Consider the following 54517-nt stretch of genomic DNA (forward strand, 5'->3'; position numbering starts at 1 on the left):
TGGTGACGCCGGGCGAGGGCTTTCTGGACGTGTACTCCTACACCGGCGGCTTCAGCCTGCACGCGGCCCGCGCGGGCGCCAAACCCGTCGCCCTCGACAAGGATCAGGTCGCGCTGGGCGTGCTGGAACGCGAGGCGCGCGAGAACGGCGTGAGTGTCGGCGTGCGCTGGGGCGACGCGCTGGAGACGCTGACGGCGCTGGAACGTGAAAAGCGGGTGTTCGGCGCGGCGGTGCTGGACCCGCCCACCCTCGCCAAGCGCAAGGACGACGTGCCGCGCGCCAAGCGCATCTTCACCGATGGGGCCGAACGCGCCCTGCGGATGCTGAAGGACGGCGGGCACCTGCTGATCAGCACCTGCGCGCATTACATCCGGGTGGACGACCTGCTCGACGCCGCGCGGGTGGCGGCGGGCGAGGCGAAGTGCGGCGCGGAGGTGGTGGCCGTCACCTACCAGCCCGCCGACCATCCGCACCTGCTGAGCGTGCCGGAAAGCCTCTACCTCAAGAGCATCCTGCTGCGGAAGGAAGGGTGAGGAAGCAAGGGTGATAGGCGCGTCTGATCAAGGGCTTGGAGAGCTTCTCCGTTCCCTGCCGGTCCCAGGTCACCTATGAGCGGAATTCGGGTCCTCGAATCCTTCCTATGCTCCAAGTCGGGTGCACCGGATGGTGGAGATGATGCCATCATCGTGACGCCCCACTTTGCCGCTGTCCTCGACGGCGCCACGGATAGCTCGGGGGTGACTTACGGCGGTATAGGCCCGGCCAGATTTGTTGTAGAGGCGGGTCTTAACGCTATTCGGCAACTGGCACCTGATGTTACGGCCTGCGAAGCTGTCAAGACCCTGTCCCTTGCCGTACAGCAGGCTCTCCGCACTCCCCCTGACCAAGCTCTATGGCGACCTCCATGTTTCGTGTTTGCAATGTATTCAGCAGCTCGGCGGGAAATCTGGCGCGTCGGAGATACACAGTATCTGATCGACGGCATCGGCCAGAATCCAGATCTAGTGGTTGATCAGGTCACAACTGCTGTCAGACGTATGGTCCTTCACGCCCAATTGGCTCAAGGGGCCACCATTGAGGACTTGCGACGTGAAGACCCTGGACATGAGGCCGCAACTCCGCTTTTTGTCCTTCAAACCCAGTTCATGAACAGAGCCGGGAGTCCGTTCAGCTACGGGGCCGTCAACGGCACTGCTGTGCCTGTGGAGTTAATCGAGGTGTTGCCTGTACCTTCCGGAGCAAAGGAAATCGTCCTGGCCACCGATGGTTACCCGCAGGTCTATGCAAGCTTGCAGGAAAGTGAGGCGGGGTTGCAGGCCGTGCTGGAGCAAGACCCCCTGCTGATCAATATTCACATTGCTTCGAAGGGCTGGTGCCCTGGGGCAGCGTCCTTTGATGATCGGGCCTATCTCCGTCTGGACGTGTCTGTAGCAAGATAGGCGAGTACGCCAACCCGCAGGCAGCCCTCCCCTCTCCGCCCGCCTCAGTCCGCCTCGTTCCCCTCCACCAAGACGGCCTCCAGGGCCGCCAGGTCGAGGAGCGTGACGGTCTGGGGGCTGACCTTCAGGATGTCCTGCGCCTCCAGCTTCTTCAGGACGCGCGAGACGGTTTCGCGGCTGCTGCTGGTGCGCGCCATGATGTCATGGGTGCCGAGCGGCAGCACCTCCGGCTGGGGCGCGTCCGCCGCGACGCGCTGACGGTACAGGTTGGAAAAGACGTGCGCGAGGGCCGCTTCCGTGTTCTGCCCGAAGGCGATCAGCTCGTCGTTCAGGAAGGTCACGCGCCGGGCCAGCATCTCCGCGAGATTCCACAGGACGCGCGGGTGCCGCCGCAGGATCAGCTCGAAGTGGTCCCGGTGCAGCATCAGCGTCCGCACGGCAGTCAGGGCGCGGACGGACGCGCTGCGTTCCTGACGGGCCAGCACCGCCGTTTCCCCCACCACGCCGGGCGCGTAGATGTCGCCCAGCACGCGCTCACGGCTGCCCAGACTGACGCGGCTGACCCGCACGACGCCCGCCGTGATCAGGTGCAGGGCTTCACCCTGGGCATCCTGCTCGACCACCAGTTCACCGGGCTGGAAGGTCCGTTCGGTCACGACCCTCAGCGCCTCGCGCATGGCGTCCTCGGGGACGTTCTGGAAAAGGGGGGAGCGGTTCAGATCGTCCAGACAGGCCATCGGGCGCATCCTAGCGTCAGGCGGCGCGGCTGCACAGGCCGCAGGACACGTTGGGCCGCCCCCCGCCCGGCCCACTGCGCTACAGTGCCCCGCGTGACGACCCCGGCTCCCGCCCTCGCGGCCCACGACCTCCGGCACGCTTTCGGCACCACCCCCGTGCTGCACGGCGTGAGTCTGGCGGTGCGCCCGGGCGAGGTGGTCGCCGTGACCGGCCCCAGCGGCAGCGGCAAAAGCACCCTGCTGCACCTGCTGGGCGGACTCGACACCCCACAGGCGGGCGAGGTGTGGTGGGCGGGCGAGCGGGTAGACACGCTGGGAACGCAGGCGCGGGCGGTGCGGCGGGCGGGCCGGATCGGGCTGGTGTTCCAGCACCATTACCTGCTCGAAGACCTGAGCGTGCTGCAAAACGTGCTGGTGCCCGCGCTCCTCACCGGGCAGGACGGCGCGGACCGGGCGCGCGAGTTGCTGGCCCGCGTGGGCCTGGCCGGGCGCGAGGGTGATCTGCCGGGCGTGCTGAGCGGCGGCGAACGCCAGCGCGTCGCCGTCGCCCGCGCCCTGGCCGTCCGGCCCGCCGCTGTCCTGGCCGACGAACCCACCGGCAGCCTCGACCGCGCGAACGCGGAGGTGGTCGCCGGGCTGCTCCTCGACCTCGCACGCGAGGAGGACGCGGGCGTGCTGCTCGTCACCCACGACGAACGCCTCGCGGCCCGCGCCGACCGGGCGCTGCACCTGCTCGACGGGCGGATTCTGGAGGCGGAGGCGGTCCGTTAGCCTATCCCATCCTCAAGTGCGCCCTCTTTGGTAAGAGGTGGGCCGCCTCATACACTGTGTTCCAGCATGTCAAGGGATGAAGTGTTCAGGTTGATGCCGCACGAAGTATTGCTGTTGCCGACGTAGAGGCGAATTCCGAGGCAGGGCCAGAAGCTCAGCAATCCAGGCTATGAGTTCCGGCAGCACCGAATGCTCAACGTATCGTCGTGCGGCAGCAGCAACATTATTGGACACAGCTCCCACACGCACATAAAGCCGCTCATACCCCACGTTCTCGTTTGGCGCCCAGAAATGTGCATCAAAGAAGATTCCTCCTGCCCCGTAGATCATCTGTGTATCTATTTCAATACCAGCCTCAGACAGCGCATCAGCAAAGGCAGAGGACTTGAGGATGAAACTCATGCCCTTTGGCAGTGGTCCTTTTTCAATCCTCATCGTCATACCGCATGGACTGTCTCTTACCGGGGAACGTCTTGCCTGTACGCCCCTCACCACCCCGCCCGCGCGTACACGTCCGGCAGGGTGGGCTTCACTCCGAACTCGGCGGCGGCGCGCTGCGGCCAGTGCGGGTCGCGCAGGAAGGCGCGGGCGAGGGCGATCAGGTCAGCAGCGCCTTCCTCCAGCACCTGCTCGGCCTGGGCGGGCGCGTCGATCATGCCGACCGCCATCACGCGCAGGTCGGGCACCTCCTGCTTGACGCGGGCGGCGAAGGGCACCTGATAGAGCGGCCCGGGGGTGATCTGCTGGAGGGGCGTCAGGCCACCGCTGCTCACGTCCAGCACGTCCACGCCCTCAAAACGCAGCAGGCCCGCGAGCTGGACGGTCTGGTCGGCGTCCCAGCCCCCTTCGGCCCAGTCGGTCGCGCTGACCCGCACGAACAGCGGCAGGTGCGTGGGCCAGGTGGTCCGGACGGCCCGTACCACTTCCAGCAGGAAGCGCACCCGGTTCTCGAAGCTGCCGCCGTACTCGTCGGTGCGGGTGTTGGCGAGCGGCGAGAGGAACTGGTGCAGCAGGTAGCCGTGAGCGGCGTGAATCTCCACCACGTCGAAGCCCGCGACCAGCGCCCGCCGCGCCGCCGCCGCAAAGTCGGAGGTGACGCGCCTGATGTCGTCCACGGTCATGGCGACCGGCTGCGGGTAGTAGACGTTGTAGGCGGTGTCGGACGGCCCGATGACCTGCCACCCGCCCGCCTCGGCGGGAACGGCGCCCCGCCCACGCCAGGGCGCATAGGTGCTGGCCTTGCGCCCCGCGTGTGCGAGCTGCACGCCGATCAGGCCGCCGTAGCGGTGAACGAAGTCGGTGACGTGCCCCAGCGGCACGATCTGCTCGTCCGTCCACAGGCCCAGGTCCTCGGGGCTGATGCGGCCTTCCGGGGAAACGGCGGCCGCCTCGGTGAAGATCAGGCCCGCGCCCCCCAGCGCGAACTGCCCCAGGTGGGCGAGGTGAAAGTCGTTCGCCAGGCCGTTTTGCGCGCTGTACATACACATGGGTGACACGACGACGCGGTTGGGCAGGGTGAGGTTCCGCAGTTTCAGCGGCGTGAAGAGGAGGGGTTGGGATGCGCCCTCGGCGGGCGGTGTGGCGGCGGGCTGCGTCATGCCTCCGAATGTAGCCGCGCGCCGCGCCGCTGCGCCAGATGGCGGACGCTTCATGAGGGGCGGAGGTTCCTCCTGTCCCCATGCACTTCACCGCATCTTCCAGGTCTGAAGCCCGAGAAGTTATCCCCGGCTTCTCGTTATCTTCTCTGTAGCCCCCGGCCTTATCTGGAGGGCCACAGCATTGAAAGGTGCTGAGGATTGAAACGAGGACTGGCCCAACCCCCCCACCCACGAAACCCTGCACCGCCTGCTGAGCCGGTCCTACCGCATCGCCCTCGCCACCGAGGAGGATGGCCGGGTGATCGGCTTCGCGCAGGCGATCAGCGACGGCGTGCTGACAGCCTTCATTCCACTGCTGGAAGTGCAGGCCACATACCGGGGGCAGGGCGTCGGCTCGGCGCTGATGCGGCGCCTCCTCGCGCAGCTTGATCATCTGTACGCCGTGGACCTGAGCTGCGACGACGAACTGGTGCCGTTCTACGGGCGGCTGGGCTTCGGGCAGGCGAACCTGATGTTCCGGCGCAGCTACGCGCGGCAGAACGGCGCCCCGCTCCTGACCGTGTGATCCGCCGCGTATCCCTTTGCCCCTCGACAACGCGCGTAAGGTGAGGCATGAGCGATCCCAACTTCGAGAAGGGGCTGGAAAAACGCCGTCAGGTGATGGGCGCCGAGTTCGTGGAGCGGGCCTTCGCGGGCGGCCCGGACGCCTTCGGGGCCGACTTCCAGCACTTCATGACCAGCTACGCCTGGGGCGCGGTGTGGGGCCGGGAGGGGCTGCCCGACCGTGAGCGCCACATGCTGACCCTCGCCATTCTCGCCGCCCTGGGCCGCGAGCGGGAACTGGAGGGGCACCTGCGCGCCACGGCGAACACGGGCGTGACGCCCCAGGACCTCAGCGACGTGTTTCATCAGGTGGCGATCTACGCGGGCGTACCCGCCGCCATCAGTGCCGTGGGTATCGCGAAGCGGGTGCTGGCGGAACGGGAAGGGCAGCAGGGTTAACTGCTCGCGCTCGTGTAACTCGCCACGGCCTTCAGCCAGAACAGCCGCGTGAGGACGAAGAGCGCCCCCGCCACCAGCGGCGAGGCGAACGCCAGCGCGGGCGTGAGGGTGCCCGTCATCGCCTGGGCGGGCACCGTCGTGATGAAGGCGACCGGCAACACGAACGTCAGCAGGGCGCGCACGGGCACCGGGAAGGCCGTGACCGGAAAGCGGGCCGCGCCGAACACGCCGTTGAAAAGTTCCGTGATGTTCTGCGTCTTCACCCACCAGAAGGCGGTGGTGGAGAGGCCCAGCCAGATGCAGTACACGATCACCACGGCGCTGAGGTACAGCACGGCGGCACTCAGCACGCCGGGCAGCGTGACGGTCAGGTGCGCCGCCGCGTAGGCGATCAGCCCCGCGCCGATCAGCAGGTCCGTCACGCGCAGCACGTTGAGGTTGCGGGCCGAGACGTTGAACTGCGCGTCCACCGGCTTGAGCAGCGTGAAGTCCATGCTGCCCGTGCGGATCGCCTCCGCGATCTTGCTCATGTTCGGCTGGATGAACACGCTGATCACGCCCTCGGTCAGCATGAAAAACCCCGTCACGAGCAGCGCCGCCTGAAAAGACCACCCGCCCACGCTGGTCGTCCCCGGCTGCCCGAACAGCACCGCGATGCCCAGCAGCGCCACGCCCGCCTCTCCCAGGCTCGCCAGCACCGCCCCCAGGAAATTCGCCCGGTACTCCAACTGCGCGGAGAGCGTCGCGCCGGTGAAGATGCGGATGAGGCGGAGGTAACGGGTCACGCCCCCACCGCCCCGTACTTCCGCAGCCCCACCCGCCACACGAGCAGCCGCGCGGTCCAGAAGACGAGCAGCCAGGCGGCGAGGACCAGCGCGCCGCGCCCGGCGTCGGCCAGGGTGGCCTTTCCGGAAAGGAGTTGCGCGGGGAGGCCCAGCATGTACGGGAAGGGCGTCCACAGGGCGATCTGCTGCACCCAGGCGGGATAGAAGGCGAGGGGGGCGAACATGCCGCCCAGCGCGGCGTACACCAGCCACACCACCTCCTGAAAGCTGGTGCTGGATTCCGTCCAGAAGGCCAGCAGGCCAAGCGTGTACTCCCACAGGAAGCGGGCGCTGAAGCCCAGGAACGCCAGGCCCAGCGCCGCCAGGTACGCGGCGGGGTCGGTGGTGAAGCGCGCCCCCGTCCACCACGCGAACAGCGCGACGAGGGCGAGCAGCGCGGGAAACCGCACGAGGCGGCCTGCGACGTGATCCATATACCTCTGCCAGATCGGATCAAGGGGCCGCAGCAGCTTGGGCGAGAGGGTGCCCTGCCGGATGTCGAAATCCAGGTCCCAGGCCACCCACACCACCAGGAGTTGCGACACCACCCAGGTCGCCAGGAAGTACGTGGCGAACTCGCCCGGCGAGTACCCGCGAATCTCCCCGCCCGGCGCCGCCGCCGCCTGCGCCATCCACACCAGCATCATCACCAGGCTGAGGGTGCTGGACAGCATCCAGATGATGATCTCCGCGCGGTATTCCGTCATCTCCGCGAATTGCACGGCGAACAGCACGCGGAGTTTGCGCCAGAAGGGGGTCATGGGCGCCTCCAATGCACGGCTCTGCGAGTCCGGCGCGGGAAGTGGTAAGTGGGAAGTGGAAAGTGGAAAAAGACAGGCGACCGACCCACTGACCACTCACCACTAACCACTGACGATCTCCTTCCGCCCGAACAGCTCCGCCATGACCGCCTCGATGGGCGGGTCCTCCACCGTCAGGTCGGCCACGTCCAGGTCCGCGAGGAGGCGGGCGGCGCGAGCGCTCACCTCGGCGCGGGGGACGGTGAGTTCGGCGCTGAGGCCGTCCACGCGAATGGCCGAGCCGTAATGGGCGAGCTGCGCGGCGGTCACGGGCTGGCGGAGTTGCAGCCGGATGGTCTTGCCGCCCCGGCTCTGCCCCGCGAGCCGGGCGAGGTCCCCGTCGAAGACGAGCTGGCCCTGATCGATCACCAGGATGCGGCGGGCGAGGGCAGTCACGTCCGCCATGTAGTGGCTGGTCAGGATGACGGTCGCGCCGTACCGCTCGTTGTAGTCGCGGATAAAGGCGCGCACCGATTCCTGCATGTTCACGTCCAGACCGATGGTCGGCTCGTCGAGAAACAGCACGCGGGGCCGGTGCAGCAGCGCGGCGGCCAGTTCACACTTCATACGTTCCCCGAGGGAGAGCTTGCGGACCTGTTTCTTCAGGATGCCGCCCAGGTCCAGCACGTCGGTGAACTCGCGCATCGTCTCGCGGTACTGGGCGTCACTGATCTCGTAGATCGCCTGGTTCACCAGGAAGGAGTCCAGGGCGGGGAGGTCCCAGAGGAGCTGCTGCTTCTGGCCCATCACCAGCGTGATGCTTTTCAGGAACGCGGCCTCGCGGCGGCGCGGCTCGAACCCGGCCACGCGCACCTCCCCGCCGGAGGGGTGCAGCAGGCCCGAGAGCATCTTGAGCGTGGTGGTCTTCCCCGCCCCGTTCGGCCCCAGGAAGCCCACCACCTCCCCCGGCGCGAGGTCGAAGGACACGCCCCGGACCGCCTCCACCGCGCGGGTCTTGCGGTTCACGAAACCCTTCAGGCTACCCAGGAACCCCGGCTCCTTCTCGTGGACGACGTACTGCTTGCGGAGATCACGGACGCGCACGCTGGCATCCGGGGTGAGAGTGGTCATAGGTGGCCTCAGAGTACGCGGCGGGCGGGGGACGGGAATGCGCGAAATGGCGTGCTTCAGAGCGGCTGCGCGAGAAAGACCGCGTGCCCGTCCGGGTCCAGCACCTCGGCCTCCCGCACGCCGTATTCCATGTCGCGCGGTGGGGTGAGGATCGTCAGTCCGGCCTGCGCGATGCGGCGGGTCAGGTCGTCCACATCGGGCACGGTGAATTGCAGGTTGACGCTGCCCCGGCTGGCCTGCGGGGTTTCGGCAGGGTGCAGCAGGAGAGGCACGCCCGCGTCCAGCGTGACCATGCCGAACTCGTCAGACAGGACGGGTAAGCCCAGCAGGTCCGCGTAGAAGGCGCGGGAGGCCTTCACGTCGCGGGTGAGGACGATGACGGTCCCGATACGGGCAGCGTCAGACATACAGCTCCGGGTCGTGTTCCACGATGTCGAGTTCGTACCCGTCCGGGTCGCGCAGCTTCAGCACGCGCCCGAAGCCCTCGTCGAGAATGACGGGGTCGGGGAGGACACCCGCAGCGGAAAGGCGCGCGGCGAGGCTTTCCAGCCCTTCCTGCGCCTCGAAGCCGGGGAGGGCGAAACCGGCGGGACGGGGCGCGGCGGTGCCGTGCAGGTACAGCAGGAACTCCCCCCGTTCCAGTTCCGCCCACCCGCCGTGGCGGTGGAGGCGGCGCAGGCGGAAGCCCAGCCGTTCATACCAGGCGCGGCTGCGGTCCACGTCGGTCGCATAGATCAGCACGTAGGGCCTCACGCGCGGTCCTCCTGGCGGTACTGCGCGGCGGCCTCTTCCCCAGCCCGTCTGGCCTCGGCCTCGATCTGGAGGTGCTGGCGCAGGGCACGTTCCACATAGGCGCTGAGGCTGAGGCGGGCGTCCACGCTGGCGATCTTCACCGCGCGGATCAGGGGCCCAGGGAGATAGATGTTGAACTGCCGTTTGTCGTCGTCGCCCATATCTCCATCGTACTAGGTTGCTAGTAAGCTAGCAATCAAACCTTCTGTGCGTTGCGTGCAGGGCTGTTCCCCGGACAGTCACGGTGCGGCGCTGGGCGCGGGTTTACCCTCCAGGCATGTCCTCCCCCGCCGTTCACCCCGAGGATGATCCGCTCGCCACGCGCCCCACGCCGCCCGCCCTCGCCCGGATGTTCGTGGGCGTGGCCCTGGCCGGGATCGGCGGGGGGCTGCCCGCGCACACGCGACGTGCCCTGACCACCCGGGGCTGGATGACGGAGGAACTGTTCGCGGAAACCTTTACCCTGGCGCAGCTCACGCCGGGGCCGAACGCGGTAAACCTGGCGGCGATGGTGGGCGCGCGGCTGGCGGGACGGCTGGGGGCGGTGGCCTCGGTGCTGGGGGTGCTGACGCCCGGCCTGCTGGCGATGCTGGCGGTCAGCGTGGTGACGCTGGGGCAACCCGGCGGCCTGCCCCCCAGCTTGCAGAGTGCGCTGCGGGGCGCGGCCTGCGCCGCTCTGGCCGTGCTGCTCACCGCCGCGCTGCCGGTCGTGCGGGTGGGCTGGGGCGTGCGGGGCGGGGCGGTGATCACGATGCTGGCCTTTCTGGCGCTGGGCGTGCTGCGCCTGGACCTGCTGCCCGTGCTGCTGGTGCTGCTGGGGGCGGGCCTACTGATCCACCGCCCCAGGAGGAGCGATGCCTGACCTCTGGGAGATGTTCCTGGCCTTCGCACGGCTGGGCCTGATCAGTTTCGGCGGCACGAACGTCGCGGAGATCGAGCGTTCCCTGGTGTTGCAGCACGGCTGGATCGACGCGCGGACGCTGGCGAACGGGTTCGCGCTGGGGCAACTGATGCCGGGGCCGAACATGCTGGCCGTCACGCATTACGGGTACGCCGCCGCAGGGCTGGGCGGGGCCTTGGCCGCCACCCTGGGCTTCTACGGCCCGACGGCGCTGCTGAGTGCGGCCGCCGCCCTCGCCTGGCAGCGGCACAGCGCGCACCCCTGGGTGATCGCCTTCCGCAACGCCCTGCTGCCCTTCGGCGGCGGCGTGATGCTGGCCGGGGCGCTGGTCCTCGCCCGCACCAGCGTGACCTCGCTGCCCGCCGGGCTGCTGGCGGCGGCGGCCTTCCTGCTGCTGTGGCGCACGCGGGTGAACAGCGCCGCAGTGGTGCTGGGGGCGGCGGCGGTGGGGGCGCTGCTGGGGCTGTAGAGGATGCTCTAGCATGGGGGGCGTGACCACGGACTGGCGTGAACACGCGCCCACCCGGCGCGCGCGGCCCCCGCAGGTGCGCGGCGCGGTGGCACGGCCCCGGCTGCTGGCGCTGCTGGCGGGGGCGCGGGTGGTGACGGTGGTGGCGCCCGCCGGATACGGCAAGACGACCACGCTGGCCGCGCACCTCCCGGACCTGGGCCGCGCGGCCTGGCTCACGCTGGATGTGGACGACGCGGACCCGCAGGTGCTCGCCGCGGGCCTCGCGGTGGCGGTGGCGGGCCTGCCGGGCGGGGAAGGGCCCGGCACGCTGCTCGACGCGGGCGCCACGCCCCGGCGCGTGGCGGCGCGGGTCGCGGACGTGCTGGAGGGGGCGGGCGCCCTGCTGGTGCTGGACGAGGCGCAGCACCTCGCCGGGCCGCTGACGGAGGGTGTCCTGCGGGAACTGCTGGGCGGGCGGGTGGCGCTGCTCTCGCGCACGCCGCTCGCCACCCCGGACCTGACGCGGCTGGAGGCGGGCGGGGACCTGACGCGCCTCTCCGCGCCGGACCTGGCCTTTACCCCCGCCGAACTCGCGGAACTGCTCGCCGCGCAGGGCGTGACGGCGGACGGGGCGGAGGTCCGGCTGGCCCACGCGGTCACGGAAGGCTGGCCCATCGCGGCGCGCTTCCTGGCGCAGGCGGCGGCGCAGGGCCGGGTGCGGCTGGCGAGCCTCGCGGATCTGGACGGCGGGGAGGCGCAACTGGGGACCCTCTTCGCGTACCTCGCGCAGGAGGTGCTGGGACCGCTGGACCCCTCGTTGCGGGCGCTGCTGACGCGCGGCAGCGTCTTCGAGGAACTCACGCCCGACCTGCTGGCGGACGTGCTGGCCGCGGACCACGTGGACGGGCGGGAGGCAGGCGCGTTGCTGGACGCGCTGGCCCGCGGCGGCACCTTCCTGACGCGCACCGGGGACACGTACCGGGCGCATCCGCTGCTGCGGGCGCACCTGCGCGGCCTGCTCACGCCCCGCGAGGCGCGCGAGGTGGCCGCACGCGGCGCGGCGTACTTCGAGCGGACCGGGCGGCCCCGCCGGGCGCTGGCCGCGCACCTCCAGGCGGGGAACGCGGCGCGGGCCGCGGAACTGCTCGCGCAAAACGGCGGGCGCTGGCTCGCGCAGGGCCGCGTGACGCTGGTGGACCGCAGCCTGGCCCGCCTGCCCGCCGGGGCCTGGACGCCCGCCCTGCACGCCCTCGCCGGGGACGCGCTGCGCCTCGCGTCCCGCTACGGGGAGGCGCTCGCCGCCTACGCGCAGGCGGACCCGCTGGCCCGCGCGCTGGGGGAAGCGCAGGTGGCGCTGGACACCGTGCAGCCGGACCACGCCTGGGCGGCGCTGGACCGGGCGGAGGCCCTGACCGCGGACGGGGCCACCCGGGCACAGGTGGGGCGGATGCGCGCCGAGAACCACCTGAACGCGGGGGAGCTGGGCCGGGCGCTGGCGCTCGCGCCGGACCTCGCCCTCGGGGCACGGTACGCGCTGCGCTCGGGGCAGCTCGCGCAGGCGCTCACGCTGGCCCTGCACGCCGCGCGGGGCGAGGCGGGGGGCGCGCGGGCCGCGCAGAACCACCGCGAGGGCCTGCTGCTCGCCGCCTTCCTGCATACCGTGCTGGGTGAGCCGCAGGACGCCGCCCGCCGCGCCCGCGAGGGTCTGGCGGAGGGCGAGCGGCTGGAAAGCCGTTTCGTGCGTTCGCTGGCGCTGGCCCGCCTGGGGCACGCCGAGGCCACCGCCGAACGCCTGGACGCGGCGCGGGCCGCCTACACCGACGCCCTCGCCCTCGCGCTGGACGTGGTGCCGCGCCTGCAAGTGGAGCCGCGCATGGGCCTCGCCTACCTGGAGGCCCGCACGGGCAACGCGGCGCTGGCGGGCGCGCACGAGGCGCAGGCCCTCGCCCACACCGGCGGGGACCATTACGTGACCGGCCTGACCCGCCTCACCGCCGCGCTGGGCCGCCTGCACGGGGGAGACGCGGCGGGCGCGGTGCCGGGTCTGCGGGCCGCGCAGGCGATCTTCCGAACCTGCGGGGACACCTTCGGGACGGGTGCGGCGGCCCTCGCGCTGTACGCGGCGGGCGGGGAGCATACGGAGGCGGCGGCGGAGGCCGTCACCCGCTTCCCTTTCCTGCTCACCCGGCGCTCGCTGCTCTCCCCTGCGCCGACACGTGCGGCGCGGGCGGCACTGCTCGCGCGGCTGGGCGCGGCGCTGCCGGAAGCACAGGCCGCCTTGCTCCCGGTGGCCCGCGCCCTGGGCTACCCGCACCTCCCCCGCCCCGAGGAAGTGCCGGGCGTGGACGTGCGCGTAACGGTCCTGGGCCGGGTGGCTGTCACCCGTGGGGGCCAGGGCGCGCGCGAGTGGGGCCGCGCCCGCGCCCGTGACCTGCTGGCCCTCCTCGCCGTCCACGAGGGCGGTCTGCCGCGCGAGGCCGCGCAGGAAGCCCTCTTCCCCGACACGGACCCCCAGGTGGGCGAACGCAATTTCCGCGTGACGCTGCACGCGCTGGGCCAGGTGCTCGAAGAGGGCGTGGTGAGCGGCACCTTCCTGGAACGCGGCGACTGGCTGCGCCTGCGGCCCGGCCCGGACCTCACCGTGGACCTGCAAGAAGCCCGCGCCTGGCTGCAAGCCGCCCCCGGCACCCCCGGCCGCGCGGACGCCCTGCTGACCCTCCCGGACCGCGTGGCGGACAGTGACCTGGAAGCCGTGCAGGCCGAGGCGGAACGCTACGCCCTCCACCTCCCCGAGGCCCTCACCGCCGAGGCCGACCACGCCCGGCGGGCAGGCCAGCCGGACCTCGCCGCGCGGCTGGCCGAACGCGCCCTGGCCCTCGACCCCGCCTTCGAGGCCGCCGCCCGCACCCTGATGCGCGTCCATCACGCCCGCGCCAACCCCGCCGCCGCTGCCCGCACCTACGCGGCCCTGCGCGCCGCCCTCGCGGACCTGGGCCTCACGCCCCTCCCCGAGACGGACGCCCTGCACCGGGCGCTGACGGGGCAGTGAGCGTGGACCGGGGGTGCCCAGGAACAACCCGCGACCCGCGCCCTGAAACGGCTCCGTGACGCGCCCGCCCTACACTCCCCCCATGACTTCCAATGAATCCCGCACGGCCCTGGTGACGGGCGGCACGAGTGGTATCGGCCTCGCCATCGCGCAGCGGCTTCAGGCGGACGGGTTAAAGGTGGCGGTGCTGGACCTGGACCGCCCGCAGGCGCGTGAGGTGGCGCAGGAACAGGGATTCACCTTCATCGCCGCTGACCTGTCCCGCCGGGAGGACTGCCGCCGCGCCGTGGACGAGACGGTGGCGGCGCTGGGCGGGCTGGACGTGCTGGTGAACAACGCGGGCTTCCAGCACATCGACCCCATCGCGGACTTCCCCGAGGACACCTGGGACACCATGCTGCACGTGATGCTGACCGCCCCCTTCCTGCTCCTCAAGTACGCCTGGCCGCACCTCACGCGCTCCGGGCAGGGCCGCGTGGTGAACATCGCCAGCATTCACGGGCAGGTCGCCAGTCCCTTCAAGAGTGCCTACATCAGCGCCAAGCACGGCCTGATCGGCCTGACGCGCACGGCGGCGCTGGAAGCGGGCGAGCAGGGCTTCACCGTGAACGCGATCTGCCCCGGCTACGTCCGCACGCCCCTGGTGGAAGGCCAGATCGCGGACCAGGCCCGCACACGCGGCCTCAGCGAGCAGGAAGTCGAGCAGAAAGTGATGCTGGAACCTGCCGCCATCAAGAAACTCCTCGATCCGCAGGACATCGCCGCCCTCGCCAGCTACGTGATCAGCCCCGCCGCCTGGGGCATGACCGGCGCCGTGCTCGACATCGACCTGGGGTGGACGGCGAGGTAAACCAGCCCACAAAAGCCTTTGAGGAAAGGAGCCCGACCACTTGGCCGAAGCCACTTCCCCTCCCCCCTCCGGCCAAAGCTTCCCCGTCTTTTCAAACTCTGGAGCGGACGGCCTCTCCCCGCCTTCCCACTCCACTTTCCAGGCAGCCGAGCCGTTCGGGCCGCAGGCCCGAGGCCTTCCAAGTCAGCGGGCAGAGCGTCGAGGCCGGACACGTCAACGGCCAACCCAGACCCGCCACTCCAGGGAACCTCTCTTGCCCAGCGCAGCGCCGCTCCCCCCTGCCCTCCGGGTAGGGGGGCTGGGGGGGGGTGGGAACAAACCGGCCAATCCGTACCTGCCACCCTGAACAGCGTCCCAACACCCTCCCCAACTACTTCGGCAGTCCCCCCACCGTCGTCAGCGTCACGTCCTCCTGACGGGCCAGCCTCAGAAAGGGCCGCAACACGTCCAGCATCTCCGAGGCATTGTCATGCAGCAGCACGATGCCGCCCGGACGCAGGCGACGGTCCAGCCGCGCTTCCAGCGTTGTCATGCCCGGATTCTGGAAGTCCCCCGGATCGTCCGTCCAGAAGACGGTGGTGAGCCCCAGGCTCTCGGCGGCCCTCAGGGTGGCGGGAGTGTACTCGCCACCGGGCGGACGGAAATACCTCGCGGGCTTGCCGGTCAGTTCACGGATGACGGCGTTCGCCAGCTCCATTTCCTGCGTGGCGTCGGGCAGGGCCAGGGGCGGCAGGCGCACGTGATGGTAGGTGTGGTTCCCCACCTCGTGCCCCTGGGCCACCATGTCGCGGATGAAGTAGGGATAGGCGCGGGCATTGCGGCCGATCACGAAGAAGGTGGCCTTCGCCCCGCTGCGGCGCAGCAGGTCCAGCAGCAGCGGCTCGAACAGCGGGTGCGGCGCGTCGTCGAAGGTGAGGGCCGCGACGCGCTCTGCGCCGGGCTTCCCCCGGAACAGCAGCCCGCCGTGCAGGCCCCCCGCGACGCGGGCCGTGGTCAGACCGAGGGTGGCCCGGTTCAGCGCCGCCTGACTGCCCCCCGGCGTGGACACGCTGGGGGTCCGCTCGCGCACCCGGTCGGCGGGACGAAAGGCCGGGAGGTTGCCGGGGTTCTGCCAGGCCCGCTCGTAGTAGTCCTGGCCCTGCGCCCAGGCGGCAAAGTCGTTCAGCCGGACGCGCGGCACGCTGGCGGTCAGCAGCGGGAGGGGCCCTCCGAAGCCCGCGTAGCTGCCCCGGTCATACACGCTCACGTCCACCTCGTCCAGACTGGGCCGGGCGGCCAGCACCCGGCGGACGACCTGTTCCATCAGCGCCCGCGCGCCCGGACGTTCCTCCGGCGTGACGGTCACGACGGCGTGGGCCACCTCGATAAAGCCGTTGCTGAGATACTCGACCTGCCGGACCTGCGGCATAGCGGGCGTCAGGGTGAGGGTGGGCAGGGCCGGGGCGCGGCGCGTGCCGGGCGCGAGCGGCTGCACCTGGCCCGGCAGCGGCAGGGCGGGGACGGCAGGCGGCACCCGCGCTCCCGCGAAGGCGGCGAGCAGCAGGGCGGGCAGCAACAGGGACCTGAACCTCATCGGTTCCAGGGTAACGTGGCGAGGCCGAAGACGCGGCCCAGGACGCCGTGCGCCCCCCCGGCCTGCCCGCGCGCCCACTTCAGGTTGGCCTCGGCCCCGGCCGGGGTATGCCCCTGCGCCGCGTAGAGCCGCCCCGCCGCCAGGTACTGCGAGCGGGCCTCGGCGTCCCGGCCCTCCTTCCGCAGCACGTTGCCCAGCACGTTGGCCGCCAGGGCATTGTGCGGGTTGTCTTGCAGCGCGGCCCGCAGGTACTTCTCGCTGACCTTCAGGCCCTCGGGGGTGGACCGGCCGGTGCCGGTGCCCAGCCAGCCGCCAGTGGCCCGCTCGCCCCGGTAATAGTTGAACTGCGACCGCACGTAGGGCAGATCCAGAAAGGTCAGCTTCCCGGCAGGCACCCGGCCCCCACCGTCCACCCGGCTGTAGGCGGTGATGCGCCCGTCACTCTCAAAGACGGGCGTGAGGAAGCGGTAGTCCCCGTCCGCCCAGGCCAGCACCCCCACGTGCCGAGCGAAGGGTTCGGGCTCGCTGGCGTCCACCTGCACGTCCCCCGCCCCCGACGGGAGGCGCAGCACACTGGTGACGTGGCCCAGATTGCTCTCCTGGCCGCTCTGGCTTTTCCAGACCATCTCCAGGCCCGCGTCCAGGCCCGCGCGCTGCAAGAGCCCCGCGATCACCACGCTTTGCAGCAGGCATTGCCGCTCGCCGGTTTTCGCCATGCTGGCGAACTCGAAGCCGCGCTCCAGACTGAACTTCGGCACGGCCTTCTTGATGAAGCGGTGCGCCCAGGCCGCCGTGTCGCGGGCCAACTGGTCCCGCTGGGCCCCCTGCGCCGCCGCCAGTTCCGCCTTGCGGGCGTCGAGCGCCGCCGTCAGCGAGGTGCCCCCCTTCCCCAGCGGCACGCCCGAGCGGGCATAGGCCTGCGCGAGCCAGGTGCCGAAGTCGCCGGGCATTCCCGCCAGCCGGTAGGACTCCGCGGCCAGCGCCCGGAAGTTCTCGCCGCCGTAGGTCAGGGTGGCGGGGGCCGGATTCGCGGAAGCAGGGGCGGCGAGTGCGGGGGTCGCCAGGGCCAGGGTGAGCAGCAGGGATATCGGACGCATGAAGACCTCGGGAGGAGAGAAGGGCGGAGATTCAGGGCTGCCCGCTCAAGCGCGGCGGCGCCCGCCCCGGAATCTAGTGGAAGCTCACGAGAACCGGCTGAGAGCTTAGGCCTGACGCGAAACTCTGGTTTGGAATATCGGGGAGTTGAGAGAAAGTGGCGCTGGGACGCGCTGCCCGTTCACCCCCTCTGCAAGCAGCTCTACGAGTCAAGGGGGAGGAAAAAAAACAGCGTCCTACACGCTTTCTTCTTCCCAACCGCGTCAGTCCCAAGCTTCAGAGTTTCCAGATCAGGCCCCGGCGGGCCATCCAGGCGAGGCCCAGCCAGGCGGCCAGAATGTAGCCCAGCGTGTAGGCCCAGCCGCCCCACCACAGGCCCAGGTGCGTGCGGGCCAGGGTCAGCAGCGCGTCCCGCATCGGCTGGAGCTTGCCCGCCCAATCCACCTGCCAGTCCAGCAGCACCCAGACCTTGAACAGGATGGGCAGGGCGTAGGCCGCCAGCGCGTTGCGCCCCGGGATGGTGAGCGGCGCGAGCAGCCGCCTCCCGGACGCCAGCCGCCCGGTATCCGCGATCAACCACATCGCCAGGATGCCCAGCGTCCCCAGGCCCGCGCTGTACATCACGTAGGGCGGCGTCCAGAGGGCCTTGGAGAACGGCAGGTGCCCGGACGCCGCCCAGCCGTAGCCCACCGCCGTCAGGACCGCGCCCAGCCCCAGCAGCAGCCAGGGGGCGCGGGGCGACCGCTGTTGCAGGGGCCGCGCCGCCAGGCTGCCCAGCAGCACCAGCGCGGTGGTCGGCACCACCGACACCAGCCCGCGCAGACCCCAGGGGGACAGCAGGGCTTCATTCACCGCCTGCACCGGGTTGGCCGTCTCGCTCACCACGCCGACGCCTGCCGAATGCGGGGTATAGGCCAGAAAAACACCGTACCCGGCCAGCAGCCCCAGCGCCACCAGCGCCTGCCAGCGTCCGCGCACTCCGCTCAGCAGCGCCGCGCACAGCGTCGCCAGCGCGATCAGTTGCAGCACCCCCAGCCCCAGCGTGAAGCGGTGTTCGGTCGCGCTGGTCAGGAAGGCGCCCACCAGATACAGCAGGGCGGCGCGGGTGAGGAGCCGCCGCACCCGCGCCCACCCCGTCACCCCCGCCTTCCGCATCGCCGCCTGCGAGAAGGGCAGGGCCGCCCCCGCGCAGAAGAGAAACCAGGGAAACACCAGGTCGGTCAGGGTCACCCCGCCGAAAGGCGCGTGCTGGAGCTGCGCCGGGGTCATCCCTCCCAGCGCCACATTGTTGACCAGCAGCATCAGCAGCACCGTCAGGCCCCGCCAGGCGTCCAGCGCCGTCAGCCGCGCCTGTCTCTGGGCAGGCACCGCACTCTCGGCGGGCGCTGCGGGCGTCGGGGTGGACAGGATCGTCATTCCTGATGGTCCGTCCGCCAGATGACACCCTTATGAAAAGGCGAAACGGCCCGCTGGCCCTCGTCTCACGCGGCTGGACGGTCCCTCAGCGCGGCTGGCTGCTCAGCACCACCACGTAGGCCGTGCCGCGCGATCCCTGCACCACGCTGGCCCCGGCGTGCGTATACCGCCGGTCCGTCAGGACGGCGCAGTGAACCGGCGAGTTCAGCCACCAGCGCACCGCCCCCTCCGGATTCACGCCCGCCCCCAGATAGACGATCTCGGTGACGCTCACCGCCCGGACCCCCGTGCTGGCGGCACGGACACGCGGCGTGCTGCCCCCCGCGCCCGTATGCGTGATGCGCCCACTGCTGCTCATGTACCCCGCCTGGAGGCGCGCGGCGAGGGCGTGGGCGCCACTGGCTGCCAGCGGCGCGGCGGCGGGACGGCGCCCGGTGCCGGGGCAGGTCACCCCCTGTCCTCTCGCCCGGTTCAGCCCGGCCAGCAGCCCCGCCTCGGCGGGCGCCCACGCCTGGGCACTCAGGGACGACAGCGCCACCAGGGCACCGACCAGCAACGTCAGCTTTGCACGGAGCATGTGAAGGCAGCATAAAGGGAGCCTCCCCATGAGGAAGTGAAGCGGCGGGTAGACAAGGCAGGTGCGGGTCTGGTAAGGCTGGCAACGGATAGAAGGGCTTTACAAGCGGAAACGCCGTGTGAGCGAGCAAAAAAAGCTCCTCCCCCTCAAGGGTCTGAGTGATGCATGTCAGTCTCACAAAGAAGAAACGACGTGTTGAGCGATAAAAAAACTCCTCCCCCTTGAGGGGGGAGGCCGGGACTTGCAAAGCTGCGAAGCAGAGGGGTAAACAGGCCGGGCATAGAGAGGCCACTGGATGACCGAATGACTGGCCTGTTTGTGGCCGCCACCCTAATCGGGGAGGGAGAAAAAGGCGTCCCTGTCAGGCGCGACTGGCGTTACGCTTCCACAAGTCCGCTACGCCGCAGCAGCGCCTCCGCGTCGGGGTCACGGCCCATGAAGTCGCGGTAGAGCTGGGCGGCCTCCTTGCTGTTGCCCTGGCTCAGGATGGTGTCCACGTACGCGCGGCCCGTCTCGCGGTTGAAGATGCCCTCAGCGGCAAACCGGCTGAAGGCGTCGGCATCCAGCACCTCGGCCCACTTGTAGGAGTAGTACCCGGCCCCGTAGCCGACCGGGCTGCTGAACAGGTGGCCGAACTGCGCGATGCGGGCGAAGTCTTCGGGGAGGGGATAGGGGTAGAAGCGGGCCATGATCTCGCGCGCCTCCCTGACGGGGTCCGCACCGGGCGCGTCCGGGTCGAATTCGACGTGCAGTTCCAGGTCCACCGTCCCGAAGGAGAGCTGGCGCATGGCGGCGTTCGCGGCGCGGTAGTTGCGGGCGGCGACCAGGCGGTCAAACAGTTCGTCCGGCAGCCGCTCGCCCGTCTGGTAGTGCCGCGCGAAGAGGTCCAGCGCCTCCCGTTCCAGCACCCAGTTCTCCATGATCTGCGAGGGCAGCTCCACGAAGTCCCAGGCCACGCGGGTGCCGCTGAGGTTCCGCACCGGCACCTTTGACAGCGCGTGGTGCAGCAGGTGCCCGAACTCGTGGAAGACCGTCTCGACCTCGCGGATGGAGAGCAGGGCGGGGCGGTCCCCGCTGGGCGGCGTCATGTTGCCGCACATCAGGCCCAGGTGGGGGTCCACGCCCTGCTCGCGCGGCCCGCCCGTCACGAAGGCGTTCATCCACGCCCCCGAACGCTTGCTGTCACGCGGGAACCAGTCGGTGTAGAAGGAGGCGACGTGGGTGCCCGCCTCGTCGAAGATGTCGTAGTAGCGCACCTCGGGATGCCAGCCGGGGGCCTGCGCTTCTTTCACCGTGATGCCGAACACCCGCCGCACGATCTCGAAGAGGCCCGCCATGACGTTGTCCAGCTCGAAGTAGGGGCGCAGGGCCTCCTCGTCGAAGTCGTACTTCGCCTGGCGCTGCTTCTCGGCCCAGTACGCCACGTCCCAGGCTTCCAGCGGGGGCGCGTCCGGTCCGGTTTGCTCGCGGTAGAAGGCTTCCAGCTCGGCATTCTCCCGCTCGAAGTAGGGGCGGATGCGCGCTTCGAGGTCGCGCTCGAAGGCCAGCGCCCGCTCGCCGCCGCCCGCCATGCGGTCTTCCAGCACGTAGTCGGCAAAGTCGCGGAAGCCCAGCAGGTGGGCCTGCTCCCGGCGCAGCTTCAGAATCTCCAGCACCAGCGGGCGGTTGTCGCGGCCCGGCTGCATGCCCACCGAGTTCTGCGCCTGCCACAGCTCGCGGCGCAACTCGCGGTCGTCGGCATAGGTGAGGACCGGTTCGGCGACCGGCTGATGCAGCGTGAGGCGGTGGCCTGCCTGGCCGTGCCCCTCGGCGTCCAGCCGGGTGGCCTGGCGGACGCGCTCCGGCACACCGGCCAGCCGCTCGGCGGGCACGTACAGTTCATAAGCGGCGGTCGCGTCCAGCACGTTCTTGGCAAAGTCGTTGGTGATCTGCGCCAGCCGGGTGTTCACTTCCAGCAGCCGGGCCTTTTCCGCCTCGGGCAGGTCGGCCCCCTCGCGGCGGAACTCGTCGATGGTGAGCTTGAGGTGCCGCGCGCGCACCGGGTCGAGGGCCCGGCCCGCCTCCGTCTCCGCGAAGCCCTTCAGCGCCGCCCACAGGCCGGGATGGAGGCTGAGCTGGGTGTAGAACTCGGTCACTTTGGGCAGAATCGCGCGCCGCGCCGCCTGCCACTCGGGGCTGGTGACCACGCTGTCGAGGTGACTGACGATCACGCCCACCGTGTCGAGCTGCTCGGTGAGCTGGTCGAGGTCGGCCATGAAGTCCGCGTAAGCGCGCTCCGGCGCCTGGGCGAGCCGTTCCAGCCGTTCCTGCGTCTGCGCCAGCAGCGTGTCCACGGCGGGTTCGGCATGTTCGGGCCGAATCTGGTCGAAGGGAATGCGGAAGCCGACGTTCAGCAGGGGATTGTCACTCTGACTGTGCTGGCGTCCATTGGGTGCAGGCGGTGCCTGGGTCATGAGGGCGAGTATAGACAGCGGCGGGATGAGGAAGAGGCGAAAGCGGACTGCGCCAAACGGCGGATGACGCGCGGCAGGCGGCTATGCTTGGCTGCTCCATGGACGCCCTGACCTCTCCCCCACCCCTCCCGGCCGACCTCAACCTGCGCCCCGCCGCGTCCGCCGATCTGCCCCGCGTGGCCGCGTTTCTGACCACCGCGCACCCGGACTCCCCCGTCAGCCTAGAAGACCTGGAGCGCCTGGAGGCGGGCCGTCTGGAAGGCGAACCCTTTGTGCGAATACTGGCCGTGCAGGCGGGCGAACTCGTGGGCCTCGCGGAGACGGGCGTGCCGCGCATGGACGGGCATCCGGGATGGCTGGACGTGACCGTCCGCACCCTGCCGGAACTGGCGGGGGGAACGCTGGCGGAGGCGCTGCTCGCCCAGGCCGAGGCGAACGCCCGCCAGAACGGCGCGCACACTCTGGTTTCCCGCGTGCGTGAGGACTGGTGGGAAAAACCCTTTCTGGAGGCGCGCGGCTACCGGGAACACGACCGGATGTGGTCCAGCACGCTCGACCTGCGGACCCTGAATTTCGCGCGCTTCGCCGGGCAGGAGGCCAGAGCGCGGGCGGCAGGTCTCCGTATCCTGCCCCTCAGCGAACTGGTGGGCAACTTCGACGAGGCGGCCCAGCGCCGCCTGTATACGCTGATCGCCGCCCTGCTCCTCGACGTGCCCAGCACGACGCAGGTCAGTGTCTGGCCCTTCGAGGTCTGGCAGCGGCGCGTGTCCGGGCGGATCAACCCGGCAGGCGAATTTATCGCGGTGGCGCCGAATGGCGAGTGGGTGGGGGTCAGCGAACTGCACCAGCCCATCCCCACCCGTCCCGGCACCCTGCACAACGGCCTGACCGGCGTGTTGCCCGCCTGGCGCGGGCACGGCGTCGCCTCCGCCCTGAAACTCGCGGCGGCCCGCGCGGCCCTGAGCCGCGGCTATACGCACGCCCGCACCAGCAACCACTCCGTCAACCGGCCCATGCTCGCCATCAACGAGCGGCTGGGGTTCGTGCGGGAGGCGGCAACGGTGACGCTGAAAAAGGCCTGTGGCGCGTAGCTTGTCGCTTGTAGAGAGGCGAAAGCCGGAGCTTCAGCAGGAGCCTCCACAAGCCAGGGACCACAAGCTACAAGCCCCTCTCCAGCAGCATCGCGTCCCCCAGCGAATAGAACCGGTAGCCCTCCGCGAGCGCGGCGTCGTAGGCGGCCTTGATCCGCGCCTCTCCGGCGAACGCGGCCACCAGCAGCAGCAGGGTGCTGCCGGGCAGGTGCAGGTTGGTGACCAGCAGATCGGGCACCCGCACCGGCGTCCCCGGTGTGATGAAGATGCTCGTGTCGCCCTCGCCGGGATTGACGGTGCCGTCCTCATTCGCGCTGCTTTCGAGGGCGCGGACCGTCGTGGTCCCGACGGCGACGACGCGGCGGCCTTCCGCTTTGGCCCGGTTGATCGCCCTCGCCGCCCCCTCGCTGATCGCGTACCGCTCGGCGTGCATCACGTGGTCGGCCACGCTGCCGGTGATGGGCCGGAACGTCCCCGCGCCGACATGCAGGGTCAGCGCGTGCCGCTCCACCCCCAGCGCGTCCAGCCGGGCGAGCAGTTCGGGCGTGAAGTGCAGGCCCGCCGTGGGGGCCGCCACGCTGCCAGGCGTGCGGGCATACACCGTCTGATAGCGTTCCCGCCACGTCTCGTCGCTGTCCCCGGCGTCGATGTACGGCGGCAGCGGCAGCCGCCCGATCTCGTCCAGGTGGGGTTTGATGTCGCGCTCGAAGCGCAGCAGGCGCGCGCCGTCCGGCAGAACGCCGACCACCTCCGCGCGGTGCTGTCCGAGCCACAGCTCCTTCCCGGCCCGTTTCGCGGGTTTGAGGTAGGCCGACCAGACGTGCTGCTCCTCCTCTCGCAGCAACAGCACCTCGACCTGCCCGCCGCCGAAGCCGCCCGGCGTGACGGGCTTGCGCGCCATCACCCGGGCGGGAATCACCCGGCTCTCGTTGAAGACCAGCACGTCCCCGGCCCGCAGCAACTCCGGCAGATCGCGGAAGACCCGGTGCGCGAGGCCCGCCTCACCCACCACCATCAGCCGCGACGAATCACGCGGTTCGGCCCCCGTCTGCGCGATGCGCTCGGGGGGCAGATCGAAGGCGAGGCGGGCGAGGACGGCGTCGGGGTTCATAGGGGTTAGGGATGAGGGGTCAGGCGTTCGAGAACAGGAAGCTGAGGCAAAAGTCAAAGTTCCCGATCTCTAATGCCTAAAACCTAACCCCTCACTTCCCCCTTCTGCCGGGCGGGCATCAGCGCGTCCTCGATGTCGGGCAGATGCGTGAAGCGGTCGGCGGCGTCGATCAGTTTCTGCGCGGTGTGTTCGCGGAAGGCGATCACCTCCACGCGCTTGCCGCGCTCCTGCAAGACCTCCACCACGTCGGTGAAGTCGCCGTCGCCGCTGCCCAGCACCACCACGTCGAGGTGGTCCAGCAGCCGCACCATGTCGGCCACGATGCCCATGTCCCAGTTGCCCTCGTAGATGGCCTTGCCGCCCTCGGTGACGTGGTGGAGCGTGAGGTTCATCCGGCGCACCTTGTAGCCCAGCGCCGAGAGCTTGTAGATGAAGGGGCGCGCGGTCGCCTCGCCCTCGCGCTCGACGGTGTAGGCGATGGCGTGGACGAGTTCGCGCTCGCGGGTGGCGTAGCGCAGGATCGTCTCGAAGTTGACAGTCCGCTCCAGCAGGTCGCGGGCCGAGTGGTAGAGGTTTTGCGTGTCAATAAAAACGCCCACGCGCGGGCGGGAAACCACGTACTGCATTGGGAATTCTCCTGTTGGGACGGCCGGGGAAAGCGGAAAGAACCGGCCTCTTTTCCGGACGTGGGCCGCGCTGGACCCTTCATTCCGGATGGGCACATTCTACATCTGCGGCCCGCCGCCCAGGCGGCACTCAGGAAGAGCCGGGCAGGAGTTCGCCGCAGCGTTTGCAGTACCGGGCGTCGGCGTCGTGCCCCTGAAGGCCGCAGCGCGGGCAGGTGCGCTCTGAGCGCCGCCGTCCCTGAGCGCGCGAAAGGCTGACGGTCACGATGCCGGTCGGCACGGCCAGGATGCCGTAGCCCAGGATCATGGCCAGCGAGGCCAGGCCCTTGCCCAGCGGCGTCTTGGGCGTGATGTCCCCAAAGCCGACGGTGGTGAGGGTCACGATGGCCCAGTAGATGCTGGTCGGAATGCTGGTGTAGCCGTTCGCGGGGCCTTCTATGACGTACATCAACGCGCCGATGATGGTCACGAGCGTCAGGACGACCGCCAGGAAGACCGTGATCTTGGCGGCGCTCGCGCGCATGGCTTCGGTCAGGACGCTCGCCTCGTTGAGATAGCGGGCGAGTTTCAAGATCCGGAAGATCCGCAGCAGCCGCAGCACGCGGACAATCAGCAGGTAATTGGCCCCGGGCAGGAGCAGGTCCAGATATCCGGGCAGGATGGACAGCAAATCCACGACGCCGAAAAAGCTGGTGGCGTAGTGCGTGGCGTGCCGGGCAGAAATCAGCCGGAGGACGTACTCCACCGTGAAGACCAGTGTCAGCGCCCACTCGGCCCATTCGAACAGCGGCCCGTACGTGGCCCGGATGCTGCCGACGCTGTCCAGCATGACCACCAGGATGCTGACGAAAATCAGCACGATCAGCACGAGGTCAAAGGCCCGTCCCGCCGGGGTGTCGTTGTTGAAGATGATGTTGCCGAGGGCCACCCGCCAGGGCGCGCGTGCCTCACCGGGATGCCTCATGCCAGAAGTCTACCGGGGAGGACGGCGGTGCATTCGGCCCGCTCCCGGGGCTTTGCCCGCCAGGGCGACCGGCTCAGGTGGAATACGGTGGAGAGGTCTACGATCTCCCGGTCCGACCGGCCCCGCTAAGCAGCCCCCCTCCCTCTCCCGGTACGGCACAGGTAACGTGAAGCCATGACGAAGGAAGCCTCCTCCCCGGCCCTCGATACGGCCCGCCAGGCGTACGAAGCCTTCAAGGCGCGCAGCCTCAAGCTCAACATGCAGCGCGGCCAGCCCGCCGACGCCGACTTCGACCTCTCGAATGGGCTGCTGACGGTGCTGGACGAGCAGGACGTGAAGATGGACGGCCTGGACCTGCGGAACTATCCCGGTGGCGTGGCAGGTCTGCCCTCGGCACGGGCGCTGTTCGCGCAGTACCTCGACGTGAAGGCCGAGAACGTGCTGGTGTGGAACAACTCCAGCCTGGAACTCCAGGGCCTGGTGCTGACCTTCGCGCTGCTGCACGGCGTGCGCGGCAGCACTGGCCCCTGGCTCACCCAGAAGCCCAAGATGATCGTGACCGTCCCCGGCTACGACCGCCACTTCCTGCTGCTGCAAACCCTGGGCTTCGAGCTGCTGACGGTGGACATGCAGCCTGACGGCCCGGACGTGGACGCCGTCGAGCGGCTGGCGGGGACGGACGCCTCGGTCAAGGGCATCCTGTTCGTGCCGACCTATTCCAACCCCGGCGGCGAGACGATCAGCGCGGAGAAGGCGCGGCGGCTGGCGGGCGTGCAGGCGGCAGCCCCCGACTTCACCCTCTTCGCGGACGACGCCTACCGGGTCCACCACCTCTCGGCAGAGGACCGCGCCGAGCCGGTGAATTTCGTGGTGCTCGCTCGTGACGCGGGCTACCCCGACCGGGCCTTCGTGTTCGCCAGCACCTCCAAGGTCACCTTTGCCAGCGCGGGCCTGGGCTTCGTGGCGAGCAGCGAGGACAACATCAAGTGGCTTTCCAAGTACCTCAACGCGCAGAGCATCGGCCCCAACAAGGTGGAGCAGGCGCGGCACGTGAAGTTCCTGACGGAATATCCGGGCGGCCTGGAGGGCCTGATGCGGGACCACGCCGCCATCATCGCCCCCAAGTTCCGCGCCGTGGACGAGGTGCTGCGTGCCGAATTGGGGGGGGAAGGCGAGTACGCCACCTGGAACCTGCCGAAGGGCGGCTACTTCATCAGCCTGGACACGGTGGAGCCGGTGGCGGACCGCGTGGTGGAACTCGCGGAGGCCGCTGGGGTCAGCCTCACCCCCGCCGGGGCGACGTACCCCGCAGGGCAGGACCCGTACAACCGGAACCTCCGCCTCGCGCCAACGCGCCCGCCGGTGGAGGAAGTGCGGACGGCGATGGAGGTGGTGGCGGCTTGCATCCGCCTGGCGACGGAGGAATACCGGGCGGCCCAGGGATAGGGGGGGACGCTGTGAGGGGAGGCGGCCACCTTTCCCCCACTCCCAGCCTCTGAAAAAAGAATACGTCTAACAAAAAACTAGACCGCCTCCCCTGCCCCCGCAACCGCTGCCTTTACCCTTGCCCCACTATGGAAACGGTTCTGGCGAAGGGCAACGTCGGGGTGCGGCTTGAAGACTTTCTGAACAGCGTGGCCGCGCGTGACCCGCACCAGCCGGATTTCCTGCAAGCCGTCCGCGAGGTGGCCGAGAGCCTGTGGCCCTTTCTGGAGCAGCACCCCGAGTACCGCGAGGCGCGGCTCCTGACGCGGATGGTGGAACCCGAGCGGGCGATCCTCTTCCGGGTGCCCTGGGTGGACGATGCCGGAGAGGTACAGGTGAACCGGGGCTTCCGCGTGCAGATGAGCAGCGCGCTGGGGCCGTACAAGGGCGGGCTGCGCTTTCACCCCAGCGTGACGCTGGACGTGATGAAGTTCCTGGCCTTTGAGCAGGTCTTCAAGAACAGCCTCACGACCCTGCCGATGGGCGGCGGCAAGGGCGGCAGCGATTTTGACCCCAAGGGCAAGAGCGACGGCGAGGTGATGCGCTTCTGCCAGTCCTTCATGACCGAGCTGTACCGCCACATCGGGGAGGAGTTCGACGTGCCCGCCGGGGACATCGGGGTGGGGGCGCGCGAGATCGGGTATCTGTACGGGCAGTACAAGCGTATCACGAGACAGGGTGGCTATGTCCTGACCGGCAAGGCGCCCGAGTACGGCGGCAGCCTGATCCGCCCGGAGGCGACCGGGTACGGGACCGTCTATTTCGCGCAGGAGATGCTGGCCCGCCAGGGGGACGACTTCGCTGGAAAACGGGTCACGGTCAGCGGCTCGGGGAACGTCGCGCAGTACGCCGCCCTCAAGAGCATGAGCCTGGGCGCGAAGGTCGTCTCGTGGAGCGACTCGCAGGGCACGGTGTACGACCCCGAAGGGCTGACGGAAGAGAAGTGGCACGCCCTGATGGACCTGAAGAACGTCCGCCGGGGACGGCTGGAGGAATACGCCCAGCAGTTCCGGCTGGAGTACCTCCCCGGCCAGACCCCCTGGGCCATTCCCTGCGACATCGCCCTCCCCTGCGCCACCCAGAACGAACTGAACGGCGAGGACGCCCGGACGCTGATCGGGAACGGCTGCCTCCTGGTGGCCGAGGGCGCCAACATGCCCTCCACGGCGGAGGCCGTTCACATCTTCACCGAGCAGGAGCTGCTCTACGCGCCGGGCAAGGCGTCCAACGCGGGCGGGGTGGCGGTGAGCGGGCTGGAGATGAGCCAGAACGCGATGCGGCTGTCGTGGACGGCGCAGGAGGTGGACCAGCGGCTACACGGCATCATGCGGAGTATCCATAGTGTCTGCGTGCAGTACGGCACCCGGCCTGACGGCACGGTGGATTACGTGAAGGGCGCGAATATCGGCGGCTTCATCAAGGTGGCGGACGCGATGCTGGCGCAGGGCGTCGTCTGATCCTGAGCCGGGAGGCCACTTCGCCTCCCGCTTGATTTCCCGCCCCCTCAGCCCTGAGGATAGCCGTCATGCCCACCCGTTACGCAGGGTCAGAGGAGGAACGCGCCGCGCTCGACGCCTATATCAAGCTGTGGCGTGCGGCGCATGCCGTCGAGGTGGGCGCGAACCGCCACCTGGCGGACCACGGGCTGACCATCAGCCAGTTCGGCGTGCTGGAGGCGCTGTACCACCTGGGGCCACTCAGCCAGCGGCAACTGGCGGACAAGATTCTGCGGTCGAGCGGCAACCTCACGATGGTGATCGACAACCTGGAGCGGGACGGGCTGGTGCGCCGCGAGCGCGATCCCCAGGACCGCCGGGTGATGAAGGTCTTCCTGACCGAGGCGGGCGAGGCGCTGGTGACGCGCGTGCTGCCCGACCACGTGCGGGGCATCCGGAGCGTGTTCAGCGGGCTGACCCCGGAGGAACTGGGCCAACTGGCCGCCCTGACACGCAAGCTCGGGAAGGGCCTGGCCGAACCCGCAGCGGAGGCCCCGGCGAGAGTCAGGCGGTCACGCGACCCCGATCTCTAGAGCCTGGCTTGTCAAGAGAGCGAGGAAGACCGCTCTGCAAGCCTCTCTCCAAGTCCACGAAAAGCGAACGCGCGGCCTTCCCCCGATGCGGCGACGGGCTCAGGCCGACCGATCAGCCGTCGTCCTTGAAGGGGCTAAGTCGCAAATTTCCGCATATAGGCCAGGCGGACACAACTACCCCGAGTTCCGTGGCCCCGCTTACACCAAATCGTTTAACGTTAAGTTATTTTGAAGGCATGATGCCTTCCTCCCCCATTCCCGGCACCACGCCGGTCCAGGGCCTGCACCACGTCACGGTGATGGCGAGCGATCCGCAGCGCAACATCGACTTCTACTCGCAGACGCTGGGGCAGCGGCTGGTCAAGGTCACCGTGAACTTCGACGACCCCGGCACCTACCACTTCTATTACGGCGACCTCACCGGGCAACCGGGCACGATCATGACTCACTTTCCCTGGCCGGACGCGAAAAGGGGTGTGCGCGGCAACGGCGAGGTGGTGGCGACCGCGTACAGCGCCCCCCGCGCGAGCGAAAGCTACTGGAAGGCCCGCCTGACCGAACAGGGCTTCGCCTTCCGTGAGAGCGAGCGTTTTGGGGACAAGGTACTGACCTTCGAGGACCCTGATGGGACCTGGGTGGAACTGGTCTTCGAGGACGGGCAGCCCGTCCAGTCCTGGCCCGCCAGCCCAGTTCCCGCCGAACATGCCCTGCGCGGCTTTCACTCGGTCACGGCCTGGGTGAGAGACACCAAGCCGGTCCGCGACCTGCTGGTGGGGCAGCTGGGCTTCACTGAGGCGGGCAGCGAGCCGGACGCGGAAGGCACACGCACCCGCTTTCAGGGCAGCGGGGAAGGCGTGGGCCTGTTCGTGGACGTGGTGGAGCGGCCGGGCAAGCCGCGTGGCAACTTCGGCGCGGGCAGCATCCACCACGTCGCCCTGCGGACCAGGGACGACGCCGAGCAGGAGGCGTACCTCGCGGGGCTGAGTGAGGCGGGCTACCTGCCCACGCCCGTGCAGGACCGCCAGTATTTCCACTCCATCTATTTCCGCGAGCCGAACGGCGTCCTGTTCGAGATCGCCACCGACGCCCCCGGCTTCACAGACGACGAGCCGGTGGAGGAACTGGGCAGGCATCTCAAGCTGCCGACGTGGTTTGAGCCGAGGCGCGCGACCATCGAGGCGCATGTGCCGAAGATCGTGAACCGCGAGTACGGCGTGACCCTCGGGACGCGGGACCTGGGGGCGGGTGAGGCCGCAGAGGCCCAGGCCACGCCCGCCGCCCAGGGCGTGCAGGTGTACGCGGCGGGCCGTCCGCTGGGGCAGGCTCGCGTGGCGGCGGTGCTGCTGCACGGGCGGGGCGGCAGTGCGCCGGACATCCTCTCGCTCGCGGACGAACTGAATCTCAGTGCGTTCGCGTACCTCGCCCCACAGGCGGAGGGAAACAGTTGGTATCCCCTGTCCTTCCTCGCCCCCGTCCAGCAGAACCAGCCCTATCTGGACCGCGCCCTTGCCACGGTGGACGCCGTGCTGAACGAGCTGGAGGCGCAGGGCATCCCGGCGCAGAACGTGGTGCTGGGCGGCTTTTCGCAGGGCGCCTGTCTCGCGCTGGAGTACGCCAGCCGCGCGGGCCGGAAGCTGGGCGGCGTGGTGGCCTTCAGCGGCGGCCTGATCACGCTGGACCGGACGGGCGACCTGCACGGCACCCCGGTCTTCATGGGCGTCGCGCCCGACGACGCGCACATTCCCCTCGCGCGCTTCGAGGAGAGCGCCGCCCGGCTCCGCGCACGGGGCGCACAGGTGGATGACCGCGTGTATCCAGGGCTGGGCCACAGCATCAACCGCGACGAACTCGACGCTGCCCGCCGGATCATGCAGGGGGTGGCGGGGCAGCTTTGAGGGGGAACGCGGGAAAACTCCCTCCCCCCTACCGCAGCTTTGCCGCCACCACCACGACCTCCGCGTTCGGTCCCTCGAAGCCGGGCGTGTAGGCGCGGACGATGAAGACGGCGCGGTTGCCTTTCACGTACACGCGGTCGAGGGCGTAACGGGCGGCGCAACGCCGCTCCAGGGGCAGCGTGTGGTCGTCGTGGACGGTCTGCCCGTTCACGGTCAGCGTGAACCCGGCGGGCCGCTCACCGGGAGGCAGCAACCCCAGATAGGGGCACTGGGCGGGGAGGGGCCGCACCGTCAGGCGCACGGGGACTGGCCGCGTCCACAACCGGACCGGGGTGGTGGCCGAGCTTCCCGCCCGCGTCCCCTCGGCCCAGTCGGGGGCCTGCGTGGGAAAGGTGCGGGCGTAGACGGGCCGCGCGGTCACGCCCGGCACCAGGTCCAGGGGGAGGAGGCGCGGGCGTTCGCGTGCCAGCAGGACCTTGACGAGAGCAGGCACCGGCGCCGTCTCGGAGCGCGCCCCGGCTTCCAGCAGCCGTTGCCCCTGCCCCGTCCCCAGCGCGGTGAGGGCCGCGACGCTGAACCCGCTCCCGTCCTGCACCCCGCCCGTCACGACCAACGCGCGGGTGCCGTAGGGTGAAAAGGCCACCCGCAGCACCTCCAGCCGGTCACCGGCGCGGGCCGAGGAGGACAGCGTCAACAGGACCAGCAAGGCCGTCAACAGAAAACGCATGTCCTACCGTAAGCGATAGGCCGGAGGGAAGGAAGGGGCGCCTTCTCTCGTGGAGGCTTGAAGCCTAGAACGCGACCCGGGAACATGCGGAAGGCTGCTCAAGCTTCCCCCGGGAGGCGTCCCGCTGCCCCTCCTCCCGGCAACCGCTCAGAAGCGGATGGTGGCGAGCACCTTGCTGAACAGGGCGCTGCTGGCCGGGTAACGCTCGGGGGTGTCGGTCACCTGGAAGGAGTAGAGGTTCTTGGCCCCGTTGCCGAACCAGATTCGCAGGCGCAGCTTGCCCTTGGGGTGGGTCAGGGCATACTCGCGCTCGATGCCGCCCACGCCGCCGTAACGGGCAGGCTTGCTGCTGAGCTGCTTGAGGGTGCCGCCCGTCTGCTTCACGCCCGCCTCGAAGCCCGCGAACTCCTGGTTCACGTCGCCGGGCCTGCCGTTCTTGGGCATGAACAGCAGGCGGATCAGGGTGGCGGGCGGCTGCTTGGCGGACACCACGCTCACGCCGCTGGTCTTGTCCTCGAAGTTCACGCCCAGCCAGCCCCGGGGCAGGCTGACCGTGAAGGGCAGCTTGGGGTCCTTGAACGGCACCAGCGTCTGGGCACCCGCCCCTCCCAGGAGCAGGGCGGCGGCGAGCGCGGCAGGCAGGGAGAGCTTCATACCGGGCACCGTACCGCGCGCGGATGAGTTGTACCAAATTGCGTTGTGCGTTGATTCGCAAGAATCAACCGAGCGGACTTGCAAAGCTGCGAAGCAGAGCGAGGAGCAAAAAGTACCGGCTGGCGGCGATGGACCATGAGCGGGTCAGCCTAGGGCGCTTCCGGCAAGACAGGCGAGGGGCCGCCCCTGAGCCTCCGGCCACTGGAGAACATCCGGCGCTTTCCCGCATGTGCTGGAATCAGAGCCAGTCGGTACTGCCCCTGCACCGGACGTGAACGGGCGGGCGCGGAAGGTCAGGCCCGCGTCAGGGCGGGGCCATCAGTGCGCGACGACCGCGAAGTACACCGGCCTCACGCCCGCCGCGTGCAGCGCATCCCGGCAGGCGACCAGAGTGCTGCCGGTGGTCATCACGTCGTCGAGCAACAGGACCGGACCGGGCGGGAGGAGCCGGGCATCGGCCTGGAAGGCCCCGGCGAGGTTCGTCACCCGCTCGGCCGCGTGCAGGCGGGCCTGCTGGGCAGTGGCGCGCGTTCGGCGCAGGGCGGGGACACACGGCACACCCAGCGAGGCCGCGACCGACCGGGCGAGCAGCCCCGACTGGTTGAACCCCCGCTCCCGCTCGCGACTGGCATGCAGCGGCACCGGGACGACCGCGCCGACATTCCACCCGGCCGGGACCCCCGCCGCCAGCGCCCCGCCCAGCGTGCCCGCCAGGTCCCGCGCCCCGCCGAACTTCAGCGCGCGCACGGCCCGGCGGGTCACGCCCCGGTACGGCCCCAACGTGACGAGGTGTTCCTGCGGGCGGGGCGACAGGGGCGAATGGACCTCCACCCGGGGCCGGAGAGCCGCGCGGCAGCGGGCGCACAGACCCGCCTCCTGCCCGAGCTGCGCGTCACAGCCGGGACAGCGGCGCGGCAGGAGTGCGCACAGGAAGGCCTGAAGGGCCGCCATCTCAGACCTGCCCGGCCAGCGCGAGTTCATCCACGAACAGGGGCGGCGTGGTGGCCTCGACGCGCTGCCAGACGCCCGCCAGCGCGTCGGGGTCGAGCAGGGGGGCCGCCAGCGACAGGCAGGTCAGGTGGTGCGCGCACACCAGGCGCACCCCCAGCTCGCCCAGCCGCGCGCGCTCGCTGTCGCTCAGCAGGGCCGCGAAGGCGTCGGGGTCGCCCAGGGCCGCGTGCCCGCCCTGCCGGAGAGCGGCGCGCAGAAAGGCCGCCACCTCGGCCGGGTTCAGCCAGAAGCCGAACATCAGTTCGCTGCTCAGCGCGTCGAGCCGCTGCACCTGCTGCGCGTCCAGCCCCCCCCGCACCAGGCTGCGGGCGAGGGCCTGACGTTCCAGCCGCCGCGCCGCGTAGCACGCCAGGCTGAGCGGCTCGCCGGGTGGCCGCACCCGGCCTCCCACCGCCGCGCGCAGCCGGTAGGCCAGGACATACCCCTGAAACTCCAGCAGCATCTCCCTGAGCCCGCCCCCCGTCACCCCGCCATTCTACGGGCCTGCTTGAAAAGGGGAACGTCAGATGCCCAACGCTGAAGCTCCTCTATCTTTTGTCTTAGGACTTCCGCGAACCTCTAGTTTGGAATATCGAGGGCGTTGAGAAAACGTGGGGCTGGGACGCTCTGCCTGTTCACCCCCACCCAGCCTCCCCCTCAAGGGGGAGGGGCAAAAACAGCGTCCTACACGCTTTCTTCTTCCCAATCGCGTCAGTCCTAAGCGGAAGCGCCCCTATCTTTTGTCTTTTCAAAACTCTGGAGGCGACAGTCACGTTCCACCTTGCAAGTGTGCAGGCAGAGCAAAGGAGCTTTCGGGCCGCAGGCCCGCAGCCGCCCGGTGGAACGCAACACGTTCCAGGCAGGAACCGCCACCGCCCCAAGCCCCTCCGCCGCTCAACGAGTCTCCCTTTGCCGAGCGCAGCGGAAAGCTCCCCCTGCCCCCCGGTGGGGGAAACACCTTCCAGACTCAACCGCCCTATTAGGGCAGCACCCCAGCCAGCCGCGCTCAGGATCAGTCGAGTTCGGTCGAGAACGACCGGATCAGTGTTTTGGGAATGCGGGCCTCACGCTGCTGGCCCCCGTCACGGTAGGCGACCGCCAGCGTGTTGCCCGGCCCCTCGTAGGCCGCGCGCGAAGCGGCCGCGTCGGCGTTCGTGACGCCCTCCAGGCGAAAGGTCCTGCCGTCGGTGTAGGTAATGACGATGGTGGCCACACCCCAGGGTAACGGCTGCGCGGGCGCCCGAATCCGAGAGGCAGGGCAGACCTGTCCAGACTCCGGCGGGACAAAGGCCTCGGGCCGCACCCGTACCCTGGGGACGTAACAACAACTCAGCCGCACCGGGGGCCAGCGGGCCTGATCCGGCAGGCTTCAGATCGGGAGAGTGACCAGGAATGCAGCTCCTCAGGCGTGGGCATCAATTCGAGTACCGGGACCACCAGGGCGTGGATCGACTGGGCATGATGGACGTGTGGACCAGCGGGGGCGGCGCGCGGGCCGTGCTGGTGCTGCGCGACCTTCCGCACGCGGACACCGAGGCCCAGGCCCGGCGCGCGCTGCTGGCCCTGACCCACACCTGCCTCCCCTACCTGCTGCGCCCCGACGTGCGCCTGAATGTCCTGGTGCTGCGCCCCCGGCTGGACGAGACGGCCAAGGCGCGGGCCCTGGTGCTGCCACTGAGTGCCTGACCGGTCAACCGGGCCTCACTCCAGCACGTACTTCACGCCTTCGAGGAAGGCCACTCGCCCAACGTCGGTGCGGGGCAGGATCAGATTCCGCCGCCAGGGCATCCAGTCGGTCTGCCCGGTGGAGGAGCGCAGGAACCCGCGCAGGCCCACCTCCACCACGCGCGCCTCGCCCTGGAGCCAGGCGGCCAGGAAGGCGCGGACCCTCTCCGGGTCACGCAGGGGGCCGGTCACGCGGGCAGAGGGCACCGGGCCGCCTGGCTGGTCATGCGGGGCATACAGGTCCACCGTGAAGCCTTCGGCGGCGCGCAGCACGGCCAGCGCCGCGTCGCGCGCCAGGGGCCGGGCAAAGGTCACGTGCAGGTCGAGGTCGAAGCCGCGCACCCCCTTGTCGGTGCGGGCAGAGGTGGGAGGGGTGTCCATAGGAGGAGGGTAACGCGCAGGCGGTCCGAACAGGGCGGCGTCACGCGAAACCAGGGGCGGGAAGCTGTCACCCGACCCCTGATTGGCCCTTCACCGTTTACGCGGTGGCCTCCTCGCGCACCGGCACCCCCAGCACCTCGCGTCCGCCCAGGTAGGGACGCAGCGCCTCCGGCACCCGGATCGTCCCGTCCGCCTGCTGGTGGTTTTCGAGGAGCGGCACCAGGATGCGGGGCGCGGCGATGCCGGTGTTGTTGAGGGTATGGGCGTAGACCAGCTTGCCGTGCTCGTCGCGGTAGCGCAGGGCGGTGCGGCGGGCCTGCCAGTCGCCCAGATAGGAGCAGGAGTGCGTCTCGCGGTACTTGTGCTCGCTGGGCACCCAGGTTTCGATGTCGTACATCAGCACCTTGCCCGCGCCCATATCGCCGGTGACGTTCTGCACGACGCGGTACGGCAGCTCCAGTTCCCGCAGCAGCCCCTCCGCGTTCTCCAGAATGACGCCGAACCAGCGCAGCGCCTCGGCCTCGTCGGCGCGCGTCATCACGTACTGCTCGACCTTGCGGAACTCGTGGACGCGGATCAGACCGCGCACGTCCCGCCCCGCCGATCCGGCCTCGCTGCGGAAGGCGGCGCTGATGGCGGCGTAGGCCAGCGGGAGCTGTTCGTACGAGAGTTGCTCGCCCGCATACAGACTGTTGACCGGAACCTCGGCGGTGCCCGCCAGCATCAGCTCCTCGCCCTCGATCTTGTAGACCTGATCCTCGCCGCCGGGGAAGTGGCCCGAGCCGACGAAAGTTTCGGGGCGCACCAGCGCGGTCGTGCTGAGCGGCGTGAGGCCGCGCCCGCGCAGGAAGTCCATCGCAAACATCAGGACGGCCATCTCCAGCAGCACCGCGTCGCCCTTGAGCAGATAGGAGCGGCTGCCACTCACCCGCGCCACGCGCTCGGGGTCGGCCCAGCCCTGGCGTTCGAGGAGTTCGACGTGGTCGAGGGGCGGGAAGGGGAACTCGGGAATCTGCCCCTCGCGGCGCAGTTCGACGTTCTCGCTGTCGTCCTTGCCGACCGGCACGCTGGGATGCGGGATGTTGGGCACGCGCAGCAGCAGTTGCCGCAGGGCGTCCTCGTGGGCGCGGAGCTGGGGTTCGAGGCCCCTGAGTTCCTCGGCCAGGTCCTTGCCCTTCTGGATCAGGTGCGGGCGTTCCTCGGGCGTGGCCTTGGGCACCAGCCTGGCGTTCGCGTTGCGCTCGGTCTGGAGGGCCTCCACGCGCTGCTTCAGTTCGACGAGTTCGCGGTCGATCCGCAGCAGTTCGTCGAGGTCGAGGTTCACGCCCTTCACCTCGATGGCGTGCTTGACCGCCCCCGGATTCTCGCGGATGAATTTGAGGTCGAGCATCACAGCCTCCAGAGACGGTCAGCCGCCTGCAAGAAAGGCGAAGGGCCGCCCCTGAGCCTGAGGCCAGCCATTACTCGGCCTCCACCGTGCGGGGCACGCGGACGAAGCCATCCTGCATTTCCGGGGCGAGGGCGGCGACGACTTCGGGGCTGAACACGGCGCCGGGCACGTCCTCGCGCAGCACGTTCACGAGGTCTTCGGGGCGCTGCATTTCCTCCACGCCCTCCGTATCCACCGCGCGGAGTTGCTCGAAATAGCCCAGGATGCTGTTGAGGTCCGTCTGCATGCTCCGGCGCTCCTCCGGCGTAAGTTCCAGCCGCGCGAGGCGCGCGAGATGTTCGACTTGGGCCGCGTCAATCATAAGCAGGAGTATACGGGCCACCTGAAGGCACACTCATGCAGCGTCAGCGGCGGCGGGACAGGCTGAAGCATGACCTCCAGACTGCTGCTGACGCTGGCCCTGATCGGGGGCGGCCTGGCCTCGGCCATAGGTGTGAACGACATCCCGGCCTTGCCACCGGGAGTGACGACACCCGCCCCGATGCCCACGGCGCCTGCGCCCGCACCTGCACCCGCAACGCCGACCACACCTGTCACGCCTCCCGGCTCCACCCCCTCCAGCCTCCCCGTCGGCCCCGCGCTGGGGCAGGCGCACCGGGCGACCCTGAGCGGCCCGGCCACCCTTTCAGTCGGCACTACCGGCGAATGGACGCTGCAACTCACCAACACGGGGCAGACGCCAATTCACCTGGAACACGGTGCCTGTGACCTGAAGTTCGAGGTGCTGAACGCTGCGGGGAACATCGTGCGCCCCGTCGTGAACAACACCGTCTGCACGATGCAACTGGTGATCACCGACGTGCCCCCCGGCCAGACCAGGGACGTGCTGAGCATCCACTGGGACGGCAAGGACGCGAGCGGTACCCCGCTGCCCGCAGGCAACTACACCCTCCGGGCCGTGTTCTGGGACCGCCATGTCACCATCCGCCCGCCCGAGGTGCAGGTGACGTTGCGCTGACCCGGGTCGCCTGCGCGCCCTCCTCTGCCTGGCGGTGAGGGGGGCGTTCGCGTGCCCATCCGCCTTTTGCCGGATGCAACCTCTCACCTCGGCGGCGCGTACTGTGGGGCATGAGCGCCGACAAGCCCGGTCCCCTCACGCCGCCCGAATCGCTGCTGCACGCGCCGGAGGCGGTCCCCGCCGTCCCGGTGCAGGACGCCCCGGACATGGTGCCGCTCTCGCCCGAGGACCGCGCGCGGCTGGACACCCTGGCCCGCGCCTTCGTGGAGGACGTGCTGCACGCCGGAACCCACAGCCCCGAGTTCAAGCGCAAGCTGGACGCGGTGCATGACCTCGGCGTGCCCGAACAGCGCGCGTCGGCGCAGGTGTCGAGCCGGATGCTGGAACGCCCGCTGCGCGCGACCCGGGCCGGGGCACTGGCCGAGGGCAGCGACATCCTCAAAGGGCTGACCGACCTGCGCCGCACGGTGGAGGACCTTGACCCCAGCCGCACGCCGACGGTGCGGGGCTTTTTCGGCAAGCTGCCGGGGGGCCGCCGGGCGCAGAACGCGCTGGACCGCTACCAGAGCGCGCAGAGCCACCTCAACGCGATTCTGGAGACGCTCTACCGCTCCCAGGACGAGCTGCGGCGCGACAACGCCAGCATCGAGACGGAAAAGGTCCACCTCTGGGAGACGATGCAGAAGCTGCGCCAGTACGCCCACGTCGGCCGGTCGGTGGACGACGCGCTGACACAGCGGCTCGCCATGCTGGAACAGAGCGACCCCGAAAAGGCCCGCATCGTCCGCGAGGAACTGCTCTTTGCCGTGCGCCAGCGCGTGACGGACCTGCTGACCCAGCTCGCCGTCAGCATTCAGGGTTACCTCGCGCTCGATCTGGTGCGGCGCAACAACCTGGAACTGATCAAGGGCGTGGACCGGGCCACGACCACCACCGTCAGTGCCCTGCGGACCGCGATCATGGTCGCGCAGGCGCTCGGCACGCAGCAGGCGGTGCTGGGACAGGTCACGGCCCTGAACGACACGACCGGGCGCATGATCGGCTCGACCGCCAGCCTGCTGCGGCAACAGTCCACCGAGATCCAGAAGCAGGCGGGCAGCGCGACGGTGGACCCGCAGGTCATCCAGGCCGCCTTCCGCGAGGTGTACGGGGCGCTCGACGCGATCAGCACCTACCGCACGCAGGCCCTCGACCGCTTCAAGGACACTATCCAGGTCCTCGACCGCGAGGTCAGCCACGCGCAGACGTACCTCGACCGCGAGCGGCAGAACGCCTCGCGGGAGGTGGCGCAGGGCTTGAACGTGAACGAGAAGGGCGACCTGAAACTTTGAACCGCCGGGCGGCTCTGCTGCATGCCCTGGCCGGGCGGCTGGACGCCCGGCCTGCCCGACCGGTCCTGCGCGTGGCGGTGGACGGGGTGGACGGCGCGGGCAAGACGACCTTTGCCGACGAACTCGCGGAGGTGCTGCGGGAACGGGACCGGACCGTCATCCGCGCCTCGGTGGACGGCTTTCATGCGCCGCGAGCCGTGCGTTACCGGCTGGGCCGCACCTCGCCGGAAGGCTTCTACCGCGATTCCTACGATTATCCCGGCCTGCGGGCGGCGCTGCTCGATCCCCTCGGGCCGGGCGGCTCGCGGCGGTACCGGACGGCGATCTTTGACCATGCCACCGACGCCCCCGTGGAGACGCCGGAGCGGGTGGCCGCAGAAGGCAGCATCCTGATCCTCGACGGCCTGTTCCTGCACCGCTCCGAACTGAGGGACGTGTGGGACGACTCGGTATTCCTGCACGTGGCCTTCGCCGTGTCGGTGCCGCGTGGGGCAGCGCGGGGGCCGGGCTACGGCTCCCCCGACCTCCAGGCCGAATCGAACCGGCGCTACGTGGAGGGCAACCGCCTGTACTTCCGGGAGGCCCAGCCGCAGCGATACGCGGGCGTGGTGGTGGACAACAACGATCTGGAGGCTCCGTTCATCGTCGAGGGGCCGCTCGCGTCCTGACGGCGGATTCCGCCGGTGCCTTCTCTGGATTCTCTGCGTGTTTCACCGGATTCATGCCCCGGCGGCGGGGTGAAGGGGGAACCTGTGATCCGAGGTGACGGTTCTCGGGTGCAGATCGCATTCGCCCGGCCCCGACTGACCTATAACGGCCCCGAGCCACCCCACGCGGAGGTCCCTCTATGTACTGGAAGGAGTATTGGAAGGAGGCGGTCGCCCTCTGCCTCATCGCCGCTCTGCTCACCGTCGTCATCCTGCTGGTCGGCCAACGGATGTCCTGGTGGGTCATCACACCCGGGGGCAGCGTGTCCGCTGTCACCCCCCCGGTGCAGAGGCCGGACCAGACGGTACCCGAGGCTCCCCTGAAGGCGGCGACGCCCCCGCCCCGCCCCGCTTCCGCGCCCGCCGCACCCGCACGGGCACCCGCCACGGCCGCCACGACGCCGCTGACCCCACGCCCTCCCGTGAGCCCCGTGGTCCCCAGCGTGCGCCCGGTCCCCTCGGCGTCCGTGACACCGCGACATATCGCCGAGCCCGCCTCCCCCGGCGTCGTCATCACCCACAACACGGCGAGGGTTGCCAAAGCGCCCCAGGTGACTTCCCGGGCACCGACGCGGACCGCCGTCACCAGCGCGCGGTCCACGTCTGCGGAGCGGGCGAATGCCAGTCCTCCCCAGGTGAAGGCGCCCGCCGTCCCCGCCACCCCCCGGAAAACTGAGAGCACGGTGACGGGGCTGGCGGCCCGGTCCTCCGCCACAGCTCAGGCACCGGAGGGGCCGAAACCCCTGCCCACCTCGCCCACGGCGGCGAACCGGGCCTCCGCCCATCCGTCCAGCGCCGCCCCGACCCACGCGCCGTTGGCGGAACCTGGAGCCGTGCCCGCCCCGGCGTCCCCTCGCGCGGGCGCGGCGGCCACCCCCAGGATGACTCCCCGGACTTCGGCCGCCCGGACTGCTCCGCAGCCCACCGCGCGTTCAGCGCCGCAAACCCCCGTGAATTCCCGCAACGCCACGGCGACCACCCCCAGGGTGACTCCCCGGACTTCGGCCACCCGGACCGCTCCGCAGCCCACCGCGCGTTCGGTGCCGCAAGCCTCTGTGAATTCCCGCAGCACTACGGCGGCCACTCCCCGGGCGACTCCCCGGACTTCTCCGCAGGCCACCGGACGCCCGGCGCCCACGGCACCGGTGAGCGCCCCGCTCACACCCCCCCGGTTCCCGCCCACCCAGACTGCCCCACCGGTCGCCGCACAGTCGGCCTCCCCGACAACCGCGACTTCCCCGAGCGCTGCCCCGTCCGGAACCACCACAGCCCCGGCCAGGCCGACCACGCTGGCTGCTGCACCTCGCGGCCCCGAGGCGGTCGCGGGGGGTCAGACGCCGGATGCCGCCCCGGTCCCCGTCCCCCCTGTCTCCGCCGCCCTCAGGGACACGGCCCCCTCCATGCCGTCCGCGCCCCGGGTGCCGTCCCCAGTCGCGTCCTCCGGGGAGGCGACTCCCGCTCCCTCCGCTGCCCCCCTGGCGAGGGGACGCGAACTGACCGCCCTGCTCTACCAGGACCGGCTCGATCAGCTCTGGGAGGCCTTTCTCCCCTCCGCCCGGGCGCAGTGGGGTGATCTCTCCGCCTTCAAGGCATACCGGGCCACCGGGCTGGAAACCTACGGGGCGGAGACGAGCGTTCTGAACGAGGCGGTCATCGAGGATGGCGACGTCACCTCCTACGCGCGGACCGTGACCTTCGCGGGTGATCCGGGCAATGCGTGGACGCTGAAGTTCAGCCTCGACGACCAGGGAGACGTGTCCCACTTCGAGATCGTCCCCGCCGACATGCAGGCCCCGCAGTAGGCCCGAAGCGCGTCTGCGGCCCCGCACCGCCAGAAGGCGTCCTCCGCGAGGGCGCCTTTTGTATGGAGGGCGGCCCCCCTCCCCGCGCCCGTCCACCGCCTATTTTCCCGGCCATGAGCGCCCCGCCAAAGGGCCATGAAGCGAACGGGGCTGGCAGCGCGCGGCCGGGACGACGACAATCCGGGATGAGGTTCGACATGGCTCAGGACCGCTTTCTCGACCGCCGGGACGCGGGACGGCAACTCGCGTCCCGGCTCCTTTCCCAGCAAGCCTGGCCGGACACCACGGTGTTGGCGCTGCCGCGCGGCGGCGTGCCGGTGGCCTATGAGGTGGCCCAGGCCCTCGGTGCGCCCCTGGACGTGTTTCTCGTCCGCAAACTCGGCGTGCCCGGCTATGAGGAAGTGGCGATGGGAGCCATCGCGTCGGGCGGGGTGCGTGTGCTGAACGAAGATGTGGTGCGCCGCGCGGGCGTCACGCCGCAGGCCATCGCCGCCGTCGAGAAGCGCGAAGAGGCCGAGCTGAACCGCCGCGAACGCGCCTACCGCGAGGGCCGCACCCCGGCGCCGATCCAGGGCCGGACCGTGCTGCTGATCGACGACGGTATTGCCACCGGAGCCACCCTGCGCGCGGGACTCAAGGCGCTGCGGGCCCTCTCCCCCGCCCGCGTGGTCGTCGCCGTCCCGGTGGCCCCCCCCGAGGTCTGCCGCGCGCTGCGCTCGGAGGCGGACGAGGTGGTGTGCCTGCTCACCCCGCCGGACTTCATGGCGGTCGGCCAGTTCTACCGCGACTTTCACCAGACCACCGACGAGGAGGTGCGCGACCTGCTGGCCCGTGCAGCCTCGCCCCCAGAGAAGGAGTGAAACCATGACCCAGCGCACCCACCCCGAAACCACGCTCATTCAGGCCGTGCGGGACGTGGCCCGCCCGCTGACCGGTGCATCGAACGACTACGACGACCTGCTGGACCGCATCCGTGACGCGCGGTTCGTGTTGATTGGCGAAGCCTCGCACGGCACGCACGAGTTCTACCGCGAACGGGCGCGGCTGACCCGGCGCCTGATCGAGGAAAAGGGCTTCACGGCGGTCGCGGTGGAGGCCGACTGGCCCGACGCCTACCGCGTGAACCGGTATGTCCGCGGCCAGGGCGAGGACGAAAGCGCGTTGGAGGCCCTGCGCGATTTTCAGCGGTTCCCCAAATGGATGTGGCGCAACGAGGACGTGCAGGAGTTCGTGGAGTGGCTGCGTGACCACAACGAACGGTCGCCGGGCGCGGCGGCGGGCTTCTACGGCCTGGACCTCTACAGCCTGCACCGCTCGATGAACGCGGTGGTCGAGTATCTGGAAGAGGTGGACCCGGAAGCGGCGCAGCGGGCCAGGAAGCGGTATGCCTGCTTCGACCAGTTCGGGGAGAACCCGCAGGCCTACGGCTACGCCACCGAATACGGCCGCTGGGAACCCTGCGAGGACGCCGCCGTGCAGCAGCTCCTCGAACTCCAGCGCCGGGAGGCGGAAGAGGCCGAGGGGCCGCTGGGTGAGGACGAACTCTTCTACGCGGAGCAGAACGCGCGCCTCGCCAAGAACGCCGAGAACTACTACCGGGCGATGTTCCGGGGCCGCGACGAATCGTGGAACATCCGCGACACCCACATGGCCGAGACGCTGGAGGCGCTGGTCGAACACGGCGAGAGCCAGGGCCGCCCGCAGAAGATCGTGGTGTGGGCGCACAACTCGCACCTGGGGGACGCCCGCGCCAGCGAGATGGGCTGGCTGCGCGGCGAACTCAACCTGGGGCAGCTCACGCGCGAGCGTTGGCCCGAAGGAACCTATATCGTCGGCCAGAGCACCCACCACGGCACCGTCACCGCCGCCGACGACTGGGACACGCCCGCGCGTACCAAGCGGGTGCGGCCCGGCCTCCCCAGCAGCGTCGAAGATGTGTTCCACGGGGTCAGTGAGGGCGACTTCTGGCTCGATCTGCGTGAGCAGAACGCGGCGACGGACGGGTTACGGGCCGAACGCCTGCAACGCTTCATCGGCGTGATCTACGCCCCGCAGACCGAACGCTGGAGCCACTACGTCCACACCCGCCTCAGCGACATGTACGACGCCCTGCTGTACTTCGACGAGACGAGCGCGGTGGTGCCTTTGGACGCGACGGCGGGCACAGAACCGGAGGGCGAGGTGCCGGAGACGTATCCGACGGGAGAGTGAGGCAAGGCGTGGAGGACTATTTGTGGCTTCCGGTGTTGCTCGCCGGGGGCCACGGCTTGCTGACCACAAAACGTCCGCAGTTGTCGGAGCGGATGAACGAAAAGCCCTGGGCAGAGCCGATGAAATTTTCGTCTCGTACTGAGGTTACATCGTCCTCTGAAGAGCCGCAGGCGGGCCGAGGTTTAATATCATAGGCATACATTTTCAAGCCCTGCCCACCCTTATTAAAAACACCGATTTCAGGATGATAGTCCCACCAGCTTATACTTACATCCGACGGCATCAAGACGATGCGCTGCCCATCCTCATAGAGAAGGCTCATGGCGGTTTCAAACATTTTTTGCCCATTCCGTAAGTCAAACAGGTAGGTCATCAAGTAGGTCAGTGCCCCGCTGTTGACCGCATCGAGCAGGAGGTAATGTCCCAGAACTATCTTTGTCTCTGGGTTTTCCCCCTCATAGGGATGCTGCCAGGTGTGGCCGTTCACGCTGATGGTCAGCACATGCTGATTGCAGTTCACCCGGACGCCCTGCGGTAAGGTAAAGCCACAGGAGACAAACCCCGGAGAAGCAGCGAATGCCGAAGTTCCCAACAGCCCGCTCCAAAGCGTCAGGAACCTCACCCAAAAGCTGCGGCTCATGGAAGGATTATAGGGGCCTCTACCCCCCCCGCGCCTCCACCTCCGCCTGCTTCTCGCCCCAGGCTTCCATCTTCTCCTCCAACTGCGTTTCCAGGTCGTGCGCGGCCTGCCCGAGCGTCACGAAATCGGCGTCAGGTGGAGCGCTGGCGAGGGCGGCCTGGGCGTCCATCAGTTCGGCTTCCAGACGGGCGATCTCGGCTTCCAGGGCCTCCACCTCGCGCTTGAGGTGCCAGAGGCCCTTGCCTTTCGGGACGGCGGGCCTGGGGGCGGGTCTGGCTTCCGCCTTCACCTCCTCCGCCTGCACGGGCCGGTGTTTGGCCTTGTAGTCCTCCCAGCCGGGGTACTCGTAGAACTGCCCTTCCTCCAGCAGCCAGATGCGGTCGGCCAGGCCCTCGATAAAGGCGCGGTCATGGCTGACCATCAGGAGGGTGCCGCTGTAGGCCATGAGGGCGTCTTCCAGCGCCTCCACCATCTCCATGTCGAGGTGGTTGGTCGGCTCGTCCAGCACCAGCAGGTTGTGGTCCTCCTGCGCGAGCTTCAGCAGCGCCAGGCGGGCACGCTCGCCGCCCGAAAGGATGCGGGCCTGCTTGTCGTGCTGGTCGTAGGGGAACATGAAGGTGCCCAGCAGAGTATGGGCTTCCGCGTCCTTCTGCACGTACTCACGGGCCACGTCATAGAGCGTTTCGCCGGGGTCCACACCGCGCAACGCCTGGTCGTAGTAACCCACACTCACGCGCGCACCGGTCAGCACGCGGGCGCGGGGGTCGTCGCTGGGAATCAGGCCCAGCAGGGTCCGCAGCAGCGTGGTCTTCCCTGCCCCGTTGCGGCCGATGATCGCCACCCGGTCCCCCCGGCGGAGTTGCACGTTCACGTCCCGGAAAAGGGTCCGCCCGCCGAGTGTCTTGGTGAGGTGCCGGGCGTCCAGCACCACGTCGCCGCTCTCGGGGGCGTGAAAGGTGATGCGGGTGGTGCGTTCCTCGGGCGGAGGGGCCGCCGTCGCGCGGGCCTGCATGCGGTCCACCCGGGCCTGCATCGCCTTCGCACGGCGCGCCAGTTTGCTCATGCCCAGGCCCCAGATTTTCATGCGGTCGGCGCTGGCTTGCAGGGCGGCGATGGCCCTGGCGTCCTGCTCGTGGCGGGCGGCCTGCTGTTCGAGTTCGGCGTCGAGCGTCTCACGGAAGGTGGTGTAGCCCCCCGGATAGACCTTCAGGGTGCCGCCGCGCAGGTAAGCCGTCTCGTTCGTCACGGCATCCAGAAAGGCGCGGTCGTGGCTGATCACCAGCACGGCGCCTGGATAGCGGCCCAGGAAGCCTTCCAGCCATTCCACCATCACGATGTCGAGGTGGTTGGTCGGCTCGTCGAGCAGCAGCACGTCGGGGTTCTCGACCAGCAGCGCGGCCAGACCCAGGCGGGTGCGCTCTCCGCCCGAGAGCCCCGCGACCGGGTCATGCTCACGGCCCCGGAAGCCGAAGGCGAGGGCCACGGCCTCCTTGCGACTGCGGCGCTCGAAACCGCCCCGGCGCACGTAGTGTTCCAGCACTTCCTCGTGGTGCAGGACGCTCTCGGGGGTGCCACTGCCCATCGCCTCCGCAGCGGCGGCAAGCTCGGCCTCCAGCGCGTCAAGGTCGTGGAAGGCGGCCTCCAGCACGCTGTCCACGGTCGCGCCTTCGGGGAAGGTGGGGTCTTGCCTGAGGGCACGCACCCGGACGCCAGGCGCGCGCCGAACCGTTCCCCCATCCGGCAGCACCTCGCCGGTCAGCAGCCCCAGGAGGGTACTCTTGCCTGCCCCGTTGCGGCCGACCAGACCGACGCGGTCGCCAGGCTCCACGCTGAGGGTGATCTCTGACAGGACGGTGAGCGGCCCGTACTCCTTGGTAACGTCCTGAACGGCGACAAGCACGCCCCGCAGTATACGTTTTGGCAGGTTTGGCGTGCCCTCTGCCCGGCACAGGGTCACCAGGGCGACCGCCAAGTCGCGAGGTTGTGCAGCCCCGGTGGAACCCCTCTGCCGCGCAGCCCTGCGAGTCCGGCCCTGCGGGTCACCTCCCCGCAAGGGGAGGCAACAGATTGAGCGTCCTAGAGGGCAAACGGCGTCCCTGGCTCCCCTTGAGGGGCTGAGTGATGCAGATAAGTCTCTCATTTAAGAAAAGCACGGTGGACACGAGGTTTTTCCCCCTCTCCCCTTGCGGGAGAGGGCCGGGGAGAGGGGTGGCAAGCGCAGCTTGCCCTCAACACATCGCAGGAAGCGGTCATCCAGTGGCCTCTCTACGCCCGGCCCGTTCACCCCCTCCCAGCCTCCCCCCTCAAGGGGGAGGAGCCTTTTTATCGTCCTACACGTTGTTCCTTCTTTACGAGAGACTTACCCGCATCACCCAGCCTTGCGGGGAGCTGTCAGCAAAGCTGACTGAGGGATTAGCCGGGGCGAGCACTCCCAAAACCGGACGCTGCGATTGCCTTGACAGGGTCATCGACCTGCCCAGGCAGCTTTGGGTTTTCGGTGCTAAAGTCCTCGGCCCGGTCCCAACTCCTTTCTGTAGACTGGGGCGATGAGAGCCACTGCCGCTCCGTGGCTGCCTGCCGCCCGAACCTGTTTGCGGCCTCTCCGTCCGGTCCTCGCCGCGCTGCTGGTCACGGGGGGAACCCCTGCATACGCCCAGGCTGCGCCCCTGAAGGTGCAGCAGGTTCTGGGCCGCGCCGAGGTGCTGCTGGACGGCGGCGCCTGGCGGCCCGTGAGCGGCAGCACCCCCGTCCGGCTCGGCCTGCGGACGGGGACGGGACGCGCGCAACTGGTGGGCAGCGGGGGCGACCACGCCGGAACCATCCTGGTCGGCCCCACGTCGCGGCTCCGCGTCTTTCGGGGGGAGGCGGACCTGCAAGGCGGTCAGTTTCTGCTGAGCGGGCCGGTCGCCGTCCATGTCCTGGGCAACCATCTGGTGCTGGAGCGAGCAGCCCAGGCCCGGGTGGACCTCGGCGGAGCTGGCGTCGGATCGCGCGTCGCTGTGCTGGACGGGAACGCCCGCCTGGCGCTCGGCAAGCGGACCCTCCACCTGGGGGCGGGGCAGCAGGCCGACCTCCGGACCGGGCAGGTTACCCCCTTCACTGGGGGAGATTCCTGGTACGCCGCGCAGTTCACCGGGGTGGGGAGCGCGTCCGTGCAGGCCACCCGTGGCCCGGTCTATCTGACCAGCGGCGGGGACCGGCAGATCGCGGAGGTCGGGGCCATCCTGCAACCCGGCGAACGCCTGAACACCGGGAGCGGCGCGTGGGCCGAGGTCGGCTTCGCGGGCGGCGGCTACCTGCGGCTCCAGGCGCAGAGTGAACTGGGAGTGCTCAGCCGTGAGCGCACCGCCCGGGGCCAGGAACTGACCCTGCAACTCACCCGCGGCAGCGCCTGGAACGTGGTGTCGGACGGGCAGGCCGCCGTCAGCGCCCCTATCCAGAGCACCGCTGCGCGCGGCAGCGTGTATCAGGTGGGACCGGGCGGGCTGGTGCAGGTGTTCGCGGGCTCCGGGACGGCCGGGGGGACCGGCACTGCCGCCCTGGGCCGCTTCAATCAGCCCCTCGACGCCGAGCGGGCGCAACCCCTCACCTTGCAGGTCGATCCGGTGCCGCCCTTCCTGCGTGACCTGACCCTCAGCGCGACCAGTCTGCCGGAGGCGCGCGTCACCGCCCGGGTGGGCCTGCGGACCTTCCCGCTGACGCCCGTGAATGGCGCACCGGGGCATTTCCAGTTGAACGCCCCCGCCACGCCGCTGACCGAAGGCCCCCACACCGTACAGGTCCGGGCGGAATGGCGCGGGCAGGTCAGGACCCGGACCCTGCGCGTCCTGATCGACCGCACGCCTCCCGTCCTCAGCGACCTGCGGGTGGGGGGCGCCGGGAGCGTGCTGCTGGTCGGCGGCACCGTCCGCGACGCGGAAACGGAGCGCGTCACCCTGACCGCCCAGCTCGGCGCGGAGCGGTTCAGCCGGACGGTCACGCTCGCGGCGGACACGGGCACCTTCCAGCTCACGCTCCCCGCCCCGGCCCCCGGCACGCCCCTGCGGCTGACCGCCCGTGACGAGGCAGGAAACGAGATTCATGCGGACCTCCCCTGAGCGCAGGCTGACGCGCTACGCCCTCCCGGCGGCGCTGCTCGCGGCCGGGCTGGCGCTGCTGATGCCGGGGAACGGCCGGTTATGGGACACCCTCAACCGCGCGCTGCCCAGCCCCCCCGACCCGCGTGTGGTCGTGGTCGGCATCGACGACGCCTCACTGCGCGACTATGGGCGGCTGTCCGGCTGGCCGAGCGACCTGTACGGGCAGGCCCTGCGGACGCTGGACGAGGCGGGCGCGCAGACCATCGGGCTCGACGTGCGGCTGTCCGACCTCGTCCAGAACGGGGCCGGGCTGCCCGGGGTCTTTTCCCGGCCGAACGTGGTGCTGGCCACCGCCCCCGGCGAGACGACCCGGCTGCCTCCCGGCTGGCGTTCCCAGGTGGGCGTGAGTGCCCTGAATGTCAGTCCTGACGGCCGGGTCCGCAGTTTCCAGACCGCCTACCCGGACCGCAACGGGACGCTCCAGCCCAGTTTCGCGCGTCAGCTCGCTGTCAGCGCCGGGCAGACCGTGCCGCTCGGCACCATGCCCCGGCTCCTGCGCCACGTGCGGCACGACCCGGACCGGCTGGGGGCCATTCCCTTCCGGGACGTGGTGAACGGCAACGTGCGCTTCGGGGACCTCCAGGGCCGGGTGGTCCTGATCGGTCTGACCGCCGAGAGCCTGCCCGGCACCGCCCGGCGCGACGCCGACGGCGAGGTGACGCCCGGCGTGCTGCTCCAGGCGCGGGCAGTCTCCACGCTGCTGGGCGCTCCCTTCCTGCGCCTGCCGCTGTGGCTCACGCTGCTGCTGTGCGTGGGGGTGGCCGTCCTGGCCGTGATGGTGCGGGGCCTGTGGGGCTTCGTGATCGCGCTGGCCGCCCTCGCGCTGGCCGTGCCGCTCTGGCAACTGAACGTGCTGTTCCCGGGCGTGACCGTGTCGCTGGCCGCGATCCTGGGGACCGCGCTGGTGGGGCTGGAACGCTGGACGACCCTGCGGAACCTGGGCACCCGTGACGCCCTGACCGGCGTCGGCAACCGCCTGGCCTTTACCCGCGCCGTCGAGCACCGCTGGCCGGGACGGGAAGGGCGGCCCATCGGCCTGCTGCTGGTGGACCTCAGCGGCTTTCGCAAGGTCAACGAAACCTACGGCCGCGCCGCCGGAGACGAGGTGCTGCGCGACCTGGCAGGCCGCCTCCAGACCCACAAGCGCCGGGGCGACGTGATCTTCCGCTGGGGCCCCGACGAGTTCGCCGTGCTCCTCGACAACGCCGGTCCCCAGGACCTCAGCCGCTTCAGCGAGAAGGTGCAGCAGACCCTGGAGGGCCTGACCTACCGCGACCTGCCCCTGCGCGCCAGCGTCGGCGGCGCCACCACCGGCCCCGAGATTCGCACGCCCGTGGACCTGGTCGAGGCCGCCAGCCGCAGCCGCTACCGCATGAAGTACCAGCGGGAACAGGGGGAGTGAGGGGGCGGTCAGCTTTCAGTGATCAGCAAGACGAAAAACAGCCGCCAGCATCCGGCTGACGGCTGAACACTGACGGCTCCCCCTACCTCCCCGCCAGTGCCCCCCAGATTCCCGGATTCGCCACCCACCCGTACCAGAGGTTCGGCAGGATGCCCAGCACGGTCACGCCGATCACGCCCAGGGCGACCGTGAAGGTGGTGGCGGGGCGCTCGCCGTGCGCGTACTCGCGGGCGGGGGTGCGGTCCGGCATGAACATCAGCATGGCGGGGCGCAGGTAATACACCAGCGCGGCGACGCTGGCGAGGGCCGCGAGAACCGCGAGCCACACGTACCCGCCCTGGAGGGCTGCCTGGAATGCCAGGTACTTGCCGAAGAAGCCCGCGAAGGGCGGCAACCCCGCCAGCGAGGCCAGACAGGCCGCGAGTGCGACCGCATAGGCCGGGTGCCGGTAGTACAGCCCGCGCAGGTCGCTGATCTCCATTCCCTTCTCGCTGCGTTGCAGGGCCGCGACGATGGCGAACGCGGCGGCGGTCATCAGGGTGTAGACCAGCAGGTAGTACGCCATCGCCGCGCCGCCCATCCCCGGCGTGCCGAGCAGCGTCATGGCGAGGAAGCCGGTGTGCGCGACCGCCGAATAGGCCAGCATCCGTTTGAAGTTCGTCTGGAAGAGCGAGGCGGCGTTCCCGACGATCAGGGTGACGGCGATCAGAATCTGGAGGACGGGGGCCCAGCCCGGCGCGTTCTGGAGCGCCCCACCAAAGACCCGCAGCATCCCCGCGAAGGCCGCGACCTTCACGACGGTACTCAGGAACAGGCTGACACTGGTGGGCGCCCCGCTGTACACGTCCGGCGTCCACTGGTGAAAGGGAGCCAGCGCGACCTTGAACGCGAACCCCGCCAGCAGCAGCAGCGCCCCGCCGACCAGAACGCCGAGGTTGCCCGGTGTCAGCCCGGCGGTCTTCGCGGCGATTCCCGCATAGTTCAGGCTGCCCGTCGCCCCGTACACGAAAGCGATCCCGTAGATCAGGACGGCGCTCCCTGCCGCGCCCAGCAGGAAGTATTTCAGGCCGGATTCCTCCGCCTGCCGCGAGTCCTGCATCGTGGCGAGGACGTAGCCGCTGAGGCTCATGATCTCCAGGCCGATCAGCATGGTGATCAGGTCGCCGGAAAAGGCGATCAGCAGCGTGCCCGTGACCGCGTACATCAGCATCGCGTCGAACTCGGGAAAGCTGACGCGGGCGCGGAAGGCGGTGTCGAGGCTGACCAAGAGCGTCATCGCGCTGCCCAGCAGGATGGTGAGGCCCAGCAGAATCGCGGCGTTGTCGGCTTGCAGGGCACCGCCGAACGCCGCCTCGCCGCTGTTCCAGAGATACCCCATGCTGATCCCGCTCAGCACCAGCATGGCGAGATTGATAAAAGTCAGCGCCCGGCGCGGCAGGTGGAACCCCAGCACCGTGCTGGCGACCGCGCCCGCCAGGACGATCAGGACCGGCAGCAGGGGCGCGAGGTGAACTTCAGGAACGGTCAGCATTCAACTGCCCCCCAGGGTAGCGAGGACCCCGCGCACGGCGGGCTGGATCAGATTCAGAGCCGGGGCGGAATACACCCCGAAGAAGAGGGCGACCACCAGCGGCAACCCCAGCACCAGCCACTCGGTATGCCGCAGGTCGGCCACCCGGACGCCTCCCAGCGGGCGCCCCTGCCAGAAGGTCGTCTGGAACGCGGTCAGCGCGTAGGCGGCGGCGGCGATGGTCGAGAGGCCCGCGATAAAGGCCAGCCACGGCTGCACCTGATAGGCCCCCAGCAGCACGCTGAACTCGCCCACAAAGCCCGCCAGGCCCGGCACGGCGATGGAGGCGAACCACAGCGCCATCGTCATCCCGCCCAGCGCGCCCGCCTGCGTCATCACGCCGCCAACGCGGGTGTTGATGCTGCCCACCCGTTCCTGAAGCATTCCGACCGCCAGGAACAGCGCCCCCGTATACACGTTCTGGAAGGCCAGCAGGTACATCGCGCCGATGGTCGCCGTCTCGTTCAGGCTGAAGACGCCCAGCGCCACGAAGCCCATGTGCGAGAGGCCCGCGTAGGCGATCAGCCGTTTCCAGTCGGTCTGCCGGAAGGCGATCCAGGCGGCGTAGAGGGCGGTAAAGGCGGCCAGGCCCATCAGGATCGGGCGCAGTTCCGTGCTGGCGTCGGGAAAGAGCGGCAGCCCGAACTGGAAGAGGCCGTAGCCGCCCACCTTGTACAGCGTCCCCATCACGTCCGGCACGCCGCTGTCGTGGTTCTGCTCGTGGAAGTCGGGGAGCCAGGCGTGCAGCGGCCACAGCGGCAGCTTGACCGCCATCGCCGCCAGGAAGCCCAGGTACAGCCAGGTCTGCGCCGCGCCCTTCACCGGATGCTGCACGAGGTCCGCCAGCGCGAAGGTCGGGCTCCCCCCGTAATACTTCACCCCGATGATCGAGAGCAGCATCAGCAGGCTGCCGAACAGCGTGTAGGCCGCGAACTTCACCAGCGCCCGCATCCGGTTCGGCTTGCCGTAGATCGCCAGCATCAGCAGCGCGGGGAGCAGCGCGTCCTCGAAGAACACATAGAACAGCACCAGATCACGCGCCGCGAAGATACCCAGCAGCCCCGTCTCCATCGCCAGCACCAGGGACAGCATCGTGCCGGGATTCTCGATCCGCCTCGCCGTGTACAGCACCGCGACAAACGACATCAGGGCCGTCACCAGCGCCAGCGTCAGGCTCACGCCGTCCAGCGCCACCGAGTACGTCACGCCGAGCGCGGGCACCCAGTTCACGCTGAACAGTTCCGCGCCGCCCCCCCGCCAGATCAGCAGGCCGAGGCCCAGCGTCAGCGCCGAGATAAACCCCGCCACCTCTTCCCGCCAGCGCCGCGGCGTGGCGAGCAGCAGCAGGCTCCCCAGGAGGGGCAGGAAAATCATCAGGTGGATCATTCTTGCCCTCCGGGCAGGTCTAATGGTCTAAGGGTCAAACGGTCCAGGGAAGAGCGCAGGGCCGAGGCGTCAAACCGCCCCCCCCTCACAACCCACCCCCGCCAATCGTCTTCAAGGCCCAGTACCCGATGATCAGGGCCGTCCCCAGCAGCATCGAGACGGCGTAGGCGCGCACGAAGCCGCTCTGCCAGAGGGTGAAGAGGCCACCCGGCGCCGCACTGTTGCGGGCAATGCCGCCGAGGGTGCTGTCCACGCCCCGGTCCACCACGTCCAGGCCCTCCGCGATGGCACGGCTGGGCGCACTGAACAGCCCGTCATACAGGCGGTCGAGGTACAGCGCGTTGCTGCTGACCTGCCCCAGCGGCCCGTTCGCCAGGGTGCGGCGGCGGTGCTCGGCCAGCGCCCAGAGCAGCCCACCGACACCCGCGACGACCGCTAGCACGGTCAGCAGCCCCTCGGTCGCCACCGGAATCTCGTGGGGATGCAGCGGAATGGCGCGGCTCAGGTAAGTGTCGAAGGCGTGGTTGCCGCCCAGGAAGGCCGGGACATTCAGGAACCCGCCGAACGTGGCGAGCGCCGCGAGGATACCCAGCGGCACCTTCACCAGCCCGTCGGCCTCGTGGGGGTGCGCGACGTGGCCCCGGTACTCACCGCGCCAGACCAGGAAGTACCAGCGGCCCATGTAGAAGGCGGTCAGGAGAGCCACGCTCAGCCCCACCACGTACAGCAGCGGGTCGGCGGTGAAGGCGGCGGCCAGAATCGCGTCCTTGCTGAAAAAGCCGCTCCAGATGGGAATCCCCGAGATGGCGAGGACGCCCATCAGCGCGGCGATATGCGTGAAGGGCATGAACTTCCGCATCCCGCCCATCGCGCGCACGTCCTGTTCCTCGTGCAGCGCGTGAATCACCGCGCCCGCCGAGAGGAACAGCAGCGCCTTGAAGAAGGCGTGCGTCAGCAGGTGGAACACGCCCGCCGAGTAGGCGTGCAGGCCCACCGCCAGGAACATATAACCGAGCTGCGAGACGGTCGAGTACGCCAGGATTTTCTTGATGTCGTGCTGGTTGAGGGCCGACAGCGCCCCGTACAGCGCGGTGAGGGCGCCGACCCACGCGACCCACATGGAAGCCGTCGGCGCGAGGTCGTACAGGAAGTGGCTGCGGGCAATCAGGTACACGCCCGCCGTCACCATCGTGGCCGCGTGAATCAGCGCGGAAACTGGCGTCGGCCCCGCCATCGCGTCCGGCAGCCAGGTCGTGAGCGGCAATTGACCACTCTTGCCCACCGCGCCGACCAGCAGGAACAGACAGGCGAGTTCGATGCCCGCCTGTGCCACCTGCGCGCCCGCCACCCGCCCGGCCAGCTCGGGAATCACCAGTGTGCCGTACAGCTTGTACAGCAGGAACATCCCCAGCATGAAGCCCAGGTCCCCGATGCGGTTCATGATGAAGGCCTTGCGGGCCGCGTTGGAGTTGGCGACGCCCTCGCGGTCGCTGGCTTCGCGGAGGTCCTTGTCCGACGCCTCCGAGCCCCGCCCGCTGAACCAGAAGCCGATCAGCAGGTAACTCGCCACGCCCACGCCTTCCCAGCCCACGAACATCAGCGGGTAGGAATCGGCCAGCACCAGAATCAGCATCATGCCGACGAAGAAGTTCATGAACGCGAAGAAGCGGGTGAACTTCGGGTCGTGGCCCATGTAGCTGATCGAATAGACGTGGATCAGGAAGCCGACGCCGGTGATGATCAGGGCCATCAGGGCGCTGAGCTGGTCGAGATAGAAGCCGACCGCGAGGTTCGAGTTCAGCGCCATGTTTGGCAGCCACGTCCACAGGACTTCGTGGGCGGGC

54 protein-coding genes (2 of these 54 running past the window's edge) are annotated in these 54517 nt (G+C 69.7%); 23 read left to right on the top strand and 31 right to left on the bottom strand.

From position 1 onward, the window contains the following. Nucleotides 1-533: the 3' portion of a class I SAM-dependent rRNA methyltransferase gene (locus E5F05_RS14560; protein WP_164973490.1), read on the top strand. 655 nt of this gene lie to the left of the window's left edge; only the last 533 of its 1188 coding nucleotides appear in the window; its start codon lies beyond the left edge, outside the window; its stop codon occupies nt 531-533. Between the two features lie 75 nt (nt 534-608). Then, nucleotides 609-1439 (top strand): hypothetical protein, encoded by an 831-nt coding sequence (locus E5F05_RS14565; RefSeq protein ID WP_129119354.1) that lies wholly within the window; start codon nt 609-611, stop codon nt 1437-1439. Between the two features lie 44 nt (nt 1440-1483). Here the strand turns inward: E5F05_RS14565 and E5F05_RS14570 are convergent, their stop codons facing one another. Further along, nucleotides 1484-2176, bottom strand: a complete 693-nt coding sequence (locus E5F05_RS14570) for a Crp/Fnr family transcriptional regulator (protein WP_129119355.1) — start codon at nt 2174-2176, stop codon at nt 1484-1486. Between the two features lie 84 nt (nt 2177-2260). Between E5F05_RS14570 and E5F05_RS14575 the strand changes: the two genes are divergently transcribed. Continuing rightward, a complete protein-coding gene (locus tag E5F05_RS14575) occupies nt 2261-2947 on the top strand; it encodes an ABC transporter ATP-binding protein (RefSeq protein ID WP_129119356.1) in 687 nt (228 codons plus the stop codon). A 69-nt stretch (nt 2948-3016) separates the two neighbouring features. On the opposite strand, the gene E5F05_RS14580 is transcribed toward E5F05_RS14575, so the two are convergent. Beyond that, nucleotides 3017-3388, bottom strand: a complete 372-nt coding sequence (locus tag E5F05_RS14580) for a hypothetical protein (protein ID WP_129119357.1) — start codon at nt 3386-3388, stop codon at nt 3017-3019. 47 nt (nt 3389-3435) lie between these two features. Next, on the bottom strand, nt 3436-4545 hold the full coding sequence (locus E5F05_RS14585; protein WP_129119358.1) for an NADH:flavin oxidoreductase/NADH oxidase: 1110 nt from the start codon (nt 4543-4545) through the stop codon (nt 3436-3438). A 268-nt stretch (nt 4546-4813) separates the two neighbouring features. Between E5F05_RS14585 and E5F05_RS14590 the strand changes: the two genes are divergently transcribed. Together E5F05_RS14590 and pcaC are read left to right on the top strand one after the other, a co-directional pair. After that, on the top strand, nt 4814-5110 hold the full coding sequence (locus E5F05_RS14590) for a GNAT family N-acetyltransferase (RefSeq protein ID WP_241687177.1): 297 nt from the start codon (nt 4814-4816) through the stop codon (nt 5108-5110). 47 nt (nt 5111-5157) lie between these two features. Next, complete coding sequence (gene pcaC, locus E5F05_RS14595) at nt 5158-5547, top strand: 4-carboxymuconolactone decarboxylase (protein ID WP_129119360.1); 390 nt, start codon at nt 5158-5160, stop codon at nt 5545-5547. On the opposite strand, the gene E5F05_RS14600 is transcribed toward pcaC, so the two are convergent. The 6 genes from E5F05_RS14600 to E5F05_RS14625 all read right to left on the bottom strand — a co-directional run bounded on the left by E5F05_RS14600 (nt 5544) and on the right by E5F05_RS14625 (nt 9195). Then, on the bottom strand, nt 5544-6332 hold the full coding sequence (locus E5F05_RS14600; protein ID WP_129119361.1) for an ABC transporter permease: 789 nt from the start codon (nt 6330-6332) through the stop codon (nt 5544-5546). The genes pcaC and E5F05_RS14600 overlap by 4 nt on opposite strands. Next, nucleotides 6329-7132, bottom strand: a complete 804-nt coding sequence (locus tag E5F05_RS14605; RefSeq protein WP_129119362.1) for an ABC transporter permease — start codon at nt 7130-7132, stop codon at nt 6329-6331. The genes E5F05_RS14600 and E5F05_RS14605 overlap by 4 nt, the downstream gene beginning before the upstream one ends. Before the next feature lie 102 nt (nt 7133-7234). Further along, nucleotides 7235-8242: an ABC transporter ATP-binding protein gene (locus E5F05_RS14610; protein WP_129119363.1), complete on the bottom strand. Its 1008-nt coding sequence runs from the start codon at nt 8240-8242 to the stop codon at nt 7235-7237. A gap of 56 nt (nt 8243-8298) precedes the next feature. Continuing rightward, nucleotides 8299-8649, bottom strand: coding sequence for a VOC family protein (locus tag E5F05_RS14615; RefSeq protein WP_129119364.1), 351 nt, complete (start codon nt 8647-8649; stop codon nt 8299-8301). After that, nucleotides 8642-8995, bottom strand: a complete 354-nt coding sequence (locus E5F05_RS14620) for a VOC family protein (RefSeq protein ID WP_129119365.1) — start codon at nt 8993-8995, stop codon at nt 8642-8644. The genes E5F05_RS14615 and E5F05_RS14620 overlap by 8 nt, the downstream gene beginning before the upstream one ends. Beyond that, nucleotides 8992-9195, bottom strand: a complete 204-nt coding sequence (locus E5F05_RS14625) for a CopG family transcriptional regulator (RefSeq protein ID WP_129119366.1) — start codon at nt 9193-9195, stop codon at nt 8992-8994. The genes E5F05_RS14620 and E5F05_RS14625 overlap by 4 nt, the downstream gene beginning before the upstream one ends. Nucleotides 9196-9311: 116 nt before the next feature. On the opposite strand from E5F05_RS14625, the gene E5F05_RS14630 reads away from it, so the two are divergent. From E5F05_RS14630 to E5F05_RS14645, 4 genes are all read left to right on the top strand, one after another. Further along, complete coding sequence (locus E5F05_RS14630; protein ID WP_129119367.1) at nt 9312-9896, top strand: chromate transporter; 585 nt, start codon at nt 9312-9314, stop codon at nt 9894-9896. Beyond that, the gene (locus E5F05_RS14635; protein WP_129119368.1) at nt 9889-10404 is read left to right on the top strand and encodes a chromate transporter; all 516 of its coding nucleotides are present in this window, start codon (nt 9889-9891) and stop codon (nt 10402-10404) included. Before E5F05_RS14630 ends, E5F05_RS14635 begins: the two co-directional genes overlap by 8 nt. 13 nt (nt 10405-10417) lie before the next feature. After that, the gene (locus E5F05_RS21935) at nt 10418-13435 is read left to right on the top strand and encodes an AfsR/SARP family transcriptional regulator (protein ID WP_129119369.1); all 3018 of its coding nucleotides are present in this window, start codon (nt 10418-10420) and stop codon (nt 13433-13435) included. Between the two features lie 82 nt (nt 13436-13517). Next, nucleotides 13518-14285, top strand: a complete 768-nt coding sequence (locus E5F05_RS14645; RefSeq protein ID WP_129119370.1) for a 3-hydroxybutyrate dehydrogenase — start codon at nt 13518-13520, stop codon at nt 14283-14285. A 370-nt stretch (nt 14286-14655) separates the two neighbouring features. On the opposite strand, the gene E5F05_RS14650 is transcribed toward E5F05_RS14645, so the two are convergent. From E5F05_RS14650 to E5F05_RS14670, 5 genes are all read right to left on the bottom strand, one after another. Then, entirely contained in the window at nt 14656-15858 is a 1203-nt protein-coding gene (locus E5F05_RS14650) for a polysaccharide deacetylase family protein (RefSeq protein ID WP_129119371.1), read from the bottom strand. Next, entirely contained in the window at nt 15855-16955 is a 1101-nt protein-coding gene (locus tag E5F05_RS14655; protein ID WP_129119372.1) for a hypothetical protein, read from the bottom strand. The genes E5F05_RS14650 and E5F05_RS14655 overlap by 4 nt, the downstream gene beginning before the upstream one ends. A 274-nt stretch (nt 16956-17229) precedes the next feature. Further along, a complete protein-coding gene (locus E5F05_RS14660) occupies nt 17230-18369 on the bottom strand; it encodes a heparan-alpha-glucosaminide N-acetyltransferase domain-containing protein (RefSeq protein ID WP_129119373.1) in 1140 nt (379 codons plus the stop codon). An 85-nt stretch (nt 18370-18454) separates the two neighbouring features. Next, a complete protein-coding gene (locus tag E5F05_RS14665; protein ID WP_129119374.1) occupies nt 18455-18946 on the bottom strand; it encodes a CAP domain-containing protein in 492 nt (163 codons plus the stop codon). Between the two features lie 377 nt (nt 18947-19323). After that, the gene (locus tag E5F05_RS14670; protein WP_129119375.1) at nt 19324-21399 is read right to left on the bottom strand and encodes a M3 family metallopeptidase; all 2076 of its coding nucleotides are present in this window, start codon (nt 21397-21399) and stop codon (nt 19324-19326) included. 98 nt (nt 21400-21497) lie between these two features. Between E5F05_RS14670 and E5F05_RS14675 the strand changes: the two genes are divergently transcribed. Continuing rightward, a complete protein-coding gene (locus tag E5F05_RS14675) occupies nt 21498-22490 on the top strand; it encodes a GNAT family N-acetyltransferase (protein ID WP_241687172.1) in 993 nt (330 codons plus the stop codon). Between the two features lie 67 nt (nt 22491-22557). On the opposite strand, the gene queA is transcribed toward E5F05_RS14675, so the two are convergent. The 3 genes from queA to E5F05_RS14690 form a co-directional block, all read right to left on the bottom strand. Next, complete coding sequence (queA, locus tag E5F05_RS14680; protein WP_129119377.1) at nt 22558-23601, bottom strand: tRNA preQ1(34) S-adenosylmethionine ribosyltransferase-isomerase QueA; 1044 nt, start codon at nt 23599-23601, stop codon at nt 22558-22560. 83 nt (nt 23602-23684) lie between these two features. Continuing rightward, complete coding sequence (locus E5F05_RS14685) at nt 23685-24227, bottom strand: LabA-like NYN domain-containing protein (RefSeq protein WP_129119378.1); 543 nt, start codon at nt 24225-24227, stop codon at nt 23685-23687. 130 nt (nt 24228-24357) lie between these two features. After that, nucleotides 24358-25191 carry an ion transporter gene (locus E5F05_RS14690; RefSeq protein ID WP_129119379.1) on the bottom strand — a complete coding sequence of 278 codons (834 nt, stop codon included), beginning with the start codon at nt 25189-25191 and terminating at the stop codon, nt 24358-24360. Between the two features lie 174 nt (nt 25192-25365). Between E5F05_RS14690 and E5F05_RS14695 the strand changes: the two genes are divergently transcribed. The 4 genes from E5F05_RS14695 to E5F05_RS14710 all read left to right on the top strand — a co-directional run bounded on the left by E5F05_RS14695 (nt 25366) and on the right by E5F05_RS14710 (nt 30600). Continuing rightward, the gene (locus tag E5F05_RS14695; RefSeq protein WP_129119380.1) at nt 25366-26637 is read left to right on the top strand and encodes an aspartate aminotransferase type Ic; all 1272 of its coding nucleotides are present in this window, start codon (nt 25366-25368) and stop codon (nt 26635-26637) included. A 128-nt stretch (nt 26638-26765) separates the two neighbouring features. Continuing rightward, nucleotides 26766-28133, top strand: coding sequence for an NADP-specific glutamate dehydrogenase (gene gdhA / locus E5F05_RS14700; RefSeq protein ID WP_129119381.1), 1368 nt, complete (start codon nt 26766-26768; stop codon nt 28131-28133). 68 nt (nt 28134-28201) lie between these two features. After that, entirely contained in the window at nt 28202-28705 is a 504-nt protein-coding gene (locus tag E5F05_RS14705) for a MarR family winged helix-turn-helix transcriptional regulator (protein WP_129119382.1), read from the top strand. Nucleotides 28706-28941: 236 nt separating this feature from the next. Beyond that, entirely contained in the window at nt 28942-30600 is a 1659-nt protein-coding gene (locus E5F05_RS14710; protein WP_129119383.1) for a VOC family protein, read from the top strand. Between the two features lie 28 nt (nt 30601-30628). Here E5F05_RS14710 and E5F05_RS14715 read toward each other — a convergent pair whose 3' ends face one another. The 5 genes from E5F05_RS14715 to E5F05_RS14735 form a co-directional block, all read right to left on the bottom strand. After that, on the bottom strand, nt 30629-31327 hold the full coding sequence (locus E5F05_RS14715; RefSeq protein WP_129119384.1) for a DUF2259 domain-containing protein: 699 nt from the start codon (nt 31325-31327) through the stop codon (nt 30629-30631). A gap of 147 nt (nt 31328-31474) precedes the next feature. Next, nucleotides 31475-31981, bottom strand: coding sequence for a hypothetical protein (locus E5F05_RS14720; RefSeq protein ID WP_129119385.1), 507 nt, complete (start codon nt 31979-31981; stop codon nt 31475-31477). A 318-nt stretch (nt 31982-32299) separates the two neighbouring features. Beyond that, complete coding sequence (locus E5F05_RS14725; RefSeq protein ID WP_129119386.1) at nt 32300-32932, bottom strand: ComF family protein; 633 nt, start codon at nt 32930-32932, stop codon at nt 32300-32302. A 1-nt stretch (nt 32933) separates the two neighbouring features. Beyond that, nucleotides 32934-33458 carry a hypothetical protein gene (locus E5F05_RS14730; RefSeq protein WP_306461361.1) on the bottom strand — a complete coding sequence of 175 codons (525 nt, stop codon included), beginning with the start codon at nt 33456-33458 and terminating at the stop codon, nt 32934-32936. 525 nt (nt 33459-33983) lie between these two features. Then, nucleotides 33984-34184 (bottom strand): hypothetical protein, encoded by a 201-nt coding sequence (locus tag E5F05_RS14735; protein ID WP_129119387.1) that lies wholly within the window; start codon nt 34182-34184, stop codon nt 33984-33986. Between the two features lie 179 nt (nt 34185-34363). On the opposite strand from E5F05_RS14735, the gene E5F05_RS14740 reads away from it, so the two are divergent. Further along, entirely contained in the window at nt 34364-34657 is a 294-nt protein-coding gene (locus E5F05_RS14740; RefSeq protein ID WP_129119388.1) for a hypothetical protein, read from the top strand. Nucleotides 34658-34672: 15 nt separating this feature from the next. Here the strand turns inward: E5F05_RS14740 and E5F05_RS14745 are convergent, their stop codons facing one another. From E5F05_RS14745 to gatC, 3 genes are all read right to left on the bottom strand, one after another. Next, the gene (locus E5F05_RS14745; RefSeq protein ID WP_129119389.1) at nt 34673-35077 is read right to left on the bottom strand and encodes a hypothetical protein; all 405 of its coding nucleotides are present in this window, start codon (nt 35075-35077) and stop codon (nt 34673-34675) included. Nucleotides 35078-35174: 97 nt separating this feature from the next. Beyond that, on the bottom strand, nt 35175-36467 hold the full coding sequence (gene serS, locus E5F05_RS14750; RefSeq protein ID WP_129119390.1) for a serine--tRNA ligase: 1293 nt from the start codon (nt 36465-36467) through the stop codon (nt 35175-35177). 70 nt (nt 36468-36537) lie between these two features. Then, the gene (gene gatC / locus E5F05_RS14755) at nt 36538-36828 is read right to left on the bottom strand and encodes an Asp-tRNA(Asn)/Glu-tRNA(Gln) amidotransferase subunit GatC (protein ID WP_129119391.1); all 291 of its coding nucleotides are present in this window, start codon (nt 36826-36828) and stop codon (nt 36538-36540) included. Between the two features lie 69 nt (nt 36829-36897). Here gatC and E5F05_RS14760 point away from each other — a divergent pair, with 69 nt between their 5' ends. The 3 genes from E5F05_RS14760 (at nt 36898) to E5F05_RS14770 (ending at nt 39484) form a co-directional block, all read left to right on the top strand. Then, nucleotides 36898-37485, top strand: coding sequence for a FlgD immunoglobulin-like domain containing protein (locus E5F05_RS14760; RefSeq protein ID WP_129119392.1), 588 nt, complete (start codon nt 36898-36900; stop codon nt 37483-37485). A 110-nt stretch (nt 37486-37595) separates the two neighbouring features. Then, entirely contained in the window at nt 37596-38816 is a 1221-nt protein-coding gene (locus E5F05_RS14765) for a toxic anion resistance protein (protein WP_129119393.1), read from the top strand. Then, nucleotides 38813-39484 carry a nucleoside/nucleotide kinase family protein gene (locus E5F05_RS14770; RefSeq protein WP_164973491.1) on the top strand — a complete coding sequence of 224 codons (672 nt, stop codon included), beginning with the start codon at nt 38813-38815 and terminating at the stop codon, nt 39482-39484. Before E5F05_RS14765 ends, E5F05_RS14770 begins: the two co-directional genes overlap by 4 nt. 757 nt (nt 39485-40241) lie before the next feature. Here E5F05_RS14770 and E5F05_RS14775 read toward each other — a convergent pair. After that, entirely contained in the window at nt 40242-40811 is a 570-nt protein-coding gene (locus E5F05_RS14775; protein WP_129119394.1) for a hypothetical protein, read from the bottom strand. A 112-nt stretch (nt 40812-40923) separates the two neighbouring features. Between E5F05_RS14775 and E5F05_RS14780 the strand changes: the two genes are divergently transcribed. The 3 genes from E5F05_RS14780 (at nt 40924) to E5F05_RS14790 (ending at nt 43536) form a co-directional block, all read left to right on the top strand. Continuing rightward, the gene (locus E5F05_RS14780) at nt 40924-41325 is read left to right on the top strand and encodes a hypothetical protein (protein ID WP_129119395.1); all 402 of its coding nucleotides are present in this window, start codon (nt 40924-40926) and stop codon (nt 41323-41325) included. Between the two features lie 197 nt (nt 41326-41522). Continuing rightward, on the top strand, nt 41523-42185 hold the full coding sequence (locus tag E5F05_RS14785) for a phosphoribosyltransferase (protein WP_129119396.1): 663 nt from the start codon (nt 41523-41525) through the stop codon (nt 42183-42185). Nucleotides 42186-42189: 4 nt separating this feature from the next. Then, complete coding sequence (locus tag E5F05_RS14790) at nt 42190-43536, top strand: erythromycin esterase family protein (protein ID WP_129119397.1); 1347 nt, start codon at nt 42190-42192, stop codon at nt 43534-43536. A gap of 16 nt (nt 43537-43552) precedes the next feature. On the opposite strand, the gene E5F05_RS14795 is transcribed toward E5F05_RS14790, so the two are convergent. Next, nucleotides 43553-44176, bottom strand: coding sequence for a hypothetical protein (locus tag E5F05_RS14795; RefSeq protein WP_129119398.1), 624 nt, complete (start codon nt 44174-44176; stop codon nt 43553-43555). Nucleotides 44177-44195: 19 nt separating this feature from the next. Then, nucleotides 44196-46076 carry an ABC-F family ATP-binding cassette domain-containing protein gene (locus tag E5F05_RS14800; protein WP_129119399.1) on the bottom strand — a complete coding sequence of 627 codons (1881 nt, stop codon included), beginning with the start codon at nt 46074-46076 and terminating at the stop codon, nt 44196-44198. Between the two features lie 646 nt (nt 46077-46722). Between E5F05_RS14800 and E5F05_RS14805 the strand changes: the two genes are divergently transcribed. Both E5F05_RS14805 and E5F05_RS14810 read left to right on the top strand, forming a co-directional pair. Then, nucleotides 46723-48273, top strand: coding sequence for a FecR domain-containing protein (locus E5F05_RS14805; protein WP_129119400.1), 1551 nt, complete (start codon nt 46723-46725; stop codon nt 48271-48273). Beyond that, nucleotides 48257-49717 (top strand): CHASE2 domain-containing protein, encoded by a 1461-nt coding sequence (locus E5F05_RS14810; RefSeq protein ID WP_129119401.1) that lies wholly within the window; start codon nt 48257-48259, stop codon nt 49715-49717. Before E5F05_RS14805 ends, E5F05_RS14810 begins: the two co-directional genes overlap by 17 nt. Before the next feature lie 82 nt (nt 49718-49799). Here the strand turns inward: E5F05_RS14810 and E5F05_RS14815 are convergent, their stop codons facing one another. From E5F05_RS14815 to nuoL, 3 genes are all read right to left on the bottom strand, one after another. After that, nucleotides 49800-51248 (bottom strand): NADH-quinone oxidoreductase subunit N, encoded by a 1449-nt coding sequence (locus E5F05_RS14815; RefSeq protein WP_129119402.1) that lies wholly within the window; start codon nt 51246-51248, stop codon nt 49800-49802. Continuing rightward, nucleotides 51249-52673: an NADH-quinone oxidoreductase subunit M gene (locus E5F05_RS14820; protein ID WP_129119403.1), complete on the bottom strand. Its 1425-nt coding sequence runs from the start codon at nt 52671-52673 to the stop codon at nt 51249-51251. Nucleotides 52674-52758: 85 nt separating this feature from the next. Then, nucleotides 52759-54517 carry the 3' portion of an NADH-quinone oxidoreductase subunit L gene (nuoL, locus tag E5F05_RS14825; protein ID WP_129119404.1) on the bottom strand. Its footprint extends 161 nt past the window's final position, so 1759 of the gene's 1920 nt are visible here — the last part of the coding sequence; the start codon falls outside the window, past its right edge — the gene reads right to left on this strand; the stop codon is at nt 52759-52761.

Origin of the sequence: Deinococcus metallilatus (genome assembly GCF_004758605.1) — a bacterium.
Classification (GTDB): Bacteria; Deinococcota; Deinococci; order Deinococcales; family Deinococcaceae; genus Deinococcus; species Deinococcus metallilatus.

Excerpts from the sequence above, each read along its gene's own strand:
- E5F05_RS14610 (WP_129119363.1), bottom strand. The coding sequence starts at position 8,242 with ATGACCACTCTCACCCCGGATGCCAGCGTGCGCGTCCGTGATCTCCGC.
- E5F05_RS14760 (WP_129119392.1), top strand. The coding sequence starts at position 36,898 with ATGACCTCCAGACTGCTGCTGACGCTGGCCCTGATCGGGGGCGGCCTG.
- E5F05_RS14820 (WP_129119403.1), bottom strand. The coding sequence starts at position 52,673 with ATGATCCACCTGATGATTTTCCTGCCCCTCCTGGGGAGCCTGCTGCTG.
- E5F05_RS14665 (WP_129119374.1), bottom strand. The coding sequence starts at position 18,946 with ATGCTCCGTGCAAAGCTGACGTTGCTGGTCGGTGCCCTGGTGGCGCTG.
- E5F05_RS14810 (WP_129119401.1), top strand. The coding sequence starts at position 48,257 with ATGCGGACCTCCCCTGAGCGCAGGCTGACGCGCTACGCCCTCCCGGCG.
- E5F05_RS14660 (WP_129119373.1), bottom strand. The coding sequence starts at position 18,369 with ATGACGATCCTGTCCACCCCGACGCCCGCAGCGCCCGCCGAGAGTGCG.
- E5F05_RS14585 (WP_129119358.1), bottom strand. The coding sequence starts at position 4,545 with ATGACGCAGCCCGCCGCCACACCGCCCGCCGAGGGCGCATCCCAACCC.
- E5F05_RS14690 (WP_129119379.1), bottom strand. The coding sequence starts at position 25,191 with ATGAGGCATCCCGGTGAGGCACGCGCGCCCTGGCGGGTGGCCCTCGGC.
- E5F05_RS14635 (WP_129119368.1), top strand. The coding sequence starts at position 9,889 with ATGCCTGACCTCTGGGAGATGTTCCTGGCCTTCGCACGGCTGGGCCTG.
- E5F05_RS14655 (WP_129119372.1), bottom strand. The coding sequence starts at position 16,955 with ATGCGTCCGATATCCCTGCTGCTCACCCTGGCCCTGGCGACCCCCGCA.
- E5F05_RS14815 (WP_129119402.1), bottom strand. The coding sequence starts at position 51,248 with ATGCTGACCGTTCCTGAAGTTCACCTCGCGCCCCTGCTGCCGGTCCTG.
- E5F05_RS14705 (WP_129119382.1), top strand. The coding sequence starts at position 28,202 with ATGCCCACCCGTTACGCAGGGTCAGAGGAGGAACGCGCCGCGCTCGAC.
- pcaC (WP_129119360.1), top strand. The coding sequence starts at position 5,158 with ATGAGCGATCCCAACTTCGAGAAGGGGCTGGAAAAACGCCGTCAGGTG.
- E5F05_RS14805 (WP_129119400.1), top strand. The coding sequence starts at position 46,723 with ATGAGAGCCACTGCCGCTCCGTGGCTGCCTGCCGCCCGAACCTGTTTG.
- E5F05_RS14625 (WP_129119366.1), bottom strand. The coding sequence starts at position 9,195 with ATGGGCGACGACGACAAACGGCAGTTCAACATCTATCTCCCTGGGCCC.
- E5F05_RS14565 (WP_129119354.1), top strand. The coding sequence starts at position 609 with ATGAGCGGAATTCGGGTCCTCGAATCCTTCCTATGCTCCAAGTCGGGT.
- E5F05_RS14615 (WP_129119364.1), bottom strand. The coding sequence starts at position 8,649 with ATGTCTGACGCTGCCCGTATCGGGACCGTCATCGTCCTCACCCGCGAC.
- E5F05_RS14580 (WP_129119357.1), bottom strand. The coding sequence starts at position 3,388 with ATGACGATGAGGATTGAAAAAGGACCACTGCCAAAGGGCATGAGTTTC.
- E5F05_RS14650 (WP_129119371.1), bottom strand. The coding sequence starts at position 15,858 with ATGAGGTTCAGGTCCCTGTTGCTGCCCGCCCTGCTGCTCGCCGCCTTC.
- E5F05_RS14795 (WP_129119398.1), bottom strand. The coding sequence starts at position 44,176 with ATGAGCCGCAGCTTTTGGGTGAGGTTCCTGACGCTTTGGAGCGGGCTG.
- E5F05_RS14630 (WP_129119367.1), top strand. The coding sequence starts at position 9,312 with ATGTCCTCCCCCGCCGTTCACCCCGAGGATGATCCGCTCGCCACGCGC.
- E5F05_RS14790 (WP_129119397.1), top strand. The coding sequence starts at position 42,190 with ATGACCCAGCGCACCCACCCCGAAACCACGCTCATTCAGGCCGTGCGG.
- E5F05_RS14605 (WP_129119362.1), bottom strand. The coding sequence starts at position 7,132 with ATGACCCCCTTCTGGCGCAAACTCCGCGTGCTGTTCGCCGTGCAATTC.
- E5F05_RS14675 (WP_241687172.1), top strand. The coding sequence starts at position 21,498 with ATGGACGCCCTGACCTCTCCCCCACCCCTCCCGGCCGACCTCAACCTG.
- E5F05_RS14765 (WP_129119393.1), top strand. The coding sequence starts at position 37,596 with ATGAGCGCCGACAAGCCCGGTCCCCTCACGCCGCCCGAATCGCTGCTG.
- E5F05_RS14785 (WP_129119396.1), top strand. The coding sequence starts at position 41,523 with ATGGCTCAGGACCGCTTTCTCGACCGCCGGGACGCGGGACGGCAACTC.
- E5F05_RS14740 (WP_129119388.1), top strand. The coding sequence starts at position 34,364 with ATGCAGCTCCTCAGGCGTGGGCATCAATTCGAGTACCGGGACCACCAG.
- E5F05_RS14725 (WP_129119386.1), bottom strand. The coding sequence starts at position 32,932 with ATGGCGGCCCTTCAGGCCTTCCTGTGCGCACTCCTGCCGCGCCGCTGT.
- E5F05_RS14695 (WP_129119380.1), top strand. The coding sequence starts at position 25,366 with ATGACGAAGGAAGCCTCCTCCCCGGCCCTCGATACGGCCCGCCAGGCG.
- serS (WP_129119390.1), bottom strand. The coding sequence starts at position 36,467 with ATGCTCGACCTCAAATTCATCCGCGAGAATCCGGGGGCGGTCAAGCAC.
- E5F05_RS14720 (WP_129119385.1), bottom strand. The coding sequence starts at position 31,981 with ATGAAGCTCTCCCTGCCTGCCGCGCTCGCCGCCGCCCTGCTCCTGGGA.
- E5F05_RS14710 (WP_129119383.1), top strand. The coding sequence starts at position 28,942 with ATGATGCCTTCCTCCCCCATTCCCGGCACCACGCCGGTCCAGGGCCTG.
- E5F05_RS14780 (WP_129119395.1), top strand. The coding sequence starts at position 40,924 with ATGCCGTCCGCGCCCCGGGTGCCGTCCCCAGTCGCGTCCTCCGGGGAG.
- queA (WP_129119377.1), bottom strand. The coding sequence starts at position 23,601 with ATGAACCCCGACGCCGTCCTCGCCCGCCTCGCCTTCGATCTGCCCCCC.
- gdhA (WP_129119381.1), top strand. The coding sequence starts at position 26,766 with ATGGAAACGGTTCTGGCGAAGGGCAACGTCGGGGTGCGGCTTGAAGAC.
- gatC (WP_129119391.1), bottom strand. The coding sequence starts at position 36,828 with ATGATTGACGCGGCCCAAGTCGAACATCTCGCGCGCCTCGCGCGGCTG.
- E5F05_RS21935 (WP_129119369.1), top strand. The coding sequence starts at position 10,418 with ATGGGGGGCGTGACCACGGACTGGCGTGAACACGCGCCCACCCGGCGC.
- E5F05_RS14670 (WP_129119375.1), bottom strand. The coding sequence starts at position 21,399 with ATGACCCAGGCACCGCCTGCACCCAATGGACGCCAGCACAGTCAGAGT.
- E5F05_RS14685 (WP_129119378.1), bottom strand. The coding sequence starts at position 24,227 with ATGCAGTACGTGGTTTCCCGCCCGCGCGTGGGCGTTTTTATTGACACG.
- E5F05_RS14645 (WP_129119370.1), top strand. The coding sequence starts at position 13,518 with ATGACTTCCAATGAATCCCGCACGGCCCTGGTGACGGGCGGCACGAGT.
- E5F05_RS14570 (WP_129119355.1), bottom strand. The coding sequence starts at position 2,176 with ATGGCCTGTCTGGACGATCTGAACCGCTCCCCCCTTTTCCAGAACGTC.
- E5F05_RS14715 (WP_129119384.1), bottom strand. The coding sequence starts at position 31,327 with ATGCGTTTTCTGTTGACGGCCTTGCTGGTCCTGTTGACGCTGTCCTCC.
- E5F05_RS14745 (WP_129119389.1), bottom strand. The coding sequence starts at position 35,077 with ATGGACACCCCTCCCACCTCTGCCCGCACCGACAAGGGGGTGCGCGGC.